At 56.2% G+C, this 57,671-nt stretch carries 54 protein-coding genes and 1 tRNA gene (1 of these 55 running past the window's edge); 12 read left to right on the top strand and 43 right to left on the bottom strand.

Annotation, left to right across the window (positions count from 1 at the left end; translation table 11 throughout):
• Positions 1–1,388 carry the 5' portion of a phosphoenolpyruvate mutase gene (aepX, locus tag VGH19_16875; protein HEY1173044.1) on the bottom strand. 220 nt of this gene lie to the left of the window's left edge, so only the first 1,388 of its 1,608 coding nucleotides appear in the window; it begins with the start codon at positions 1,386–1,388; its stop codon lies beyond the left edge, outside the window.
• Positions 1,389–2,083: 695 nt separating this feature from the next.
• Entirely contained in the window at positions 2,084–2,530 is a 447-nt protein-coding gene (gene tnpA, locus VGH19_16870; protein HEY1173043.1) for an IS200/IS605 family transposase, read from the bottom strand.
• Positions 2,531–2,934: 404 nt separating this feature from the next.
• On the opposite strand from tnpA, the gene VGH19_16865 reads away from it, so the two are divergent.
• The 4 genes from VGH19_16865 to VGH19_16850 all read left to right on the top strand — a co-directional run bounded on the left by VGH19_16865 (position 2,935) and on the right by VGH19_16850 (position 5,491).
• On the top strand, positions 2,935–3,336 hold the full coding sequence (locus VGH19_16865) for a hypothetical protein (protein HEY1173042.1): 402 nt from the start codon (positions 2,935–2,937) through the stop codon (positions 3,334–3,336).
• A 5-nt stretch (positions 3,337–3,341) separates the two neighbouring features.
• Positions 3,342–3,626: a hypothetical protein gene (locus VGH19_16860; GenBank protein HEY1173041.1), complete on the top strand. Its 285-nt coding sequence runs from the start codon at positions 3,342–3,344 to the stop codon at positions 3,624–3,626.
• A 3-nt stretch (positions 3,627–3,629) separates the two neighbouring features.
• The gene (locus VGH19_16855) at positions 3,630–4,097 is read left to right on the top strand and encodes an Imm50 family immunity protein (GenBank protein ID HEY1173040.1); all 468 of its coding nucleotides are present in this window, start codon (positions 3,630–3,632) and stop codon (positions 4,095–4,097) included.
• 122 nt (positions 4,098–4,219) lie between these two features.
• A complete protein-coding gene (locus VGH19_16850) occupies positions 4,220–5,491 on the top strand; it encodes a competence/damage-inducible protein A (protein ID HEY1173039.1) in 1,272 nt (423 codons plus the stop codon).
• A 29-nt stretch (positions 5,492–5,520) separates the two neighbouring features.
• Here VGH19_16850 and tmk read toward each other — a convergent pair whose 3' ends face one another.
• The 8 genes from tmk to pyk all read right to left on the bottom strand — a co-directional run bounded on the left by tmk (position 5,521) and on the right by pyk (position 17,468).
• The gene (gene tmk, locus VGH19_16845; protein HEY1173038.1) at positions 5,521–6,198 is read right to left on the bottom strand and encodes a dTMP kinase; all 678 of its coding nucleotides are present in this window, start codon (positions 6,196–6,198) and stop codon (positions 5,521–5,523) included.
• A 38-nt stretch (positions 6,199–6,236) separates the two neighbouring features.
• The gene (locus tag VGH19_16840) at positions 6,237–6,986 is read right to left on the bottom strand and encodes a DUF1573 domain-containing protein (protein HEY1173037.1); all 750 of its coding nucleotides are present in this window, start codon (positions 6,984–6,986) and stop codon (positions 6,237–6,239) included.
• Between the two features lie 241 nt (positions 6,987–7,227).
• Positions 7,228–8,487, bottom strand: a complete 1,260-nt coding sequence (locus VGH19_16835) for a polysaccharide pyruvyl transferase family protein (GenBank protein ID HEY1173036.1) — start codon at positions 8,485–8,487, stop codon at positions 7,228–7,230.
• A gap of 172 nt (positions 8,488–8,659) precedes the next feature.
• Positions 8,660–10,075 carry a cysteine--tRNA ligase gene (cysS, locus tag VGH19_16830; protein HEY1173035.1) on the bottom strand — a complete coding sequence of 472 codons (1,416 nt, stop codon included), beginning with the start codon at positions 10,073–10,075 and terminating at the stop codon, positions 8,660–8,662.
• A gap of 190 nt (positions 10,076–10,265) precedes the next feature.
• Positions 10,266–11,492 carry a DUF2314 domain-containing protein gene (locus VGH19_16825; GenBank protein ID HEY1173034.1) on the bottom strand — a complete coding sequence of 409 codons (1,227 nt, stop codon included), beginning with the start codon at positions 11,490–11,492 and terminating at the stop codon, positions 10,266–10,268.
• A 223-nt stretch (positions 11,493–11,715) separates the two neighbouring features.
• Positions 11,716–13,029 carry a 2-oxoglutarate dehydrogenase complex dihydrolipoyllysine-residue succinyltransferase gene (gene odhB, locus VGH19_16820; protein ID HEY1173033.1) on the bottom strand — a complete coding sequence of 438 codons (1,314 nt, stop codon included), beginning with the start codon at positions 13,027–13,029 and terminating at the stop codon, positions 11,716–11,718.
• A 22-nt stretch (positions 13,030–13,051) separates the two neighbouring features.
• Entirely contained in the window at positions 13,052–15,847 is a 2,796-nt protein-coding gene (locus VGH19_16815; GenBank protein HEY1173032.1) for a 2-oxoglutarate dehydrogenase E1 component, read from the bottom strand.
• Between the two features lie 199 nt (positions 15,848–16,046).
• The gene (gene pyk / locus VGH19_16810) at positions 16,047–17,468 is read right to left on the bottom strand and encodes a pyruvate kinase (protein HEY1173031.1); all 1,422 of its coding nucleotides are present in this window, start codon (positions 17,466–17,468) and stop codon (positions 16,047–16,049) included.
• A 259-nt stretch (positions 17,469–17,727) separates the two neighbouring features.
• Between pyk and VGH19_16805 the strand changes: the two genes are divergently transcribed.
• Together VGH19_16805 and rpsT are read left to right on the top strand one after the other, a co-directional pair.
• On the top strand, positions 17,728–17,961 hold the full coding sequence (locus VGH19_16805; protein HEY1173030.1) for a ferredoxin: 234 nt from the start codon (positions 17,728–17,730) through the stop codon (positions 17,959–17,961).
• Positions 17,962–18,210: 249 nt separating this feature from the next.
• The gene (gene rpsT / locus VGH19_16800; GenBank protein HEY1173029.1) at positions 18,211–18,492 is read left to right on the top strand and encodes a 30S ribosomal protein S20; all 282 of its coding nucleotides are present in this window, start codon (positions 18,211–18,213) and stop codon (positions 18,490–18,492) included.
• Between the two features lie 50 nt (positions 18,493–18,542).
• On the opposite strand, the gene VGH19_16795 is transcribed toward rpsT, so the two are convergent.
• The 4 genes from VGH19_16795 to VGH19_16780 form a co-directional block, all read right to left on the bottom strand.
• Positions 18,543–19,253, bottom strand: a complete 711-nt coding sequence (locus tag VGH19_16795) for a DNA alkylation repair protein (protein HEY1173028.1) — start codon at positions 19,251–19,253, stop codon at positions 18,543–18,545.
• Between the two features lie 23 nt (positions 19,254–19,276).
• A tRNA-Pro gene (locus VGH19_16790) sits at positions 19,277–19,354 on the bottom strand.
• Positions 19,355–19,432: 78 nt separating this feature from the next.
• Positions 19,433–19,705: a hypothetical protein gene (locus VGH19_16785; protein HEY1173027.1), complete on the bottom strand. Its 273-nt coding sequence runs from the start codon at positions 19,703–19,705 to the stop codon at positions 19,433–19,435.
• 3 nt (positions 19,706–19,708) lie between these two features.
• Complete coding sequence (locus tag VGH19_16780; protein ID HEY1173026.1) at positions 19,709–20,014, bottom strand: hypothetical protein; 306 nt, start codon at positions 20,012–20,014, stop codon at positions 19,709–19,711.
• Positions 20,015–20,144: 130 nt separating this feature from the next.
• Here VGH19_16780 and VGH19_16775 point away from each other — a divergent pair, with 130 nt between their 5' ends.
• Positions 20,145–21,368 (top strand): DEAD/DEAH box helicase, encoded by a 1,224-nt coding sequence (locus VGH19_16775; protein HEY1173025.1) that lies wholly within the window; start codon positions 20,145–20,147, stop codon positions 21,366–21,368.
• Between the two features lie 76 nt (positions 21,369–21,444).
• A complete protein-coding gene (locus VGH19_16770) occupies positions 21,445–22,029 on the top strand; it encodes an SET domain-containing protein (protein ID HEY1173024.1) in 585 nt (194 codons plus the stop codon).
• Positions 22,030–22,096: 67 nt separating this feature from the next.
• Here the strand turns inward: VGH19_16770 and VGH19_16765 are convergent, their stop codons facing one another.
• From VGH19_16765 to VGH19_16735, 7 genes are all read right to left on the bottom strand, one after another.
• Entirely contained in the window at positions 22,097–22,759 is a 663-nt protein-coding gene (locus VGH19_16765) for a hypothetical protein (protein ID HEY1173023.1), read from the bottom strand.
• 47 nt (positions 22,760–22,806) lie between these two features.
• Positions 22,807–24,057, bottom strand: a complete 1,251-nt coding sequence (locus VGH19_16760; protein ID HEY1173022.1) for a PQQ-binding-like beta-propeller repeat protein — start codon at positions 24,055–24,057, stop codon at positions 22,807–22,809.
• 160 nt (positions 24,058–24,217) lie between these two features.
• Complete coding sequence (locus VGH19_16755; protein ID HEY1173021.1) at positions 24,218–25,528, bottom strand: LemA family protein; 1,311 nt, start codon at positions 25,526–25,528, stop codon at positions 24,218–24,220.
• 36 nt (positions 25,529–25,564) lie between these two features.
• Positions 25,565–26,218: a VTT domain-containing protein gene (locus VGH19_16750; protein ID HEY1173020.1), complete on the bottom strand. Its 654-nt coding sequence runs from the start codon at positions 26,216–26,218 to the stop codon at positions 25,565–25,567.
• Positions 26,219–26,325: 107 nt separating this feature from the next.
• Entirely contained in the window at positions 26,326–28,035 is a 1,710-nt protein-coding gene (locus VGH19_16745; GenBank protein HEY1173019.1) for an FAD-dependent oxidoreductase, read from the bottom strand.
• 69 nt (positions 28,036–28,104) lie between these two features.
• Positions 28,105–28,743: a hypothetical protein gene (locus VGH19_16740; protein HEY1173018.1), complete on the bottom strand. Its 639-nt coding sequence runs from the start codon at positions 28,741–28,743 to the stop codon at positions 28,105–28,107.
• Positions 28,744–28,875: 132 nt separating this feature from the next.
• Positions 28,876–29,880 carry an MBL fold metallo-hydrolase gene (locus tag VGH19_16735; GenBank protein HEY1173017.1) on the bottom strand — a complete coding sequence of 335 codons (1,005 nt, stop codon included), beginning with the start codon at positions 29,878–29,880 and terminating at the stop codon, positions 28,876–28,878.
• Between the two features lie 417 nt (positions 29,881–30,297).
• Here VGH19_16735 and VGH19_16730 point away from each other — a divergent pair, with 417 nt between their 5' ends.
• Positions 30,298–31,281: a sugar phosphate isomerase/epimerase gene (locus tag VGH19_16730; GenBank protein HEY1173016.1), complete on the top strand. Its 984-nt coding sequence runs from the start codon at positions 30,298–30,300 to the stop codon at positions 31,279–31,281.
• A 20-nt stretch (positions 31,282–31,301) separates the two neighbouring features.
• Complete coding sequence (locus tag VGH19_16725) at positions 31,302–31,877, top strand: hypothetical protein (protein HEY1173015.1); 576 nt, start codon at positions 31,302–31,304, stop codon at positions 31,875–31,877.
• Positions 31,878–32,016: 139 nt separating this feature from the next.
• Here VGH19_16725 and acs read toward each other — a convergent pair whose 3' ends face one another.
• The 3 genes from acs to VGH19_16710 all read right to left on the bottom strand — a co-directional run bounded on the left by acs (position 32,017) and on the right by VGH19_16710 (position 35,430).
• Positions 32,017–34,020: an acetate--CoA ligase gene (acs, locus tag VGH19_16720; GenBank protein HEY1173014.1), complete on the bottom strand. Its 2,004-nt coding sequence runs from the start codon at positions 34,018–34,020 to the stop codon at positions 32,017–32,019.
• 98 nt (positions 34,021–34,118) lie between these two features.
• Positions 34,119–35,081, bottom strand: coding sequence for a DUF72 domain-containing protein (locus VGH19_16715; GenBank protein HEY1173013.1), 963 nt, complete (start codon positions 35,079–35,081; stop codon positions 34,119–34,121).
• A gap of 133 nt (positions 35,082–35,214) precedes the next feature.
• On the bottom strand, positions 35,215–35,430 hold the full coding sequence (locus VGH19_16710) for a SlyX family protein (protein HEY1173012.1): 216 nt from the start codon (positions 35,428–35,430) through the stop codon (positions 35,215–35,217).
• A gap of 94 nt (positions 35,431–35,524) precedes the next feature.
• Between VGH19_16710 and VGH19_16705 the strand changes: the two genes are divergently transcribed.
• Together VGH19_16705 and VGH19_16700 are read left to right on the top strand one after the other, a co-directional pair.
• Positions 35,525–36,280 carry a hypothetical protein gene (locus tag VGH19_16705; GenBank protein HEY1173011.1) on the top strand — a complete coding sequence of 252 codons (756 nt, stop codon included), beginning with the start codon at positions 35,525–35,527 and terminating at the stop codon, positions 36,278–36,280.
• A gap of 87 nt (positions 36,281–36,367) precedes the next feature.
• Positions 36,368–37,270, top strand: coding sequence for a hypothetical protein (locus VGH19_16700; GenBank protein HEY1173010.1), 903 nt, complete (start codon positions 36,368–36,370; stop codon positions 37,268–37,270).
• Positions 37,271–37,378: 108 nt separating this feature from the next.
• Here the strand turns inward: VGH19_16700 and murI are convergent, their stop codons facing one another.
• From murI to VGH19_16605, 19 genes are all read right to left on the bottom strand, one after another.
• Entirely contained in the window at positions 37,379–38,242 is an 864-nt protein-coding gene (murI, locus tag VGH19_16695; protein HEY1173009.1) for a glutamate racemase, read from the bottom strand.
• A 21-nt stretch (positions 38,243–38,263) separates the two neighbouring features.
• Positions 38,264–39,268: an N-acetylmuramoyl-L-alanine amidase gene (locus tag VGH19_16690; protein HEY1173008.1), complete on the bottom strand. Its 1,005-nt coding sequence runs from the start codon at positions 39,266–39,268 to the stop codon at positions 38,264–38,266.
• A gap of 33 nt (positions 39,269–39,301) precedes the next feature.
• On the bottom strand, positions 39,302–40,318 hold the full coding sequence (locus tag VGH19_16685) for a DUF6807 family protein (GenBank protein ID HEY1173007.1): 1,017 nt from the start codon (positions 40,316–40,318) through the stop codon (positions 39,302–39,304).
• 50 nt (positions 40,319–40,368) lie between these two features.
• Positions 40,369–40,875 (bottom strand): iron-sulfur cluster assembly scaffold protein, encoded by a 507-nt coding sequence (locus tag VGH19_16680; protein HEY1173006.1) that lies wholly within the window; start codon positions 40,873–40,875, stop codon positions 40,369–40,371.
• A gap of 14 nt (positions 40,876–40,889) precedes the next feature.
• Positions 40,890–41,441: a rhodanese-like domain-containing protein gene (locus VGH19_16675; protein ID HEY1173005.1), complete on the bottom strand. Its 552-nt coding sequence runs from the start codon at positions 41,439–41,441 to the stop codon at positions 40,890–40,892.
• 198 nt (positions 41,442–41,639) lie between these two features.
• Positions 41,640–42,902 carry a cysteine desulfurase gene (locus VGH19_16670; protein HEY1173004.1) on the bottom strand — a complete coding sequence of 421 codons (1,263 nt, stop codon included), beginning with the start codon at positions 42,900–42,902 and terminating at the stop codon, positions 41,640–41,642.
• A 39-nt stretch (positions 42,903–42,941) separates the two neighbouring features.
• Positions 42,942–43,508 (bottom strand): putative Fe-S cluster assembly protein SufT, encoded by a 567-nt coding sequence (gene sufT / locus VGH19_16665; GenBank protein HEY1173003.1) that lies wholly within the window; start codon positions 43,506–43,508, stop codon positions 42,942–42,944.
• A 66-nt stretch (positions 43,509–43,574) separates the two neighbouring features.
• The gene (locus VGH19_16660) at positions 43,575–44,003 is read right to left on the bottom strand and encodes a SufE family protein (protein ID HEY1173002.1); all 429 of its coding nucleotides are present in this window, start codon (positions 44,001–44,003) and stop codon (positions 43,575–43,577) included.
• A gap of 133 nt (positions 44,004–44,136) precedes the next feature.
• Positions 44,137–45,495 (bottom strand): Fe-S cluster assembly protein SufD, encoded by a 1,359-nt coding sequence (gene sufD, locus VGH19_16655; GenBank protein HEY1173001.1) that lies wholly within the window; start codon positions 45,493–45,495, stop codon positions 44,137–44,139.
• Between the two features lie 16 nt (positions 45,496–45,511).
• A complete protein-coding gene (sufC, locus tag VGH19_16650; protein ID HEY1173000.1) occupies positions 45,512–46,270 on the bottom strand; it encodes a Fe-S cluster assembly ATPase SufC in 759 nt (252 codons plus the stop codon).
• 93 nt (positions 46,271–46,363) lie between these two features.
• On the bottom strand, positions 46,364–46,651 hold the full coding sequence (locus VGH19_16645) for a GxxExxY protein (protein ID HEY1172999.1): 288 nt from the start codon (positions 46,649–46,651) through the stop codon (positions 46,364–46,366).
• A gap of 128 nt (positions 46,652–46,779) precedes the next feature.
• Positions 46,780–48,231 carry a Fe-S cluster assembly protein SufB gene (gene sufB / locus VGH19_16640; GenBank protein ID HEY1172998.1) on the bottom strand — a complete coding sequence of 484 codons (1,452 nt, stop codon included), beginning with the start codon at positions 48,229–48,231 and terminating at the stop codon, positions 46,780–46,782.
• Positions 48,232–48,250: 19 nt separating this feature from the next.
• Positions 48,251–48,694: a transcriptional repressor gene (locus VGH19_16635; GenBank protein ID HEY1172997.1), complete on the bottom strand. Its 444-nt coding sequence runs from the start codon at positions 48,692–48,694 to the stop codon at positions 48,251–48,253.
• Between the two features lie 106 nt (positions 48,695–48,800).
• Positions 48,801–50,246, bottom strand: coding sequence for an alkaline phosphatase D family protein (locus tag VGH19_16630; GenBank protein ID HEY1172996.1), 1,446 nt, complete (start codon positions 50,244–50,246; stop codon positions 48,801–48,803).
• A gap of 16 nt (positions 50,247–50,262) precedes the next feature.
• Complete coding sequence (locus tag VGH19_16625; GenBank protein HEY1172995.1) at positions 50,263–51,657, bottom strand: HTTM domain-containing protein; 1,395 nt, start codon at positions 51,655–51,657, stop codon at positions 50,263–50,265.
• A complete protein-coding gene (locus VGH19_16620) occupies positions 51,647–52,798 on the bottom strand; it encodes an imelysin family protein (GenBank protein HEY1172994.1) in 1,152 nt (383 codons plus the stop codon). The genes VGH19_16625 and VGH19_16620 overlap by 11 nt, the downstream gene beginning before the upstream one ends.
• An 11-nt stretch (positions 52,799–52,809) precedes the next feature.
• The gene (locus tag VGH19_16615; protein ID HEY1172993.1) at positions 52,810–54,249 is read right to left on the bottom strand and encodes a di-heme oxidoredictase family protein; all 1,440 of its coding nucleotides are present in this window, start codon (positions 54,247–54,249) and stop codon (positions 52,810–52,812) included.
• Complete coding sequence (locus tag VGH19_16610; protein ID HEY1172992.1) at positions 54,249–55,427, bottom strand: imelysin family protein; 1,179 nt, start codon at positions 55,425–55,427, stop codon at positions 54,249–54,251. Before VGH19_16610 ends, VGH19_16615 begins: the two co-directional genes overlap by 1 nt.
• A 121-nt stretch (positions 55,428–55,548) precedes the next feature.
• Positions 55,549–57,671: immunoglobulin domain-containing protein (locus VGH19_16605; GenBank protein ID HEY1172991.1), on the bottom strand; the 2,123-nt coding region annotated here is incomplete at its 5' end.

The raw sequence follows: 57,671 nt of genomic DNA, 5'->3' as shown, positions 1-57,671 counted from the left end.
CCGTGGATCTGGTCCGCCTTCAAGTGCGGGCCCATCTCGCGCAGTTCGGCTTCCTCTTCGCCATACTTCAGCGTGTAAGGATGCGAGGCGGTCACGTAATCGATGTAGCTGTCCGCGCGCTTGCGTTGTTGCCATGCGGAATCCACGGCAATGACGATGTCTCCGGAATCCGCGAGCAGGTTTTGCAGAATGTAGCGGCGGAACAGGATATCTCCAAACGAGATGACGACGTTGCCCTCGATATCTTTCGCGGCCTTGTTCAGCGAGCCGAGTTCTGCCGTCTGCGCATACTCCGCGTTTTCCACGAAGCGCACGTCCGGCGCGTTCACTTCCTTGCTCGCGAAGCCGCGCACCACCACAACGTCTTTCGTCTGCTCGGCGCGGAATTGCGCCACCAGCTTGTGCAGGAGCGGCTGGCCGTTGATGGGGATCATCGCCTTCGGCTTCGTCTTGGTGAGTTCGCCGAGTTCGCTGCCTTGGGAGGCGGCGAGGATGATGGCGCGGAGGGAATTGCTCGTCTTGGGCAGGTAACGCTCTTCCGCTTCCGCGAGTTCATCCGCGTTTTGCAGGCGGAAAATATCTTTCACGGAGGCCACGCGATCTTCCACGTTCATGAGCGAACGCTCCTTGAAGATGGTGCGCGTGGTGTTCTGCATGGCCGTGATGGCGGAGCGCACGTTGTGGTTCGCCCAGATGATGGTGCTGATCTTCGCCTGCTCGAAGACTTCCGCGGGCGTGCTGTAATACATCGTGGGCACGATCACGAGCGGGCAGCGATTATTCCACGCCTTGGCAAAGGCGAGGATCTGGTCCGGCGTGGATTTCTTGCTATGGATGAGCAAGGCATCCGCACCCGCGGCATGATAGGCATCCGCGCGGCGCAACATCTCTTCCATGCCCCAACCAGCGATGAACGCCTCCAGACGGGCGACGAGGCAGAAGTCCGGATCATCCTGCGCGTCTTTCACGGCCTTGATCTTGCCGGCGAATTCATCCATGTCCGCCAACGGCTGTTGCTCGCTGTTGATGAAGGAGTTCGTCTTGGGGAAAAGTTTGTCTTCGATACAAACAGCCGCGCAACCGCGTTGCTCGAGCTTCTTCACCAGGCGGCGCACGTTGTTGAAATTGCCGAAGCCGGTATCGCCATCCAGCAAAATGGGGATGTTCGTGGCATCCGCCATGTACTCCACCACTTCGAGGACTTGCGTCCAGCTCGCCTCATTATTGTCCCGCACACCGAGCGAGGCGGACATGGACAGGCCGCTGGCCCAAATGCCCTTGAAGCCCGCCTCTTCCACGATGCGGGCGCTGAGACCATTATGCGCCTCCATAAGGAATTCCAAATGGGGCGACTGCAATATCTGCTTAAACTGCGTCGTTTTGTTCACTGGCGCGCCATTAAATGGAAGTGTCCCGCCGCACGCAACAGCGCACTTTGGGTCTCCTGAGATTAAATCTGTGGACAAATTCACCATAAATCCTCTCTTTCACCCTTCGTTCTCGTCCTCGAACCGTAGCAGCCGACATGAAGAGGCTCTAACCTCCCACTCTTGATGCTCAATATGTTTCCCGCCTGTCTTCATGCCCTCACTCTCCCACAAAAATTCGGCCTCCGTTATCCTTCCGCTCGCTATAACACGTATAACAACACAGAATTCACCCTTTTCATCTCTTCTGGCCCTTTTCTGCCTTCTTCATTTCATGCCCCCACTCTACCCGTTTTCAACCACCAGCGTTAGCCTTCAGTGCGCCAGGTGAGCTCCATGGAGACAAAATTTCAAGAAACCCGGCCTTCAGTCCCTTTTTTACTTTCTGAAAGCCAACGCCCAGCTTCCTCCCTCTCAATTCCCTTTTTCATACCTCCACCATAACCACCCCAGTATGACATCCACTGTCATACTAGAAAAATTTCTCGAGAATGTTCACCCATCGAAAAAGCTTTCTATAACCACCTAGCACTCGGTTCACACAGTATCCCGGAGGGATACCAGCTTGTAGCCGGTGGTTTCGCGACCAACAGGAGCGACACCACCGGTAACCGATTCAAAACATCCATGCACCCCGGAGGGGTGCCAGCAAACCATCAATCTAAATACTGCTCATCAAACTCCACCCCAGCCTGTTTCAAAACCTCGATCAATTCCTCGCGGAACGATTTGGTCTGATGGTGTTTCTCTTGATTCGCGATGTATGATTGCACGGATTCCCGGGCGGTGGGGCTCACGGTGAACGCCGCATATCCCTCCTGCCATTGGAATTGGGGTTCAAGGCTGCTATCGCTTACCCAAATGGAAGAAGACTTCTTCAGGTCCCGCATGAAATCGGAAAGACAATGCGTCGGTTTGAGAGCAACGAGGAGATGGACATGATCGGCCACACCGCCGACGCCTTGAGGTGTGCAGCCCAAGCCACGAACGGTGCCACCGAGGTATTCGTGCAGCTTTTCCCGCCATTGTTTAGCGATGAATGGCTCACGGTTTTTCGTAGCAAAAATGAGGTGGTAATGCAGGCTGGTGTGAGTGGATGGCATAAGCGTTATTTTGCTGGCACCCCTCCGGGGTGCATTTCCTTTTTTGATCGGTAACCGGTGGTGTCGCTCGTGCCTCGCTCAACCAACCGGCTACAGGCTATAAAGCCTCCGGCTTGAAGCAGGAGTTGTCCACATAGAAATAACCCATCCGAGCCAAATCCTTAGTTTGTGGTCAATAGCCGAAATACCGGCTGCACATCAAAAGATGCTGCCATACTCACTTTGATACTTTGGCCCCATCCCGGAGGGATGACGGCTTGTAGCCGGTGGTTTCGCTACCATCAGGAGCGACACCACCGGAAGCATTTCAAAATATCCACGCACCCCGGAGGGGTGCCAGCAAACTACGGCTTCCTCTTGAGCTAATTAGACATTTATGGAAAACTCTCAAACATAACGCCGATATGAGGTCAATGCTCCCAGCCATCCTGTGCCTGTGCTTCCTCACCAGCGCCTGCAAACATACCCCGCCTGAGAAGCGCTCCAACGACCCTGAAATTCGCCAGCATATCACGGGCACATGGACCTTGGATGAACGGCCTGACATCAATGGATATCGGGGGCTCGAAATCTCACCCGATGGCACACTCACCAGCACAAAGCTCGACGGAACAAAGCAACATGTCGGAACTTGGAAGCTGGATGGCAGCATATTGGTGGTGACTTCCAACGATCCAGAGCTTGTCGCTAAGCCCGATGGAAGCCTTGGCAAGCAGCAATATTATCCGGTGATTTACGCCAGCGAACACGAACTCATTTGCGGCCTCGGCATCAGTGTGGCTGGACGGATGCGATTCAAGAAATGAAACCAATGTGGAAAAACAGCCTTACCAGCATTTGCTTTAGCGGCCTGATGGTGGGAAGTCTTTCACTCATCGGCCTCGTCAAAGATGCAAGGACATCGATATGGCAGTATGCCCTGACTGGTTGTCTGGCTTTCTTTGCATCATTGCCGCTCATCCGAGTCGTTAGAAATGAATCCAATTTGCGGACTTGGTTGCTGTTCTTTGCCTTGGGCCTGCTCCCATCTCTCATTCTCCTGATTTGCTTCTACGCCATTCTAACACGCGATCCCTACTACGTCCCTGCCCCATAAAATATGACCGTTCCCACAAACATCTTCACCACGCCCATCGCGCCCGACACCCTCGCCTCCATCTCCGGTCGCGAACTCCTCACCCAACATCTCGGCCACTGGCCCACCTTTCACGATTTCGAAGTCCTCTCCATTACAGTGGAACGTCCCCTCGTCATCACCGCCACCAAAGACTTGCGGGCAACCTTCCTGATTTTTGACCTCACCAAGTCGCCCGACAGTCCCGAGCGCAAACAAGGCACCGTCGAAATCCTTTTCGAAGACATCGATGACCTTAAGATCGAAGGCTTCAACCACCAAAACCCGATCCTCGGCCTCTCCATCACCCATTCACCCGACGAACCGTCACGCCTCGCCGTCAAATGGGCCGGACCAGCTTGGAAGAATGACGCCTCCTTCACCTGCTCCCACATCTCCATCCTCCGTGTCATCGACTTGAACCCCTTTCAAAAAACTTTGCCCTACGGCTAGAAACCGCTTCCATTCCTAACCGTGTGATCCGTATCTCATCCGTGGCATAACCCCCTTATTTTGCGCCCTTTGCGCCTTCTTGCGGCCATTCCCAACTCTCCCATATACTTACTGCGCTTAACGTGAACATCGAAATCATCAATACCGGTTCCGAGCTGATGCTTGGCCGCGTTCTGAATACTCATCAGCAATGGCTCTGCCGCCAGCTCACGGATCGCGGGTATCTCGTCCAGCGCCAGGTGTCCATCGCCGATGAAGGCAAGGCCATCCAAGACGCCGTGCGCGAAGCCGCCGGTCACGCCGATCTCATCATCTGCACGGGCGGGCTCGGGCCGACCTCCGATGATCTCACGCGCGATCTCATCGCGGAACTGCTCGGCAAGCCTTTGCACGAAGACCCGCGCATCGCCGCGCAGATCGAGAGTTTCTTCACGAAGCGCAAACGGCCGATGCCGCCCAGCACGCTCATCCAGGCCCGCGTGCCGGAAGGTGCCTTGGTCCTGGAGAACCGCTACGGCACGGCGCCCGGTCTCGCGATGAAGCTCGACCCGAATCCTTATCGGCCGGATCGCAAGGCGACGTGGATCGTGATGTTGCCCGGTCCGCCGCGTGAATTGCGCCCGGTCTTCCTCGAAGAGGTGGTGCCTTTCTTGAATCGCGAGTTTCCGTTGGAAGCGGTCTTCGCGTGTCGCACCCTTCGCAGCGTGGGTCTCGGTGAATCTCGGGTGGAGGAACAGATCGCGCCCGCGCTCGCGCAGCTCACGAAAGCGGGTCTCCAGATCGGCTACTGCGCGCGCGTGGGTGAGGTGGATGTGCGGCTGGTGTTCGAAGGTTGCGGTGCGGAGGAGACGGTGCAAGAAGCGGCCGAGATCGTTTACGGCCAGATAGGCAACCATATCTTCGCCGAGAACGATGAGAACATGGAGAACACGCTGGTGAAGATGCTCACGGAGCGGAAGAAAACGCTCGCGCTCGCGGAATCTTGTACGGGCGGGTTCATCGCGCATCGGCTCACGAATGTCTCTGGCGCTTCCGCCGTGCTGCTCGCGGGGCTGGTCACTTACAGCAACGAAGCGAAGCAACAATTCCTCGGCGTGCCCGCAGAAACTCTCGCCGCGCACGGAGCCGTGAGCGAAGCCACCGCGCGCGCCATGGTGGAAGGCGTGCGCGCAAAGACGGGTGCGGATTACGCCATCGCCGTCACAGGCATCGCCGGACCGACTGGCGGCACACCGGAGAAGCCCGTGGGCACCGTCTTCATCGCCCTCACCGACGGCGAGCGCACGAAGGTCATCAACCCCATCAACGCCTTCGACCGCGAGACGTTCAAATACATCACCTCGCAACAAGCCTTGGAGATGTTGAGGAGGAGACTGCTAAGTTTGGATGCATAAGTAGCCGCGTATATCCGTTGTCCACTAACTCAGACGCTTTTCACTTTTCCTGAAATGTCTTTCTTGGATAGGAGCATCTCAATTTTTGAGATGATAAGCTCAGTGATTTTCTCGAGCGGAAGATTCGCATCTAGCCTAAGTAAATAGGGCTTTTTTAATCCTAGAAATATTTCGCGCGCCCTATCCAAAGTCTCTGCTTTTTCAAAATGATTGGCCGTATCCCCCCGAGATTTGATACGCCCTAAGCCAATTCGTGTATCTACATCCAGTAAGATTAGCAAATCTGGTTCAGGCGCAAAAAACTCATTTTTTTCGATCAATTCGGCTGGGTCTAGCCCTCTTGCTCCCTGATACGCCGCAGTGGAAAAATAGTAGCGGTCAACAATCACCACGAATCCTTTTTCTAAAGCCGGGAGAAGCTTAGTCTCAACATGCTCTTTACGATCCTTGATAAAGGTCTCTACTTCTTCTTGGAGGGAAAGCCGCCCGGTTACGGCAGAATCACGCAGTACTTGCCCCCACTTACCATTGGTGGGTTCTTTCGTAAGTAAAACCTGTATCCCTTTGGAATTCAGGTAGCTTTGCAACCGATTAGCCTGTGTAGTCTTTCCGGCTCCATCAATGCCTTCGAAGGCAATCAACAGACCCGAATGATTTGGCGGCAGCGTCATTGAAGGGAAAATGGCGATTTCGAGACTCTTGGTCAAGCGAGTCCTAGATGACATCAACTGACCGAAACGACCAATTACTCACTGTTTGGCACTCCATTGGAGATTGGTAAAGTGACGTTGGAAGGAAAATCTTTGCTCTCGCTCAGAAAATCGACGAGCGATTTGATCTGCTCATTATTCAACGGCCCGCCCTGCTTCTGCTCGAACGCAGGCATCAGCGAATTCGGTTTGCCATTCCGCACCCAATGCTCCCAATACGCCCTCGGCGTGCCATACTTCAACGTCTTCAGATCCGTCACCATGCTCGCCCGATGCTCCGCATCATGACAGATGCCGCACGCGGCCATGTAAAGATCCTTCCCCTGCTTGCCGATCGTCGGCGTCACATGACACGCCACGCATTTGCCTGCAAAAACCGCCTGCCGGTTCTTCGATGCCTCCATCAGATTCGTCACCCGCTCTGCCCCATCCCGCATTTTACCGGCCTGCATCTCCGGAAGCTTCACCGTCAGCCTAAGCACCTGTGGCCCTGCGCTGCTGAACACCGTCAACGTCTTCGTCAACGTCCCGTTCTTGTTCCGCGCATCAAATTCTCCTTTGAGCAATCCGCCCTGCCCCGGTTCCAAAACCCACGGTTCGCTCGGCAGATCCGCCACCGTGCAACCACACGAAGTCTCCACGCGTTCGATGGTAATGCGATTCGTCCCCCTGTTCGTCACCGCATAGCTGAACGGGATATCCGTCTCCTTATCCTTCGGCGCGATCTCTTTCACCATCGCATCCCACACCAATCCCACAGCGGGACGAGGCAGATTCGCAGGCACAGGAGCCAGCTTAGGGGGGTGGTCAGGAGCAAGAGGTTGCGCGCTTAGGTGGTAACCCAAGCTAAACAACAAAACCATTGTCCAAATACTACGATGCATCAACGGCCTTCACTATAACCCAACCTCCACTTAGGGCAACGCATGGTTTTAAAACACCTCGACTGACTGCGCCCACCTGACCTGAAACATTAGACCTGAAACCTGAGACTATCCTCGCCTCCGATGCAATCGGCTGAACACTTCAAACTGAGAACTTTACACTCATTTCCTTCAATATCCCCATCGTCTCCCGCTGCCGCTTCTGCACAAACTCCCGCGCCTTGGCCGCCTTCGCCTTCGCTGCCGCCGGATCTTTCGCCATCGCCAGAACCGCCGGAGCCACGCGCTTCAACTCCTCTTCTTTATCCAGATCGAACAGCCAATCCCCCAGCCCGATATCCCGCCACATGAACCCCTTCGTCGTCTGCTCTACGAAACGGCACACGATCGCCGGCACACCATTCCCCACGCACATGATCGGGCTATGCATCTCGCTACCGAACAATCCGGCGCTGCGGACGTAAGTGCTGATCGCCTCATCCGTCAGCCAGAATTTCTCCCGCCAAACCACCTTCGCTTTCACATCCGCAGGCAAGGGATCCACGAGCAATTCCTTTCCTGCCTCCATCTGCGTGGAATCTTCCGGGCACACCATCACCTTCATGCCCGCTTCCCGCACGACGGCGATGATCGCCTCCCGCAACGGCGCATGATCATGCTCCTTCATCTCCTCATTGCGCTTGTGCTTGTTCTCGTCAAAGGCGTAACCCGGCTTCACCCTCCAGTAAGGCGCATTCCGCAGATTCGGGATGCAGCATAGATAACGCCCCTCCTCCAATCCATTCGCTTTCAGGAAAGCGATCGCCGTCTCATCATTCCGCACATCCGCCGCGAACGCCCCATCCGGCCCGAACTCGATGATCGGACACGTCACCCCACCCTGCTTCACCACTTGCAGAGACGCACTATCCCGCATGAATACAAAACTCGCGCCACTCAGCAGCGCGCGTGTGTCCTCATCCAGCCCGTTGTTCCGCATGATCTTCATGCCCGGATCACCCGCCGCCGCCATCGTGATGCCATACACGCCGTAAGGTTTCCCCGTCACCTTCTTCCACACCTCCACATCCCGCCACGCCGTGAGATAAGGCCCCGAACCATGTAGCAGAAAATCACTCTTAAACGCATCCTCCTTCGTCACGATCTTCAACTTCGGAAACCGCCGCTTCAACATCTCCTCCACCCCATTCTTCACATCCGATGGCCAAAGCGAAACTTCTGCTTCCGGGATATGCTTCTCCAATAACGCCAGCACACCCGGCGTATGCCCGATGTCCCCGATATTCACCGTCTGCCACGAAGACCGCAGCACGATACGCGGCGCCCGTTTCTCAGCCGCAAATGTAGAAACACCCGACAAAGCACCAGCAATGGCAGCACCCAAGAAATGACGGCGGTTCATGCCGCCAGTGTAGAAAGAGAAAGCCCGCGAGGAAACTAAGTTCTTGGCGCGTTATTGGACCGCGGGACTGTGTCCCGCAGGACCATGAACAGCAAAGCCCGCGCTAAATTTTCAAGGCAGTCCTCCGTATGCGAGCCACTGCGGGACACAGTTCCGCGCTCCACCAAGGCGCCTAAATCTTCTTCAACCGCGGCCCCTTCGGCGTGTCCTCGATCACCCAGCCCTTCGCCTTGAGTTCATCGCGGATGACATCGGAGCGTTTAAAATTCTTCGCCTTGCGCGCCGCCTGACGTTCTTCCAAGAGCGCGAGCAATTCCGCTGGAACCTCATCCGTCGCCTTTGCACCGATGCCCAGCACCTGATCGATCGTCTCCCACGCTTTCAACTCCGTTGCCGCTTGCGCTGCGTTCAGTTCATTCGCCGCCAGTTTGCGATTCGTCTCGCGCACCCACTCGAACACCGCACCCCAAGCCGCCGCCACGTTCAGATCTTCATCCAACGCTTCCGTGAAACGCTTAGTGAGTTCGGATTCACCCGATGCAGCCGTCTGGCCCGCGATCTCGCGCAATTTCAACAAGCACTCATCGATACGCGCCAGTGCCGTGCGTGCTCCACTCAAACCTTCAAGCGTGAAATTGAACTGCTCGCGGTAATGCGCGCTGATCATCAGATAACGGATCTCGCGCCCGTTGAATCCCTTGCCCAGCAGATCACGCAACGTGAAGAAGTTCCCGAGCGACTTGCTCATCTTCTTGCCCTCCACCAGCAAGTGCGAGCCATGCAGCCAATACTTCACGAACTTCTGGCCGGGAGCTTGCACACCCGCGCCTTCGCTCTGGGCGATCTCGTCCTCATGATGCGGGAACATCAGGTCTTCACCACCCGCATGAATATCGAAGCTCGTGCCCAGCACGTCCATGCTCATGGCGCTGCACTCGATGTGCCAGCCCGGACGACCTTGGCCCCAAGGACTGTCCCAGAACACTTCGCCATCCTCGGGCACGCGTGATTTCCAGAGTGCGAAATCGGCGAGCGATTCCTTCTCATACTCATCACTCGCCACGCGTTCGCCCACGCGCATGCCGTCAAAATTCAGATTCACGAGCTGGCCATACTTGCAGCCGCACCCGCGATATTTATCGATGCTGAAATACACCGAACCATCCGCCGCCTGATAAGCGATGCCCCGCGCGATGAGCTTCTCGATCAACGAAACGATCTGCGGAATGTATTCCGTAGCACGCGGTGTGACGGAAGGCGACTTGCACGCCAGCGTCTTCAGGTCTTCGAGGAAAGCCGCCTCATACTTGCCCGTGTATTCGCGCAGGGTGGTCTTCGCCTCACGCACGCGCTTGATGATCTTGTCCTCCACGTCCGTGATGTTCATCACGTGCTTCACCGCATAACCACGGAACTCCAGATAGCGCCGCAAGAGATCCGTGAAAACGAACGTGCGGAAATTGCCGATGTGCGCGAAGTCATGGATCGTCGGCCCGCAGCAATACATGCCCACGGCTTTACCGGCTGGATCAAGCGGCACGAACTCCTCGAGGGAGCGCGACAAGGTGTTGTAAAACTTCACGGCCATTTCAGTGCGGGGAGGTTAAGCAAGGCAGGAAAACTTCAAAGTGCAAAGTTTAGGCTTTGAAGCCATGAGCGCATCATGTAATCGCGCCCGAAATACCAATGGATAAGGAAGGCAGAACAATGCTCCACCTCCCTCGCCCCTCGGAAGGGAGAGGGCCGGGGTGAGGGGTAACCGCAAAATCCAATAGCTACTACTTCCCCTGCTTCTTCATCAGCACCTTCGTGGTGAACAGCCCCGTCATATCCTCGCCCTTGCTGAAAACCCAGTCGTTCAGCTCGGCCACAGTCACCGTCACCTTGTCACCGGCCTTCAGCTCGCCCAAATCCCCCGGATCATTATCGAGGCGACCGTGAATCTGGTCCCCTTCAATCTTGTCCACGCTGACCCAGATGAACTCTGTGTTGCCGTTGCGCGTAATCGGTGCCTTGATGGCAAAGCTCTGCTCTAGCTGACGTTGCCCAAAGGCACTCACGAACTCCGGCCAGCGACGCCGCGCCTCGGCCACCGCTGCCACCATCTCCGGGTCTTCGCCATCCACCTGGATGATCGGCAAATGCGTCAGTTTCTGGAAAACCTCGAGCGGATTCTCACTGCGCAATTCATCAATGAGGCTGTTATCGAAAAGATTCAGATGCCCGCTCTCCGGGCAATAAACCGCCAGGCAATCATCGCCCGCCAATTCGGCCACCAGATGTGCGATCTGCCGGTAAGCCGTCGTGCGCTCCGGCAGATTACCCACGCGTAACAGGTCCACAGATAACCAGGCGCGATGTTCACGGATGACCTTCCGTAGCCGTAACTCAGCGCAATCCTCTGCCGCCTTGTCCGGTTCATCGAAATACGGACGATCAAAATTATTCACCAGATAGAACCCGCCCTGATGCCCGATCATGAAGATGGGCGTGGAGCCGACGATATACGTCTTATCCGCCACGTTTTCATCCTCCGAAACATCTTTATCCTTCGCCGTCTCTACCGGCACACCCCACGCGATACTCAAGCGCTGCGAAAGCGAATGTACATCCATCGTGCGCGATTCCTTCAATAGCAGCACCAGCGAGATAAGCGGGCGATCGTCCTTGCTACGACGCGGACGCTCCATGAACAACGCCACCGTGAACCACGCGAAGCACAGGCAGAAGATGAGCCGGGACCACTCGAACGGATCGCTAATGAGTAGAATGGCCAGGCGCCCCGAGACAAACGCCGTGGCCAACAAACCCAGCCAATATCCCCACAGCCGATTGCGCCACACCCCAAAACCGGACGCTAAAAACCAAAAGCCGGAGATGTAAGAGATGGCGGGCGAAGGCACGTTCCCTGATGCAGCCATGCTGATGGAAACCGCGCCACCGAGGAGCAAAGCCACGGCTGACCACGTTTTCTCGCCACCCGGCGGTTGGAACAACGACTGCATTCGCTAGTGTATAGGCGAATTATCCAGGATTGGCCAGCGGAAGGTTAGTAGGCAATGAAACCTATTGCCCTCCTTTGGACCGCGGCTGTGTTCCGCTTGCGGAATCAGCCGCAGCACGCGAAACACGCCGAGCGCCTATAAAATATTTCGAGACTTCCTTTAGCTATCCACCCGCTGCGACTGGTGCTCCGCACACACAGTCGCGCTCCAAGAACAAGCAACCTCAAATCTCCAACAACAACCGCGTCGGGTCTTCGATGATATCCTTCACGCGGACGAGGAATTGCACCGCCTCCCGCCCATCGACGATGCGGTGGTCGTAGCTCAGTGCCACGTACATCATGGGGCGGATGACGACTTGGCCATCGCGGGCCACGGGGCGCTCTTGGATGCTGTGCAGGCCGAGGATGCCACTCTGCGGAGGGTTGATAATGGGCGTGGAGAGCAACGAGCCATAGATACCGCCATTGCTGATGGTGAACGTGCCGCCCTCCAATTCCTGCGGTTTCAATTTGTTATCCTTCGCCCGCACACCGAGGTCCGCGATGGTTTTCTCGATCTCGCCAAAACTCAACTTCTCCGCATTACGGATCGGCGGCACGACCAACCCCTTGCCCGCACCGATCGCCACGCCGATGTCATAGTAATGACGATACACAATGTCATTGCCACGAATCTCCGCATTGAGCTGCGGCACCGTCTTGAGGGCTTCGATGACGGCCTTCACGAAGAAGGACATGAAACCGAGCTTCACCCCGGCCTTCGCCTGAAATGCCTCCTGATATTGTTTGCGAAGCGCCATCACCTTGGACATGTCGATCTCGTTGAACGTGCTGAGGATCGCCATGCTGTGCTGTGCCTCAACGAGACGCTTCGCCACCGTGCGACGCAAAGGCGTCATCGGCTTTACCTCTTCGCGACGCGAATCATCTTTGCTCACCGGCTTCTGCGCTGGTGCCGATGCAGTTTCTTTGGCAACCGGTGCTTTCACCTCAGGCTCACTCGCTTCTTCCGTCATCTCTTCCTCGTTTTCAACGACAGGTTGCGGGGCCACTTCATTCTTCACGGGCTTGCTGGGGGCAGGTTCGCTCGCTGGTTTTTCAGACGCAGTTGTTTTCGCTTCCGCTTCCTTGGCCGGTTCTTTCTTCTCCGCCGGTTTCTCAACGGGAGCCGATGCAGTGGTTGCGCTCTTCTCAGCAGAACTCTTCTTCGCGGCCTTTTTCTCAGGGGCTGGCGCGGCAGTTTTCTCTTCCTTCGCCTCGGCCGGTTTTTCCGCTTTGGTATCCGCAGGTTTTTCACCGCCTGCCTCGATGCTGCCGATCACATCGCCGACATTCGCGGCGGAGCCGTTACCCTTCAGAATCTTGCCGACCACACCGGCCTCGGGCGCGGCGATTTCCACCGTGGCTTTCTCGCTCTCGATGCTTACGAGATTCTGATCCTTCGTCACGCTATCGCCTTCCTTCACCAGCCAGGAAGCGATCTGAACCTCGGTGATGGATTCGCCCAAGGAGGGGATTTTGATTTCAATGGCCATAAAAGTGTTCTTTCAAAATACGTCAGGAAGCCTGCCCAAAAGCGAAGTTGATGATGAGTTGCTGTTCCTGTTTGTGAACCGTGGAGGAACCAGAAGCCGGGCTGGCCGATTCAGCGCGCGCAGCCACCGAGAGCGGATAATCCCGCAAGCGACTCAAGTGCAGATGCAGATAACCGTAAGCGCCCATATTGATCGGCTCCTCCTGCACCCAGACCAGCGGTGTGCCTTTCGGAAATGCTTTCAGTTGCTCTTCCAGCAGATCGCGTTTGAGCGGATAAAATTGTTCGAGCCGCAGGATGGCCACGTCATCGCGCTTGTGTTCGGTGCGATGCTTCACCAGTTCGTGATAGACCTTGCCGCTGCAGAGCAGAATACGGCTGGCTTGCTTGGCCTCTGTGTCGGGAATGACCCGCTGAAAAGAACCTTCCGCAAGTTCCGCCAAAGTCGATCGCGCTTCTGGTAGACGCAGCATGCTCTTCGGCGTCAGCACCACCAAAGGCTTGCGCCACAGACTCAACGCCTGACGTCGTAGCAAATGGAAGAACTGTGCGGGTGTGGAAGGATACGCCACCTGCATATTATCTTCCGCGCAAAGCCCGAGGAATCGTTCCAAGCGCGCGCTCGAATGCTCTGGCCCCATGCCCTCGTAACCATGCGGCAGCAGCATGACGAGGCCGGAAAGGCGCTTCCACTTATCCTCCGCGCTGGTGATGAACTGATCAATGATCACCTGCGCGGCATTCACAAAATCACCGAACTGCGCCTCCCAGATCACCAGGCCATCTGGGTAATCCAAGCTGTAACCATAATCAAAGCCCAGCACCCCGGCCTCGGACAAGGGGCTGTTATAGACCTCGAACGGTGCTTGCTCTGGAGAGAGATGTTGCAACGGGGTGTAGATGCCCTTGCCTTGAAAATCATGCAGCACGGCATGACGATGACTGAACGTGCCGCGTCGCGCATCCTGTCCCGAGATGCGGATACGAACGCCTTCCGTAGCGAGTGAAGCATATGCGAGTGCTTCAGCGGCGGCCCAATCGAGCGGCTCTCCCCCTTCCGCCATCTTGAGCCAAGTCTCGCGAATACGCTCAAGCTTCGGATGCGGCGTGAATTGCTTAGGACGTTCCGTCAGCTTCTTCAGCAGCTCGCTCAGGCGCTTTTGTTCCACGCCCGTCTTCACCTCTTTCACCGTCTCTTCATCACCACCATGATAGGCACTCTTCGCCCACACCCCACGCGCCTTCTCGCCAGGCCGCTTGTAATCTTTATTCTTAGACTCCGTCAGCTCCTTCTCCAATTTCTCACGGCGTTCAGCAGCGATCTGTTCGGCTTCTTCGGCAGAGATGCCTTCGAGTTTTAACAACTGCTCCAGATACGCCTCACGCACCGGCTTGCGCTGGGCGATGGCTTGATACAGCACCGGTTGCGTGAAGGACGGTTCATCCGTTTCGTTATGGCCCAGCTTGCGATAGCCATACATGTCGATGAACACGTCGCGTTTGAATTTCTTCCGGAAATCCATTGCCACATGCAACGACTGCGCGACCGCCTCCGGGTCCTCACCATTCACATGGAAGATGGGCACTTGCAACATGCGCGCAACATCCGTGGCGTAAAGGCAGGAACGCGCATCACCCGGCGTGGTGGTGAATCCGATCTGATTATTCACCACGATATGCAACGTCCCACCAGTGGTGTAGCCAGCAAGCTGACTGAGATTAAGCGTCTCCTGCACGATGCCTTCACCGGCAAATGCCGCATCACCGTGGATGAGCAAGCCCATGCATGAAGTGTGATCCGTATCGCCCACACGATCTTGCTTCGCTCGCACACGGCCCAGCACCACGGTGTTCACGAATTCGAGGTGGCTCGGATTAAAGCACAGCGAGAGGTGAACCGTATCACCCGCCGCCGTCTGCCAATCATTGCTGTGGCCGAGATGATATTTCACATCGCCACCGCCCACGTAATATTGCGGATCAGCATCGGCGAACTCGCGGAAAATCTGGCGTGGACTTTTGCCCATGATGTTCGCGAGCACGTTCAACCGCCCACGATGCGCCATGCCGATAACGATCTCCTTCACGCCCTGGCCACCGGCCTTCTCAATGGCGAGGTCGAGCAGCGGCAACAGGCTTTCACTGCCTTCGAGTGAAAAGCTTTTCGCGCCGAGAAACTTTTTACGGATGAACTCCTCGAACATCGTCGCATCGGTGAGTCTGGAAAAGATGCGTTTCTGGATATCCGGCGCGAGCGTGATGCGGTTCTGGCACGGCTCCATCTGCTGCTGCAACCATTGCCGCACATCCAGATCATCAATGTGCATGTATTGCACGCCGATGGAGCGACAATAAGTATTCCGCAAAATCTCTAGAATTTTACGAAGCGTCAGCGGGTTCTCATCCACCAAGGTTTCGCAGGAGAACTCGCGATCGAAATCACTGGCAGAAAAACCGTAATAGGAAGGGTCTAACTCCGCCGGGATACGCGGCGTCTCACCGATGGGATGCACCTGCGCGATGATATGGCCGCGCACGCGATAGGACCGGATGAGCTGATTGATGCGGTCATGCCAGACACCAGAATCCGCACCATTCGAGGTGACGGGAGATAGCTTTGGCTGCGCTAAGGGCTTGGCTTTGACGGGTGCGGGTGATGGACGCAGTTCTGCTGAAGAGGCCACCTTGCCATTGGAGACGGACTGAAAATATTCGCCCCACTCAGGCGGCACGGTTTTAGGGTCCCGTTCGTGTGCCGACTGGAGTTCCTCAAGATACCCGAGGTTCAAAACATGTGCCGGAAGGCGATGCTCACTCATACCCAACTTTCACTATATCGTAAAATCTACGTTTGTCATATTTTTCGACAGTAGCAGCCTAGTTAACAAGTGATGATGCAGGCGGGCAGATGAAAGTTTTTGTTCGGTTCTGGATTTAAGCGGGGTTTTATTCTCATACGTACATAAAAAGAGGCTACACCAAACGGCGCAGCCTCTTTCGTAACAGTTGTTTTTAGACTTACTCCACCACCCGCATCTGGATCGCTTCCACGATGCGTTCCTCAGCCGAGATGGAACTCACGACCACCACGGTGTTCCCCTTGGCCACATAACCGCTCTTCTTCAAGGCATCAATCGCCGGGCTGATCGTCTTCTCCGGTGATGCGTGGTTGAACGGCATCACTACCGGCACAACGCCATAGAGCAACGTCATCTGGTCCGCCATCTCCTGAGATTCGCACACGGCGAAGATCTTGGAATGACGTGGGCGCATCCATGAGGTGTAACGCGCCATGGTGCCGCGGATCGTGAAGATCACGATGGCATCCGCGCGCAATTCATCCGCCATCACCACAGCGCTCTTCACGAGCTTCTGTCGCGGGCTGGTGAACTCGGCACGTTCCTGGAAGTTCGCACCGCCAGAGCGTTCGATACGGCTGGCCACACGATCCATCACTTCGAGACATTTGAGCGGATACTTGCCCACCGTGGTTTCACCGCTGAGCATGATGGCGTCTGCCTGTTCATAGACGGCATTCGCCACGTCCGTGATCTCGGCGCGCGTCGGATGCGGCGTAGAGATCATGCTTTCCAGCATGTGCGTGGCCACGATGACCGGGCGACCAACGCGCAGACATGTCTTCACAATCTTGCGCTGGATGATGGGCAGCTCCTCGTAAGGGCACTCGATGCCGAGGTCCCCGCGGGCCACCATGATGGCATCCGCTTCCGCGATGATGCTGTTGATATTCTTGATGGCCTGCTGATCCTCGATCTTCGCCACGATGAGCGGACGCGGATTGGCTTTTTCCACCACAGCGCGGAGCTGCTGGATGTCCTTGGATTCGCGCACGAAGGAGAGCGCGATGTAATCAACGCCCATCTCGAGCCCGACGGCGATATCCGCCAAATCTTTGCTCGTCATGGCTGGCAAACTGACTTTCACGCCAGGCAAGTTGATGTGCCGACGGCTACCCAGTTTGCCCGGGGTAAGCACTTCGCACTTCACATGGTTGTTATGCTTGGCCAGCACTTTCATGTGGATGGCCCCGTTATCCACCAGGACAGTATCGCCTACGCTGATATCGTTGATAAAGTTCTCGTAGTTCACATCCACCGAGCGGTGTTCTTCACTCTGTTCACCGCGGACGGTGAAGTTGAAGATTTCACCGGGCTGGAGATCCAGGGCGACCGGCAGATCGCCGGTGCGGATGGCGGGCCCTTGGGTATCCATGAGGATACCCACGCTCACTCCGCGCGCCTTGGCGGCGGCACGGATGTCTTTCACTACACGCCGTACCCAGTCATGGGGAGCGTGGGACATGTTCAAACGGGCAATGTTCATTCCCGCATCGATCAACCGGCCTAACATCTCCGGTGAATCGGTAGCGGGACCCAGTGTCGCAATGATTTTGGTCTTGCGGACAGAATTAGCACTCACGGGGCGGGAAGATAGGGAATCGGAGCGTCATGGGAAGCTTTTATGCAAGGTAGTAGAAATAGTTTTAATCATGGGAAGGATGAGGAAAAAGAAGTTTACCGACCGGTTTGGAAGGGTAGCAAGTGTGTGCTATCTTCGGAAGTGAGTCGTAAGGTCGTCCGGACAGGCTGACAGGACAGAAAAAGTGCCACGAATCGTCTTGCCAAGCGCGCGAGGGGACCGCATATCTAGCAAAGTTTTGATTTAAAAACCGACTTTTATGGCTGACCTAGAAAATAGCTATTCGCAAAACATTGCGGGCAAGTACTACGTGGACAATCAATGCATCGACTGCGATTTGTGCCGCGAAACCGCTCCGCAGAACTTCACCCGCAACGATGACGGCGGTCACTCCTACGTCTACAAGCAGCCCGGCTCTCCGGAAGAGGAAGCCCAGTGCAAGGAAGCCATGGAAGGCTGCCCAGTGGAAGCGATCGGTAATAACGGCCAATAATTAAGGCCGCTTAAGAGAATTTGAAAACCCCGCAGGTGCAAACCTGCGGGGTTTTTGATTTCCTGGTCCTGCAAGCGAAACCACACCTTTCCTAAAAAGGGCGGAAAAAAACTATCGCTTTTAATGCGATCCAATCTGGCCAACCTTTAAAATGGGTAAAAAAACATCCCTGAACAAGCCGTTGACAACTTTATTGGTTCCGTTACAGTGCGCGGCTCTTAGTTTGCAAGAAAACGATTTTTAGAAGCTATGCCGAATACGAAGTCAGCCGAACGCCGCGTGCGCAGCAGCGCCCGTAAAGAGTCCCGTAACACCGCCGTCATCTCCAAGGTCAAGACGTTGGAAAAGAGCTACTTGAAGCTCCTCCAAGGCGGCAAGAAAGACGAGGCTGCATCGGCCCTGAAGGTCGCCATCTCCGCTCTCGACAAGGCCGCCAAGGCTGGCGTCATCAAGAAGGAAACCGTGGACCGTAAGAAGTCCCGCCTCTCCATCCAGTTGAAGAAGGCCGCCGCTCCTGCCGCTGCCAAGTAAACTGGTCCATTAGATTTCTATAAGCGCCCGGATACCATCCGGGCGCTTTTTTATTTCTCCACCTTCCCCTGCAGATACGCACGCCGACGCACCTCCGGCAGCTTCTCGATCGCGTAGCGGAGCATGGTGCGCGGCATTGTGCGGCAATGCTTCCTTAAAAAGCCTTCCAGCACTTCCAAATCACGCTTCCCTGTCTCACGCAGCATCCAGCCCGTGGCCTTGTGAATAAGGTCTTCCTCATCCCTTAGCAGCATTTCACTAATGGCAACCGTGTCCTTAGAATCCTTCTCCCGTATGAAGTAAAACGTGGCGATGATGGCTATACGCCTTTCCCATAAGTCCGCAGACTTGGCCAACTTGTAAAGCACACCCCTGTCCTTATCCGCCAGCCATGCGCCCACGATGTCCCGTGCTGACGCATCGACGAGATCCCAATTATTGATCCACCGCGTGTGTTCCAGATAACTCTGGTAAATGGCTTCGCGACGCACTTCATCTCCTTTGCTGAACTGCCTTACCCAGATAAGCAAGGCCAGCAGGCGTTCCTCATGGATGGGTGATTTCAACAGCCCCAGCACCACCGAAGGCGATACTTCCCATCCTGATCGCACCACTTCACGCACTTGCGGCACCGTCAATCCAATGAATTTATCCCCTGCCCCATACCCGCCGGGAGCAGTCTGGAAAAACACCTGCATCAAAGCTGCCCGGCGTGGATTCGCGTAAGCATGTAATTGGGCGCGGATTGCTTTGAGAGTCATGATGATACCGTGAGGGGAAGAGATGGTCGGAGCGACAGGATTCGAACCTGCGACGTCTTGCTCCCAAAGCAAGTGCTCTAGCCAGGCTGAGCTACGCTCCGACGCGATCGGACGCGTATAATTCACATCCCAAGCCCCGGACGCAACAGGTAAATCACCTTATTCCACAAATATTCTCCTCACTTTTCAATCGTGATGGAGCACCCGATCGCCTTCGTCTTGGGATTTGGGACCGCTTTTCCCGCTGCAACCGCCTCCAAAGCCTCCCTCAGATCATGTGTTTTCGGCTCCGGCAACTTCTTCGTCTGTGTCACGTAGAAATCATTGATACGGCCTTGGTAAAGCACCTCCCCCTTGCCGTTTAGCACCACGGCTTCGGGGGGCATCTTAGCCTGTACACGCTTGGCCAGTTCCTGTTTCGGGTCCAGCAGCACCGGCACCTTGAACTCCATCACCTAGGCATGCTTTTGCGCATCCGGCAGCGAGATGCCCGCATCCGCTTCCACAAAATAAAAGACAAAGCGATCCGCATACTGGGTCGCGATCTTGTTCACCTCTGGCATAAACGCATTTGAGGTAGGACAAAACGGCGAAACGAACACGAGCACCGCTCCTTTCTTTTCACCCACCGTCAAAGGGCTATGCCGCTTGCCATTGGTATCCACGAATTCAGGTGACGCCTCAGCCGCTATCAGATTCGATGCCAATAAAACCACCCAGACAGCCCCAAGGAAAACCCTGCCAAGATCGGTGAATCGCATTCCGAAAGCCTAAAAGCACCAGTCCGCTTGGCAACCGCTAAAACTAAAGACTTCCCTTCATTCCCTTATTTCTGGACAATCCAGATGCTGGAAAGGCCGTTTACTGCCCTCCGGAACCTAAGATTTAGTCATGTCATTTGCACAACTTGGTCTGTCCGCCCCGGTCCTTGAAGGAGTCAAGGCCATGGGTTACACCGACCCGACCGCCATCCAGCTCCGCGCCATCCCCATCATTCTCGAAGGCCGCGACGTCATCGGCAGCGCCCAGACCGGCACCGGCAAAACCGCCGCCTTTGCCCTGCCCATCCTTTCCAAACTGGATACGCACCAAAAGAATCCACGCGTGCTCATTCTTGAGCCGACTCGCGAACTGGCCTCTCAAGTGGAAACCGCAGTGCGCGATTATTGCCGTTTCACCGATCTGACCGTTGCGGTGATCTATGGTGGTGTCGGCTACGGCAAACAGCGTGAGGCTCTTTCCACCGGTGTGGATATCCTCGTAGCCACTCCCGGTCGTCTTTTGGATCACATGCAGGAAGGTGCCTGCCGCCTCGACCACATCACGCACCTCGTGCTGGATGAAGCGGATCGTATGCTGGACATGGGCTTCCTCCCTGACGTTCGTCGCATCGTCGAGCGTTGTCCGAAGAACCGCCAAACCTCTCTTTTCTCCGCCACCGTCCCCCCGCAGATCGAAACGCTCATCCAATGGGCGATGAAGACTCCGGAAACGGTCGAAATCGGCGCTCGCCGCAGCCCAGCCGAAACCGTAAAGCACGCGCTCTACCCGGTGAACTCCTTGCAGAAGACAGACCTGCTCATCGAACTGCTGGAACGTCTGCACTACGATTCTGTCATCATCTTCTGTCGCACCAAGCAGAACGCTGATCAGGTCGGCAGCCTGCTCAAGCGCAAGAACCACGCAGTCACCGTCCTTCACTCCAATCGCACCCAACGCGAGCGTGAAGACGCGCTCAAAGGTTTCCGCGATGGCAAATACGAAGTGCTCGTCGCTACGGACATCGCCGCACGCGGCTTGGATATCGAAGGCGTCAGTCATGTCATCAACTACGATGTCCCCCAGCACCCGGAGGATTACGTCCATCGTATCGGTCGCACAGGTCGTGCCCAAACGACCGGTGATGCCCTCACTCTGATGCTTGCAGAAGATCGCGATCACGTCGCTTCCATCGAGCGTTTCATAGGTCAGACAATCAAACGTGAGAAGATCGAGAATTTCGCTTATAAGTATACCTCTCTTTTCGATGATGGTAAGAGCACGGGTGGCAATGCTCCTCGCTTCCGTCAGTCCCGCATTTCTGGCGGTTACAGCTTCGGACGGAGCCGGAAATGATTAGTAATACTTATATCTTTAAGGAAAATTCACTAAGTAGTTGCTTCGTAACGGGCTTTTTCTTAAATCGCCGTCCGTGGTCCACCCGGACACCCAACTTAAGCTGGTCAGCGAAGAGATAGGACACGGCGTCTTCGCCACTCACTTCATCCCCAAAGGCACCATCGTGTGGGTGCGCGACGATCTGGATCAGGTCTTCACGCCTGAACGGGTCAACGCCATGGACCCTCAGTATCAGGCCATCCTGGAGAAGTACTCTTTCGTCGATGCCAAGGGCGATATCATCCTGTGCTGGGACCACTCACGCTTCTTCAACCACTCCTGCAATGCGAATTGCATGTCTGCCGGTTACGACTTCGAAATCGCCGTGCGTGATATCCAGGCTGGCGAAGAACTCACGGATGATTACGGCACGCTGAACCTGCGCGAGAACTTCGGCTGCCTCTGCCGTCATGTAGAATGCCGGAAAGAGATCCGTCCAGATGACCTGCAACACTTCGCATCTCACTGGGACAAGCAAGTCTCTGAGGCTTTCTGCCAAATCCCCAAAGTAAAACAACCACTCTGGCATTTGCTCAAAGAAAAACACGAAGTTGAGCAGGCTTTACAGAACCCGGCCTTGCTCCGCTCCATCTACTGCCATTACGCTCCTGCAGCGTAGCTCAAGACTTCGTGAAATGAAAAAGGGCAACGCGAACGCTGCCCTTTCCTTTTTTATTTAAGTAAGATCATTCCGTCGGCGGACGTTGCGGACGGTTGCCACCTTCCGGACGTTGACCACCTTCACCCGGAGGACGTTGACCACCTTGACCACCGCGTTCGCGCATCTGGGCCATTGAGGTTTCAATCTCCTTCTTGTCTACAAAGCCGTCAGAATTGGTGTCCATACGGCTGAACATGCCTTGCATGCGCTCGGGCATCTCGTCCTTGGAGAGCTTGCCGTCAGCATTCTTATCGTTCTCCATGAAACGCGCGACGAAGTCACCGCCGCCTTGGCCACCCTGTCCTCCCGGTCCGCCCTGACCACCGAAGCCGCCGCGACCACCCATGCCAGCAGGACGCAACTCTTCCTGCGAAAGTTTGCCGTCATTGTCCTTGTCCAGCTTCTTAAGCGCCGCCGTCGCGTTCTTCAATTCCGCTTCATCGATCGAACCGTCACCATTCGCATCCAATGCCGTGATCACCGGATTCGGCATAGGACGGAAGCCGCCTTGGCCCTGTCCCTGACCACCACCGGGACGTTGACCGCCTTCAGGACGCTGGCCTTGCTGGCCACCTTCAGGGCGTGGACCACCGGGACGTTCAGGACGTTGACCGCCCTGATCTTGAGCGGAAACCGTCCACACTGTCGCGCTGAGCGCGAGTGCCGTTAAAATCGCTGTCTTCTTCATGTTCGTATTTTGGTTGGGGTTGGATTGGATTGATTGAATTGTTTTGGTCATTCACCCGCTGCAGACGCGATGCAGTAGAGGTAACGGTCTGAGCGGAGGAAAATCGTCTGGCCATCGAGGGCCGGTGTCGCATTGAACTGCGTGTCATCCGTCAGCTTGTTCTGTGCGACCACTTTGAACTCAGGCTTGGCCGGGAAAACGAATGTGCCATTGCGCCGGCTCACAGCATAGACCTGACCATTCGCCAGCACCGCAGAGGCGTAGAAAGGTTTGCCGCCGCGACCCGAGGCACTCGCACCGGGCAAACGCTCTTTGTAAACCAACGACCCCGTCTTCGCATCGAGACACACCGCAAACCCGGCATCACTGGCGAAATACAACCGGTCCTCATGCAGCACCGGCGTAGGGATGTAAGAGCTGTTATTGTTCCGCCACAGCACATGGCTTTGCGAGACATCACCCTTCCCGCCAGTCTTCACCGCCACAGCCATCAACTGTGGGAAACCGCCGAAGGCATACACCACACCTTTACCCGGCACAACGCTCGGAGCCACGTTGCCAGACATGCCGGTATCCGCGAACCAGCGCAGCTTGCCCGTATCAGGATTGATCGCCCAAAGCTCATTCGGTAACGCGAGGATCAACTCCGCTTTGCCTTCTGTTTCCATGAGCACCGGCGTACCGAAGACATATTCCAAACCCGCACCTTCCGCCTTCCACAATTGCTTGCCGGTCTTCTTATCGAGCGCGTAGATGGCGTGGCTTTCTTCGGAAGCATTGATAATGACGGAATCCTTGTAGAGCACCGGACTGGAAGCGGACCCCCAATTCTTCTGATTCGCACCCGTGCCCAGATTTGTCTGCCAAACCTGCTTGCCGTCCAAATCAAATGCCAGCGCACCCGCCTTGCCGAAGAACACATAAACGCGCTCGCCATCACTCACTGGCGTATGGCTCGCGTAGCCGTGCTCTTGGAGCATCTGATCATAACGATCCACATTCGCTTCACCGTTGATCACCTTGCTCCAAATCGCTTTGCCCGTCTTACGGTCCAGACAGACGAGATGCCGCTTCAATGCTCCCGCCTGACCATTAGCGCCATTACCAGACCATGAGGTGATGAAAATCTTCTCCCCCACCAGAATCGGACTGGATGTCCCCGGTCCCGGCAATGCCACCTTCCACTGCACATTCTTGCCATCCGCCCATTCCACCGGCGGCTTGGCTCCAGCTACCGTGCCACTTCCATTAGGACCGCGGAATTGCGTCCAATCCGCTTGGGTATTCAGCGTAAACAAAACGCTTCCGGTAGCGATTATTCCACTAATTCTGGCTGCAATTGTGTTCATCAATGCCTGTATAACGCCGGAACCGGAACAAAAGTTCCCCTAAAATTGTTAAGGAAGAGTAAAAGTTCCTACTCTTTCCCTCCTTTGCCGTAAATCCCTAAATTGAACCTCACTCCGCGAACTTCACCTCAACTGCCTGCCGTTCAAAGCTCTCCGCGAGCAGGAGTGCCTCCGGCTTCATCCCCGCCAAGGCTGCCAGGAAACGGTCCGGCACCACCTCCAGTCGCGTGTTATAGAACGACGCTATCTCATTGTAATACCCCCGCGCCAACGCGATCCGTTGCTCTGTATCAATCAAATTCTTCTGCAAGTTCAGGAACGATTCTTCCGCCTTCAGTTCCGGATAATTCTCCTCGATCGCCACCAGCAATGGCGCAATGCCCGAGAAATCTGCTCCCGCTTCACCCGGCGGCGTCGCCGTCATCTGCGCCCGCATCGTAGCCACTTCCGTCTGCAGCTTGGACTCGTAATCCTTCAACCCTTTGACGGTGGATACCAGATTGGGAATCAGATCCTGCCGCCGCTTCAATTGCACATCCACCTGCGACCACGCCTGCTTCACCCGCTGCCGCAATCCCACCACGCTGTTGAATACCATCCATGCCCAGCCTAAGAACCAGCACGCGATGTAAAGCACACCACCAGCAATCAACGGCAATGGACCAGCTCCATTGATGTTCTGCGAAAAGCCAATGCCAAAACCACCCGCCATCGCAATCAACCCACCAATGCCCCATAGCCAAAAGGCTGTTGCCATGCCCCCACTGATGGATTCCTCATTGCGCGTGGAGATCATGAACATGGACGCCTTGTCACTCTGCGCGATCTCCGCTGCCACGATGTCACTGCGCTCCCTAGCTTGTCCCATGACATAAACGGGTTGATGTAATGGAATGCCCTTCTCCACAAACCTGCGGCGATGATCGGAATCCGAAACTGCGAATGCTGGCCCCTTGGCATAATACAACGCATCGCCTCGCCCGCACATCTCTTCAAACATCGTGACCGTTTCCAGCTCCGCTCCCTGCGGATTCACCTGCACCACGCCGCAATCATCCTGCACGTAAAAGGGAATCATCGTGCCGCCATCGGCCACCGTTTTCCATCCACTCTCATGCTTCGTACGCGTTTGCGATTTCCCATTGCTGTCCGTGTAATGCTCCGTAACTGTCCGCGACCAATGCTCATCCACACTCCATTGGTAATGCACGCATCTCTGCTCTGCCAGATAACTCCTCAGCGGTTGCTCTGATTCCGCCGTCCCTTTGAGCTCCACCATGCCGATGAAGACGCCCGTGGTCTTGCACGTCGGAGTATCGTCGAGCAGACGACGCCGTCTGCCTGCACGCAACGCCATTCCCAGAAATACTACGCCGAGAATGGTTCCCACCACTGGAGCGATCACCGCCGGATTTGACACGCCCACAGAATAAAGACCGACGACTCCTCAAATCAATTACTCACTGCGCGATGAATTGGAATAAGCACGACGTTTGATCCAGCCTTGCACCACCAGCCACAATACCGGCGGCACTAGCGCGCTCAACGCCAGTGCCATTCCCGGATGCTCCACGCCTGCATGACCGATTGCCGCATACGTGAACGCCATCGGCACCGATCCACACAACAACGCCACCGCGAACAACTTCACCGGCATCCGCGTCAGCCCCGCCATGCACGCGATGACTTCTGGAAATAATGGCAACCACCGCGACACCGCCACCAGCCAACCGCCCAAGCGCGTGAACAATTCTTCCCCGCGTTTCAAATCCTCTTCCCCCACCACCTTCACCGCCGCCTTCCGCCCCAACATGCGACACAACCCATATGCGATGAATCCCGAAAGAAACGAGCCCACCGCTCCGATCAATCCACCGATCACAGGTCCATAGATCAACCCCAGCGCCGCCATCACCGCCGTCGCTGGAATCGGCAACACCAGATCACTCGCCAGCAATACCAACCCCGCCAGCCACGCGAACTGGCCCTGTTGCCGCAGCCACTCCACCGATCCTTGAAAAGAAAACGAATGCGTCAGCTCCTCGCCCCAAATCAAAAACGGCACGAGAAACAAAACCGCCAACCCAATAAATATGCCCACCAATCGCATCGCTCCCTCAATTCGTAGCAGCCGACGTGAGAAGGCTCAAACTTATCCCCTCTCGCGATAATTCTTCGAAGCTCAGAGTTCGGTTATTGGCCAGCCGGTGCAACCGGTCATTTCCACTGTGTCTCCACCCCCGCCTTCCCGAGTTCCCCCTGAAACTCCGCCAGCAATTCACGTCGCTCCCGCACCGCCTTCGGCTCCACCTTCTTCTTCACACAATACCCCGCTAGCGCACCCACCGCCTCGCCGATGCCCCACTCCACCGGATGCAACCGATAACACCCATTCGTCAGATGCGTCGTCCCGATATTCTTATTCGCCGGCAAAAGATTCTTCACCCGCTGCGGCAGCAATGCCCCCAATGGCACTTGAAACGGCGCCGTCAAAAAATCGATGTAATTATCACCACGCGTCGTCGGATGCAGATCTATCGCATAGGCCCCAATGCCGACTGAATCGTAGAACTGCTCCGCCTTTGCCTCCGCTTCCTTCACACCCGTAGCCAGCGCGCGCATCTCCAATCCCACATGCTGCTCCTTCACCGTGAACACCGCTTTGATCCGCCGCGCCTCGCGCACATACGGATACTTCGCCAGCCCATCCTCCGTGCCCACGATATCTTTCCGCAAACGCAACCCCGGCCAACCCTGCTTGCCATCCGGCCGCTCCACCTCCGTCTGCAACCAATACACCAGCGAGAGACTCAATTGCTTCGCCCGCTCTACGTGCTGCTTGAATTCTTTGTCGGATACCCCCACGAGATTCCCCAGCAGATAATCATTCTGCGGCCAGTTCACCAGGCAGATATCGCCCGGATACGTGCCCGCCCGGAAATTCGCCTTGTTCGCGATGCGTCGATACTTCCACAGATTCGTCACCGTCCCCGGATGCTCCCCTTCCGGATTAAACCCCAGCTTCTTCGGCAACATCGTGCGAGGATGCGTGTAAGTCAGATCCAGCAAACGCCCCGGCCACACCGGCGACATCTTCGGCACGTAATTCCGCCAGAACTCATACTCCCGCGGCTTCTCGATCACCGATTCGTGACCCGCCACATAATCCAGCGCGAAACACATCGTGAACGCCTGCTGATTATTCGGATCATTCTTCGCCACCGCATGCAGCTCCCCCGTCTCCGCTTTCGATTCCGCACCCGTGACAAACTCCGTCCTCGTCAACGGCAACAAATCCCCCAACTCCGTCGCATCCACGAAATACGGCGCGCTTAAAACCACCTTGTTCCCCGAGCGCAAATTCTGCACCTCCACCGCCCTCACCTCATCACCCACCATCTCCGCCGCCACCGCCTTATGCTCCAACAATAACGTAAGCTGCCCGCTGCTCTGCCACGGCGCGAACCACGATTCCAATACCGCCAACGCCACCTTCGGTTCATGACACAAGCGCGACACCGCACCATCCCCCGGATTCAGATCCACCTTCCCCTTCGCCGCGTCCGTCAGCGGATAATGCCGCCGATAATAATCCCGGATCGCATTCCTCAACTCGCGATAACTCTGATTCGCCCCATTCGTCTCGATCCAGCGATTCTCATCCGGCGGCACCGCCTGCTGCGTCAACTGCCCCCCGATCCAATCCGTCTCCTCCGTCAAAATCACCCGCAGCCCACGACGCAAAGCCGCCAAAGCCGCCGCACAACCACCCAACCCCGCCCCCACGATCACCACCTCCGCCCGCAACTCGGATTTCCCCTTCCGATTGATCCGCCGCTCCTCCGCCGCTCGCGCCGAAGACGCCGACAAAACCCCTCCGCCCAAAGTCATCGCCGTCGTAGCAAAAAGAAAATTGCGCCGGTTCATGGTGAGTAAAATGTCCTACTTCTACCCTATGCTAAAGAACTCAAATAGAAAACTCAGACAGAAATACGGTCAATTTTGGTAATATTCCTCGATAATCTCCACCCCGATTTCCCACATTTTCATACAAATAATCCGATGCACTTCCAAATCTTGAAAATAAATAGGTGAATTGCGGATCCTGTCGAACACGCACAATGCTCCCGGAAGTAACGGCGCTTTCAACAAAACATAGCGTGTATTCGCACCAAACCAAAACTCGGGATTTGCCTCATCCCAAAATTCAATAAAATCAGCCACTAGTGCATGCTCATCACTTGTCAATGCTTGGCCAATTCTTGGGGTCAGTTTTATCCGTTCAGGAGGTGGCGGCATATTTCCACCTTCAGGCAAATGCAATGTTTGATACAATTTTGGCATTTCAACCAATTTTTGAAAAAACACCCGAGGAACGCCCTGCCCATCTGGAAACTGGTAATCATGAGGAAGCAATGATTCAAACTCACTTCGCTTTAGGACAGATGCTGACCTCACCGCAATAATATCAGCGTTTCTTTTGGGAATGCATTGGGCAAGTTGCAGAATTTTTTCATCCATCTCCTTCACATTGAATGCTGCACCCCATGCATAGAAAACCAGCCAATGATCGGAGGATGAAGGAGGTTCTTCACACTGTCGAAGCAAACATTCTAGAAGAGACATTTTTAACATTCCTCAGGTGCTTTCTTTGCCATTTTTGGATTCTCAACACAAAGTGAAAACCATCCTACTCTTTTAGGAACCGCCCCTGTTCGGTTACTCAAAAAATCGCAGCATTATCCGAAAGATACAAACCCAACTCTCCTAGAAATCATACACCACCGGCGCGGGCTCCATCAGCCCCGCAAACCCATCCGCCTTCACATTGATATCCAGCATCCCATCCGAGAGATGATACAGCACCATCTTCGCCTTCATCTCGGCAGGCAGCGTTTTGAGCTGCTGATAATTCGCATGCACACCACCCAGGAAATGCTGGCAATCATGGAAGATCACCTCGCACTGCGGCGCGAGCCGTTGCAGCATCCCCAGATCGAACTTCGTATCCCCGGAGATCAGCACCCGCCCATCCACGATCAGGCCCGTCGTGTAGATGCTCTCCTCCACTGTGGCCGCCGTATCCGGGATATGATTCGCCGCAAAGATGCGCACCGTGAGATCATCTTCCTTCACCTCGCCCTTCACCGTGAACTCCCACGTGTCCACCGCTTCCCCCGGCAAATGCTTCGGCGTCACCACATCGAAATAATGCTCCAGCAGGAGTTCACCTTTCGGATCGGGCACGTCCGTCACCTCCGAAAACGCCAAACCACCGCGCAAGGACCAATCCCACAGCATGTCCGCATAATGATCCGGCACATACAGCTTGGGACGGAAACGCCCCTCTGCCCGCGCGTTGGCACAACGCATCAAGTAGGTGTTAAAATCCTCCCCCTGCTCTTTCGGCATCTCGATGAACGGCGCTTCATACCGGCGCTTCAGCGCCAGTTCCTCCAGTGAGCCGATATGATCCGCATGCGAATGTGTCACCAGCAGATGCTTGATGGCATGGGCAGACAGGCCGAACTCGCTCATCTTGAACGTGGCCTTGGAACCGAGATCCACGAACAGTGCCGTCTTGCCCTTGATGAGGATGAAATTGGATTGAAACATCCGCGCCGAAAAAGCTCCCCCTACGCCCAATGCGATGACCCGCAGCTTCCCCGTTTCGGTGGTGAGCGGCAGCGGCTTCTGGTAGCGCCAGACACCCAGCCCCTGTGAAAGCAGCTTAGGCTCGTAAGCCCCCAGATCCAGCGTCGTTGTAGTCATCTTCCCCATCGCCGCACATTCCAATAATGCCACTTGGTATAACCCCACTGGGGCCATCCAGTTGTGAGATGCCGTGTAAATAAGCAGGAGCCGTGCTACGCGGCAATGAAAACCTGAGAGTCTGCTGGAAAAAGGCCCTATCCGCGCACGGCCCCCGAAACGCCCACGGCTCAGGAAAGCCGCCATCCGCTCCATCTCCCTCTCTTCCATCGATAGATGGAGGAGAGGGCCGGGGAGAGGAGGCTCTGATCACTTCACTCTTCGCCTCCCTCGCCTTTCCTTCAACCTAAGCGGGGGCAGGGTCGTGACCCTGTGCCTCGAAATACCCCTTTTCCAAGCAGGCTCAGAGGCCAAGCTTGCGTTTTCATCTCAACAGGCCAAAATTTGCCCAGCTCACAACCCGGTGTCTATTGACCTATGTCTTTTCCCGCCAATTCCGCCAATGAACTCAGCCGCCGCTCTTTCCTAACCCGTTGCGCAGCGGGCGCGTTGGCGGTCTCTACCGGCATCACCACCGACTCCTTCGCTGCTCCCAAAGGCGGGCCCATGATCCCCTTCGGCATGAGCCTCTACGGCATGAAATCACTGGAGGTAGATGTAGCTTTGCGCACCTGCGCGGAGATCGGATACGATTCCGTGGAATGGGTCTGCAATGCGGGCTGGCCTACCGAGCCGAAGAACATTCCGGCGAATGAGAGAAAACGCCTCGCCGCGCTCATTGATTCCTTGGGCCTGCGCCTCCACGGCATGATGGAAAACCTCAGCTTGCTGGCTCAACCCGATACCTTGAAGAGTAATCTCGACCGCCTGAAAGACGCTGCTGAACTCGCTTACGCTCTTGCCCCGAAACGCATGCCGGTCATCGAGACCACGCTCGGCGGCAAGCCTGACCAATGGAAGGAAGTTAAAGATACCATGGCCGAACGCTTGAACGCATGGGCGGAAGTTGGCAAAGCATCCAAAGCCGTCATCGCCATCAAAGCCCACGTCGGCGGTGCCTTGCACACACCTGAAGACGCTGCGTGGCTCGTGAAGCAGGCGAATAGTCCTTGGATCAGGCTTACCTATGATTTCAGCCACTTTGAACTGCGCGGCTACAAACTTAACGAGTCCATGGCGCTGATGATCGGGCAGACGCGCTATGTACACATCAAAGATACCAATGGTGGCACCGCTGAGAAATTCCAGTTCGTCTTGCCGGGTGATGGTAAGACGGATTACGTCGAGTATCTCACTCTATTGAAGAGCCATGGTTATCGTGATCCCGTGACCGTGGAAGTCAGCGGTCAGGTATGGAACAAAAAGGAATACGATCCTATCGTCGCAGCGAAACAATGCTACGCCAAGCTCGCCCCGGCGTTTGAAAAAGCGGGTGTGCGGGATATGAAAAAGGCCAACTGAGCTCAACCACCCCCATCGCCATGCGCACACTCCTGTCTTCGCTCCTGCTTGCAGCCACCGTGCTGAATCTCTCCGCCGCCGACACCAAAGAACTGCCCAAAGACGTGAAGCGCATCCCCGTCACGTTCTCCGGCGGCTATGACACCGACCCGCGCGATAAAGGCCGCCCCGTTATCCTGATCGCCGGAGCTCTCGGCGTTCAACCGCAAGTCTTCCGCGATGCCTTCAGCAACGTCCACCCTGCCGGTCCCGATCGCGGCCCCACCGATGCCGAAGCGCGTAAGAACAAAGAGGTGCTGATGAAAGCCCTCGGCAAACACGGCATCACGAACGAACGCCTTGATGAAGTCTCCAACTACTATCGCTACGTGAAAAGCCGTGGTGAAACATGGAAGCATAAAGATGCCAAAGCCAACGCCCTCGTGAAAGATGGCGCCGTCATCGGCTACGAGATCACCGAAGGCGGCTCCGGCTACAGCTCTGTGCCCACAATAACCGTCCCCGGCATCAAAGACGCGAAAGCCAAAGTCGAAGTCTCCTACAGCAAAACCTTTGAAAAGAATGGGAAGATCAGTGCGATGACAATCGTGAAATAATCCCTTCAGTCATTGGACATTGCTCATTCCTTCGTCATTCGAGCTTCGTCATTCGTCATTAAAATAAAAACGGGCCGATTCCTTCGAATCGGCCCGTTAGAATTTTATCTATTAGCCAGTCCGTGCAACGGACCGGACCTTATTCGTTCTTCAGCAGCTTCGCGATGACGTTGTAATCCTCCATCGTCGTCACGTCGCCCTTGATCTCTTCACCCGCCGCGATCTGTTTCAGCACCCGGCGCATGATCTTGCCAGAGCGCGTCTTCGGCAATGCTTCGGCGAAGCGCACATCATCCGGCTTAGCCACCGGACCGATCTCCTTGCCCACATGCTGGCGCAGTTCGTCCTTCAAGGACGGACTTCCCTTGAAGCCCGTCTTCAACGTCACGAACACCACCAGTGCCTGCCCCTTCAATTCATCCGGGCGACCCACCACTGCGGATTCCGCCACCGCCGGATGGCTCACTAGCGCGCTTTCCACTTCCGCCGTGCCGATACGATGCCCTGCCACATTCAGCACGTCATCGATACGGCCCACGATCCAGAAATACCCGTCCTTGTCCTGGCGGCAACCGTCGCCCGTGAAGTAACTCCCCTTCACCTCGGTCCAATACGTTTCCTTGAAACGCTTCGGGTCACCCCAGATGCCGCGCAACATGCCCGGCCACGGCTTCCGCACCACCAGCTTGCCACCGGAATCTTTCGGCACCGCCTTGCCCTTGTCATCCACCACCTCCGGCAAGATGCCAAAGAACGGCAACGTCGCCGTGCCCGGCTTCAGCGGCGTCGCACCCGGCAACGGCGTGATCATGATGCCACCCGTCTCCGTCTGCCACCACGTATCCACGATCGGGCAGCGTCCGCCACCCACCACCGTGTGATACCACATCCACGCTTCCGGATTGATCGGTTCACCCACGGAACCGAGCAGGCGCAACGAGCTGAGATCATGCTTCTTCACCCAGTCATCGCCCCACTTCATGAACGCACGAATCGCCGTCGGAGCCGTGTAGAGGATCGTCACACCGTACTTCGCGATGATGCGCCAGAAACGATCCGGCTCCGGCCAGTTCGGCGCGCCCTCATACATGAGGCTCGTCGCGCCATTCGCCAGCGGCCCGTAAACCACATAGCTATGACCCGTCACCCAGCCGATATCCGCCGTGCACCAGTAAACATCCTCATCCCGCAGATCGAAGACATACTTGGACGTCATCTTCGCCGTGAGCAAGTAACCGCCCGTCGTGTGGAGAATACCCTTCGGCTTGCCCGTGGAACCGGACGTGTAAAGGATGAATAACGGTGCTTCGCTATCCATCTGCTCCGCCGGACAATTCGCATCCACGTATTCCAACTCGCGATGCCACCAGACGTCGCGACCTTCCTTGATATGGATATCATTATTCGAGCGACGCAGCACGATCACCTTCTCGATCGTCTTCGTGAGCGATTCGCCATCCGGCCCCTTGAGCTCCAGCGCATCATCCACGTTCTTCTTCAACTGCACCACCGAGCCACGGCGATAACCGCCATCCGACGTGATCACCAGCTTCGCTTGGCAATCCTGGATACGATCCGCCACCGACTGCGCGCTGAACCCGCCGAACACGACCGAATGGATCGCGCCGATACGCGTGCATGCCAGCATCGCCACCGCCGCCTCCGGCACCATCGGCAAATAAATCAAAACGCGATCGCCCGCCTTCACGCCATTGCGCTTCAGCACATTCGCGAACATGCACACCTCGCGATGAAGCTGCTTGTAGGTGATCACCCGTTCCTCACCCACCTTGCCCGGACCCGCTGGCTCACCTTCCCAGATGATCGCCGCCTTGTTCGCGTGCGGCGTGTTCAGCCACTTATCCAAGCAGTTATGGCTCACGTTCAGCTTGCCGCCCACGAACCATTTCGCATTCGGCGCCTTCCATTGCAGCACCTGCTTCCAAGGCTTGAACCACACCAACTCCTTCTTCGCCTGCTTGTCCCAGAACTTCTCCGGGGCCTTGATGGACTCGTTGTAAATCTTCTTGTACTCGGCCAGCGACTTGATGTGCGCTTTGCTGGCGAAGGCTTTGGACGGCGGGAAAACCCGTTCTTCGTGAAGAACTGACGTAATGCTCGTAGGCTTTTCAGATTTGCTCATAACAGACAACGGAATGCGCGCCATATTAGGGAGAGCCGTCTACGCGTCAATCACAGCATGGACATTTCGCGCGAAGTAATAACCGACGGGAGGAAGCTCTAACCCCTCATCTTTTCCAAAACCCTCAACAAACTCATCAACGAATTCCCCTCTAACCGATTCGCCATATACACAAAGCACCGCTTCGGCGCCGGTTTCTGCTTCATCTCCAAAAGCATCCTCGCCGCCGCCTCAACCCCCTCCGGATAAGGACTGCGGATTTCCTCGAACGGCTCGAACAACTCCCCGGCCGCCTCAAAACTCATCCCCGGCTGTAACAGCAGACGCGCCACCACGAAATCCGCCGTCATTGCCTCAGGCATCGCCCATTGATCCGAAATCTTCGGCATCTTCGTCCAGCTCGTGAACACATGCGCTATCCCGTATTGCCGCAGCATCGCGAAATAATCCGGATGCAAAAACGAGCGATTCCGCACCTCCACCGCATAACGCCACCCCACCGGCAGACTGCCCAGAAAATTATCCAGTTGGACGATGAAATCCCGCCCCCGCACATAATCCTCCATCTTGAAATTCGAGAACTCAAAGATCAGCACGCCCACCTTCTCCTTGATGCACTCCAGCGGATTCAGAAAATCCCGCACGAACACCTCCGGGCTCAGAAAAAACGGATTCAACTGCCCGCCCTTCTCCGCAAAGCGCGGGATCTTGGGAAACCGCTTCACCGTGATGTCATCCGTCACCTTGAACCCGAACTCAAATCCCGGCGGCACTAAAGCCGCCAGCCCCTGCGCATACTTCTCCGTGGGAAAATTGTAATACGCCGCATCCACACTCACCGTCGGAAACACCGTGGCATACTCCTCCAAACACTCCTTATTGAACCGCGCCTGCGAGAACTTCCCCCGCGTCTCATACCGGTCCCGGTCATACAACTGCCCCAGCCATCCCGGATACTTCCACGAAGACGTCCCCAGAAAAATCCCCTCCGTCGCCAGCTCCCGCACCGAAGCCCGCAACGTCTTCAAATCAAAACTGCGCTGGGCCTCAAACAGACTCATGCGATCAACTCGTTAAAGCCTGAGGGAATGTAAACCATGGCATTTAGAAAGCGCACGGCACTCGTTCGTCCTTCTCCCCTCGGAGGGGAGAAGGAATGAGGATGAGGGGTGCCAGAATTCCCCTGCTTCCTCCTCACACACTGTAATGCGGCGGCTTCGCATTCGTCGCCTTGATGCGCTCCAGTTCCTGGCTCTCCACCGATTTCGAGAGCTGCTGCTGTGCGGCCAGTAGACGCGTGATGATCTTGCTCTGCTCCGTCACCACCTGGTTCAACTGTTCGCATAAGTGCTCCATGTGCGTGACATTCGTTTCCAACCGCAACAACCGCTCTTCCAACGATGAATCCATGTCTTCATAGTAAGGCTAAATCATTTGTCCGGGCGAACAATTTTGCTTCCTTCTATTTGGTCAGGCGTGAAGAATCACATCCGCCACCAAACTTATGAAATCGGAGAGACCACCTGCGGGCTACTACCTGACCAATGGTCGAGCTGTTAGTTTGTCCGAAATGTATCGGATGGCCGGATTTTGGCGTCTTCCTTTTGCGTTTTTATACAAATTAACAACAAAACCGAGCGCGCCGTTTTGGATGCCCGGAACGTCTGACGCATTGGATTGCTCCCGCACGGAACTCCCTGCCCAAGTTTTAGAAAAGCTTCAAGCCAATCGAGCAGATATCCAAGCACTTGGATTCAACGAATTTGCTTACGGACAAGATCGCCGCTCCTTAGTCCCAGACCTTCGTGAAAACGGAAGCATCTCGTTTCTCCATCAGGAGCGGAATATCACCGCCATATTGCTCTACACCAAAATGGTGATTGAATCCTTGGCCAACCGGGAGATTGAAACCACCATAGTCGCGTTCACATCTGCCATTGGAAACACTGCTCTCACCGCTTCCAACGACACAAAAGGTTTCGACGTGATACCAGGCAGGATTTTTGTTCCGGTTAACTCGAACTCCCCAACAGTTATTTTTTCTGCATTCAAGAATGCTTTGAACAAGTCTGGCAAACAGCCTCGCGTGTTTAATGACTCTACGGAGGCCAACCAATGGCAGGACCAAATGACTTGGGAAGCATTCACCCATAGAGTTCACCGCCAACTTTTTATCAAAATGACGGACGCAGAAGTTGCTGAAGCTGAAAAGGTGATGAAAGAACGTACCGCACAACTTCAGAACACAACATCCCATTGACGCAGTCACGACAAGTTTGCACCCTCGCTGCCCATGATTGGGAAGCACCAATGCAGAATACTGGCCGTTTTGTTTTTCGCATTGCTGATGAATTGTAGCATTTGGGCCCAACCCGCCCCCAAGCCGCTCCCCGACACCTGGCTCGCCGACGCCACCTATCCCGATTTCCTCCCCCTCACCAATCACTGGACCACCGCCCAATCCGGCACGCTCACGAACGAAGCCCTCATCGGCAAACTCCGCGTCTATTGGCATCCCCCGGCGAACACCGAACCCAAATCCGTCCGCCTCTGGTCCAGCGCCGATGCCCCAGGCAGATGGCGCGCCCGTGATTGGCAACCGCTGGCCATGGAAAAACGCGGTGCCCGCTGGGAAATCGCCCTGCCTGTGGAAAATGTCGATGTGCCCATGGTATATTTCGTGGAAGCACAAGCTGAACAAAAGCACCTCACGGCCATGCGCGTCTGCCGTCCGCGCCTCGTCGGCCTCGAAGAACCCAGCCGCATCTTCTGGCCCTTCCTCGAAGGCTTCGAGGAAGAACTCTGGAGCTGGCGCACCGTCACCGATGAACCGCATTTCACTCCTGTGGAAACCGGAGCAGTGATGAAGAATGGCAACGCCGCCCTCCGTCTTATCATCCCCGAAGGCAAACGCTCCACCACCGTCACCACCACCCGCATTCGCGGCTGGCAACTTGAACAAAACTTCGCGAACGGCATCCGCCTCTGGGTCCGCACCGCCAACGGCTCCGCCAAACTCCGCTGCACCCTTCAAGCGAATGCCTTCTCCTCCAAGCAAGTCATCTCCCTCTATCCCGATGAACCTACCATCACGACGGATTGGCAGCCCGTGGACCTCATGCTGAACAAATTCCCCAAGATCACCATCGGCGAAGTAGATCTGCTCTCCCTCGAACTCATCGGCCATGGCCCCATCGAGGCCTACGTGGACGATGTGCAACTCCTCGGCCGTTGGCGCACGGTAGACTAACGTAGCCGCCGAGGTAACGAGGCGGAACTCTTTAGCCGTAGCAGCCGACGTAAGGAGGCTCTAACTGAAAAACTTAAATCAGAGCCTCCTCACGTCGGCTGCTACTTATCAACGCATAAGAAAATCACTCAGATGCTCCCCCCGCCGTCTCCGATCCCATGGAGCCAACGGCACCAATACCGCCCGCTCTGTCGGATAACCCAGAAACCGTTCCGCCAGATCATTGAACCGCTCCACTTCATCCGTCACAAACGGCTGGATGATACCCGGCCGACGGCGGCGTTTCACCAACAGCTTCAGTGTCATTAAACGTTCATGCACATGCTCAGCACACGCTTCTGCTGAATCCACCAACTGCACATTCTTCCCCACAACCTCACTCAACAACGGCTTCAACAAAGGATAATGCGTACAGCCTAGCACCAGCGTATCCACTTTCTGCTTCAGCAACGGTGCCAGATATTCCTTCAAAACTGACTTCGTGACCTTGTGCCGCACCCACCCCTCCTCCACCAGCGGCACCAATAACGGACACGAACGCGCCACCACCTTCACCGAATCATCACGCGATAAAATCGCCTTCACATACGCCTGACTGCGGATTGTGGAAGTCGTGCCGATGATGCCGATGCGCCCCGTCTCCGTTTTCTCCAAGGCCGCCCGAGCCCCCGGCAAGATCACGCCGAAGATCGGCACATCGAAGCTGCGTTCCAACGTAGGGATCGCCCACGCCGAAGCCGTATTGCACGCCACCACCACCGCCTTCACCTGCTCCTGCACGAGAAATTGCGCATCCTCACACGCAAAGCGCACCACCGTATCCGGCGATTTCGTGCCATAAGGCACCCGCGCCGTGTCCCCGAGATAAACAAAATCCTCTCGCGGCATCACGCGCCGCAACTGCCGCACCACGGTGAGTCCACCGATGCCGGAATCGAATACGCCGATGGGAAGATTGCTGTCCAGCTTCACAGAAAAATGATCGGGCTGGGCTTATTGCCGTTCCACGATGCGCTTGTATTCCTTGATGCCATCGGTGATGCCCTTGGCCATCGTCCGCCGATGGGAGGAACTGCGGATCTTGCTCGCCTCGCCCGGATCGGACATGAAGCCCGCCTCGACCAGCACGGCAGGCATATCGGAATAACGCAAGACGGCGAACCGCGCCCGGCGCACGCCGCGATCATCTGCCCCAGTAGTTTTCAACAACGTTCGTTGGATGCTATACGCCAGCAGACTGTTCAGTTCATCATTCTTGTTACCGGGAAAACGGACTGCGGTAGCACCTTCACCCCGGGCATTCGTAGAACTGGCCCCCGGCGGCGTCAGGGCAAACACTTCCGCACCTTTCGCTCCTCCGCCCGCCACGCCGTTAAAATGCAAGCTGACGAAAAGATCGGCATCAAACTTCTGCGCGACGAAAGGGCGTGATTCCAACTCCACAAACTTGTCGGAAGTCCGCGTCATCACCACCTTGAAACCCGCTGCTTCCAATTGCAATTTCAGCTCCTTGGCGAGCAGCAAGGTATAACCCTTCTCCTGCCCGCCGCTGTTCTGATTACCCGGGTCCCTCCCTCCGTGGCCGGGATCGATGCAGATGGTCTTCACCTTCGTCCCGGGCTTCAGCTTGGGCGGAAACATCACCGGATGGATGGTGTTGTCCAGATCGAGCGTGGCGATGCATGCCGCCCCCCCGCGCAAGACAATCGGCGCCGACAGCCAGACAGTCACTCCGTTCAAGGTCATCCGCTTGTTCTCGATCTCGAACTCAAGCTTCGACCATTTGCTGCTGATCTGCAGCTCTTTCGACGCCCGGGTCCAGACATGATTGAAACTGTAATGCTTCGCCCAATCATCCAGTTGCACGTACTTGAAACCGTTCAGGGCGAAGGTGGACAGCTTGCCCTCTTGGGCACGCGCGGCATCTGGCCACAACAGCGCCAGGGAGCAGCACAAAAACCATAGCTGTCTCATGCGGTGCCAATGTGCCTGTGCCATGCCGATGCTTCAAGTATTCGCTGCCGCAGCCGCTTACTTTTTTAGCGCCTTCACGTACGCCGCATACGCTGCATCGCTCGCCGCGCGTGATTTCGCCTTCTGTTCGGCAGATTCCTTGCCCGGCGCTTCTGGCGCAGAGGCTGGCGCGATGAGGAAGCGGTAGTTCACCGTGAGGTTCTCATCCTTCTTCATCGCCTTGTCGAAGAAGAAACCGAACCGCCCGTAATCGCGCCAGGAGAGTTCCTTGATGGGATTTGTGGGCGCGTTCAGTTCTGTGCTGGTGTACCAGTTCGGCCCTACTGGAAATAGCAGACGGCACCATTTGAATTGATCACTCACGATCTTACCGCCACCAGCCGGCAAATCTGGCTCCCACAAGTAGCTCGTCTCTTTCACGCGATCCGCCACTTCACCCGCCGCACGGAAATGGATACCGGCGTGCTGCAGATCGCCGCCGAGATTCAGATCACGCGCCGCTTGCAGCTCGAATTTCGCATCTACCTGCGTCGTCTTGCCATCGGGCTGGCTGATGACGAGCGTGCGCGTCTCGCTTACGAGTAAATTATTGTCGCTCGCATCCTTCTTCTCCGCACGCCAGGCGATCTTGGCCACTAGCGTGGCGGAGTCAGACGTAGTCTTGGCTGGCTCAAGTTTGGTGATCTCCATGCTGCCACCCTTCATGTGCCAGCAATCAGCGCTGCCAAGATCTGAAGTGATCTTGTTCCAGCCGATGTAAATGCCGCGATGATGCGGGAACTTGCCTGCCGTCTTCCCCTCAGCATCCAGCCCGCTATTGGTCAGCAACTCACCTTGCGTGCCATAGACATGCAGATAGGGTTTGAACTGCCCCTCGCCGAAAACCAGTGCGGCAACCTGTTTACCATCCCGCTTCACCATCGCGACCTTGCCCGGCCCATGAGGATTCTTCTCCTCCGTGACCGCCCATTGCGCAGCCATAGCACTGGCAAACGTGGAGAAAGAGACAGCGGTAACTAGCAGGCTTGCGGAGAAACTGAAACGACGGTTTACACCGGTCAAAATGGATTGCATGCCCCAGTGTTAGCTCGGGCAGGTGGAATCGAAAAGCACGAAAACGTGCGTCACTTCTTCGCCGGAGGCAGGAAGCTGATCTTCAAACCGGCCTTCTTCTCCTGCCCCAAGCTATCGATCAAATTCGTGCCCGTGGATGCAGGTTCCGCCACTGCCGCAGCAACGGCTGGCGGACAGTCCTTCGCCGTCGGTTCCAAAGCGGAACGCAACGCGCCCTCCACCAACTCCGCACAATGAATCTTCATCGGCGGTAACGGTCCCAAGCCGCCGGACAGGTCTTCCGTCTTCAAGGCGAGGGCTTCCTCTGCCGTCTTCCCCTTGATGAGTTCAGTGGCCATGCTGGCGACCGCGATCGCCGTCTCGCAGCCGAACGATTGGAACGTCGCCTTGTCGATGACGCGCTTGCCCTTGTCATCCTTGAACTTCACCCACAGGCGCAGCATCTCACCGCAACCCGCATTGCCCACCGTGCCGATGCTATCCGCATCGGCCATCTCGCCCACGTTCTTGGGATTGGCCAGCGCCTCGCGAATCTTCTTTTCCAAATCAGCGTTCATCGAAAATAAACTTCTTAACCCAATTGATACTGCGGAATGCTCGCATCCACTTCCTGCGACCACGCATCAATCCCACCGCGCAAGGCCCGCACATTCTTGCAACCATGACCGAGGAAATAAGCAGCGCCGTCCAAAGCCGTCTTGCCCATGTGATCAATAACGACGAACGAAGCATCCGGCCCCCATTTACCAAGGATCTCCTGCATCAAGGGCTGGGAAAGCAGAAGCGAGCCTTCGATCTTCACCGCGTCGTATTCCTCACGCGAACGGATATCCAGCAAACGGATGCCGGTATTCTGCTGCAACTGGCTGGCGAGTTCCTTCGGCGAGATGAGCACCTTCGCATCCTGCTCATGGCTGCTGCGGATGTGCGCGAGCACTTCGTCCACATTCAGGTTGTTGTTCCGCGCGCAGACCTGACCAAGCGTCTCCGTCGGCTGAAAACCGCAACTCGAGCAGCCACCGATGTGATACTTGCGAAAGAGCGCACGTTGCGCCCCCGGATACGCGAGCAACACCTCGCTCATCGGCGAGTTCGCTCCCACTTGTTCAGCTACGACAGACATAAAAAATCATTCTTAAACCACAGATTAACACAGATGCACACAGATAGCGAAACAACGCTCCATCTCCCTCGCCCCTCGGAGGGGAGAGGGCCGGGGTGAGGGGTGCCGGGCTTCCCCTCCGCCCTTTCCTTCAACTCATGCAGAATTGCGTCCAAAACTGATGCATCTGTGTTTGCCACCGGTGCTACCGGTCTGTGGTTAAACAAAAAGCTTTTGCACCTTGTGCAGAATTTCGATGAAACGGTCCACTTCCGCCTTCGTATTGTAGAAGTAGAAGCTCGCCCGCAACGTCGCTGGCACACCCAGCTTGGCCATCAACGGTTGATTGCAATGATGCCCTGCCCTCAATGCGACACCCTTCTGATCCACCATCGTGGCGATGTCCAGCGCATGGGCATTCGGTAACACAAAGCTCACCAAACCTGCCCGCCCTTGTTTCGGCCCGAAGATGCGGATGCCTTTGAACTCTGCCAATTTCGCCGCCGCATACTCAGCAAGTTCCTGATCATGTGCGAAGATGCGCTCACGCCCGATGGCATCGAGGTAATCCAACGCCGCATGCAATCCGACCGCTCCCGCGATGTGCGGCGTGCCCGCCTCAAACCGATGCGGCGGCACATTGTAAACCGTATCGAAATACTCCACCTTCGAAATCATTTCGCCGCCGCCTTGGTAAGGCGACAGGTCTTTCAGGATTTCCTTGCGCCCATACAACACACCCATGCCCGTAGGACCGCAAATCTTGTGACTCGAAAACGCGAGGAAATCGCACCCGATCGCCTGCACATCGATGGGTAAATGCCCCGCGCTTTGCGCCGCATCGATCACCGTCACCACTCCTTGCGCCCGCGCCTTCGCGCAAATCTCCGCCACCGGATTCACCACACCCATCGAATTCGATATGTGCGTGATGGAAAGAATCTTCACCCCATCCGCAGCCATCTTATCAAGACGGCTGAGATCGAGCGTTCCTTCATCACCAGTCACCGGGATGTAAGCAAGCTTTGCACCCGTGCGCTTGGCGACCATCTGCCACGGTACCAGATTGCTGTGATGCTCCAGCTCACTGATGAGAATTGTGTCACCCGGCTTGAGGTGATCCAGCGCCCAAGTCGCCGCCACGAGGTTGATGCCTTCCGTCGTGCCACGCGTGAAGATGATCTCGGACTTGTCGCGGGCGTTCAGGAACTGCGCCGTGCGTTGACGAGCATTCTCGTAAGCTTCCGTCGCACGATTGCTCAATTCATGGATGCCCCGATGCACATTGGCATTCTCATGCTCGTAGTAACGCTGGATGGCCGCGAGCACCTGCTTGGGCTTCTGGCTAGTCGCGCCGTTGTCGAAGTAGATGAGCGGCTGGCCGTTCACCACCTCATTAAGGATGGGGAAATCAGCACGCAACGCGGCCCAATCGGGAACGATCGGTTTCTGCGGTGCGGACAATGTGGCGGTAGCGCTCATCTCATCAATATACCATGAAGCAACAGTAGCTGCGTGCGCTTACATCAAACCCAATTGCAAGCGCGCCGCTTCCGTCATCATGCCTTGATTCCACTGCGGTTCCCAGACGAGTTCCACGTTCACTTCTTGTACATCTTCGATGCTCAGGATTTTGTTCTGCACGTCCTGTTGCAGCACCGGCCCCATACCGCAGCCAGGCGCGGTCAGCGTCATTTTCACATCCACTTTGTAGCCCGCGCCGCCATCCGCCAGATTATCGATATGGCAATCATAGATGAGGCCGAGGTCCACGATGTTCACCGGGATTTCCGGGTCGTAGCACGTGCGGAGCTGATCCCAGATATGCTTCTCGAGTTGCTCCTTCGTCACCGGTTGGCCAGTGGTCGAGCGGATTGTCGTCTCCTTCACTTCCTTGCCCAGCGCATCGGCATTCTTGCCATCAATGCGGAACATGTTGCCATTCACCACCACGGTGTAGCTGCCGCCCAGCTCCTGCGTGATGTAAGCCTGCTCGCCCTGCTGCAAGGTCACCTTCGTGCCCACTGGCACCACGGCGGCATCCACATCCCGCGTCAATGTCACCGTCTCTTGTGCTCCGTAACTCATATACTCTTTCCTCAGTTCGCAGCTACAACTTCAAGGCAAAGTTCAACCGCTTAGTTTTCAATAAATTCAATTCACCGCCACCAACTTCTCCTGCGCCAACGTCTTGACCCGTTCCATCATCGCAAACAAACCATTCTTCCGCGTCGGACTCAAGTGCCGGTCCAAGCCTAATTTCAACAGATGCGCCTTCGCATCCGCCTTCAGCATCTCTTCCGGCGTGCGATCATTGAAGATCAATTGCAACACCGCGATGAGACCGCGCACGATGAATGCATCACTGTCCGCCAGCACCGTGAAGGTGCCGGGCTTCGTCGTGCTCGGCACCATCTTCATCCACACCATCGCCTGGCAGCCGTGGACGCGATTCGCCTCCACCTTCTCCGCCTCCGGCAATCCAGGGAGCTTCTTGCCCAGTTCGATCAGGTAGCCGTAACGCTCTTCCCAATCGCCCAGCAGCTCGAAGTTTTCCACCAGCTCTTCAATCGTGATCGACATGCTTGCTTCGTCGTTCGTTTTCCAACTCATTCACCAAGCAGGCGTGACGCCTGCGATACAGCCCGCGAGACGCGGGGCACTACGTAGCGCAGGCCTCTGGCCTGCCGTACCGCCGTCCGTCCCGGCGGCTCTTCTAGCTATCGTGCAAATGCGGGTTCATTTCCAGCCGGTCCCACACGATTTTATCCAACTCTTCACGGACCGCTTCCGTTTGCACGCGATCAATGATCTCGCCCGCGAACGCATGCATCAACATCCGGCGCGCCGTCTTTTCACCGATGCCACGCGCGCGAAGATAAAAGATCTGCTCTTCATTCATCCGGCCGATCGTCGCGCCGTGCGTGCACTTCACGTCATCCGCGTAAATCTCCAACTGCGGCTTCGCATCCGCTGTCGCGTCATCGCTCAGGAGCAGATTGCGATTCGTCTGTTTCGCATCCGTCTTCTGCGCGTCCGGCTTCACCAAGATGCGGCCGTGAAAAACACCCTTCGATTTATCATCGAGGATGCCGTTGAAATACTCATGGCTCGCGCAATGCGCCTTCGCGTGTTCCACGATCATGTGATGATCGATCACCTGTTCGTTGCGCGTAAGGTAAAGCCCGTTGAGAATCGCTTCGAGTCCTTCGCCATCCAGCTTCGTGCGCAAGTTGTAACGCGCCAGCTTGCTGCCGAGCGCGAGCGAGTGCGTCCACGCCTTCGACGTGCGACCGAACACGCCATGCAACGCCGCGAAATGAAACGCGTCCGCCGCTTCATCCTGGAACTTCACGTGTTCCACCCAGGCATTGTCGCCCACGACAAGTTCCGTGATGGCATTTGTAACGTAAGGTGCCTTGGCCAAGCTCACGTAGCTTTCCAACAAAGTCAGCTTCGCACCCGCCTCCACGATCACCAGATTCCGCACATGCGAGGCAAAACCAGCTTCCGTCGCTGTGCTCAGATAGATCACCTGCACTGCTTGCTCCACCACGGCATTCTTCGGCACATGTACGAAGAGACCATCCGTGAAGAACGCAATGTTCAACGCCGCAAATGCATTCGCTTCATTACCGGAATAACGGCCGAGATGCTTCTCGATGAGCGCCGCATCCGTCGCGAGCGATTGCTTCAAGCTCGCCACCTTCACCCCAGCGGGCAAAGCCGTGACGTTCGAAAGCGCCGCTGCATAGTGACCATCCACGAACACCAAGCGTGAGCCCGGTTGATCCGCGAAAGGAAATTGCTTCAAGTCCGCCAGCGTCACGTTGGCTGAGGCCGGTTCCGTGGCCGGAATGAACGGCAGCTTGGCCGCGTGCGCCACGTTCGTAAAGCGCCAGTCCTCGTCGTGGAGCGTGGGATAGCCCAGTTCGGCGAACTGCGAGATACCGGCCTTGCGCAGCGGGAAAAGCCACGCCGGTTGCTGCTTGGCGAACGTGCCTTCCAGCCGGTCAAACGCGGCGAGACGGCTGTCGGCTTCGGCAGCGATAGGTTTGTTCAGGGTCTGCGTCATGTCAGTGCCGCTTGAATTACGCGGTTTGGAGTTCGCCCTTCGTGATCCAGTCGTAGCCCTTTTCTTCCAGCTCCAGCGCGAGCTCCTTGGTGCCGGACTTCACGATGCGCCCATTGTAGAGCACGTGCACGTAGTCAGGGACGATATAATCGAGCAGACGTTGATAATGCGTGATGACGAGCTGCGCATTGTTCGCGTTCTTCAGCTTGTTCACGCCCTCGGAAACCACCTTCAACGCATCGATATCCAGACCGGAATCCGTTTCATCGAGGATCGCGAGGCGAGGCTCAAGGCACGCCATCTGGAAGATCTCGTTGCGCTTCTTTTCACCGCCGGAGAAGCCTTCATTCACCGCGCGCTTGAGGAAATCCTCACGCAGCTCGAGCAGCTTCGCCTTCTGCTTCACGAATTTCAGGAACTCCATCGCGTCCAATTCCGGCAGGCCCTTGTGCTTGCGCACTTCATTCACCGCCGCCTTCAGGAAGTAGGTGGTGTTCACACCGGGGATCTCGATGGGATATTGGAACGCGAGGAAAACGCCTTCGCGGGCGCGCTCTTCCGGGTCCATTTCCAGCAGGTCTTTGCCAAGATACGTGGAGGAACCGCCGATGACATCGTAGCCATCGCGACCAGCCAGCACCGACGCCAGCGTGCTCTTGCCGCTGCCGTTCGGTCCCATGATCGCATGGACTTCACCCGCCTTGATGGTCAGGTTCAGGCCCTTCAAAATCTGTTTCTCTTCCACCCCCGCCTGGAGGTCTTTGATCTCAAGAATCGTTTCGCTCATTTGCTGTTTCTATTTCGATAAATTTTCTTGGCCACAGATTGAACACAGATGAAACACGGATTGTGTTCTATTTATGGCCGTTCAAAACACCATTCGCTTAAATTCTACTTTTGTTCTGCCAAAGTTGATCAAGAGTCCGACCTTGATCCCGGAAGCCTTCAGTTCATTCAGCAACTGCGCTTCATCTTCAGCATTATAGTTTTTCGCCACTTTCAATTCTACCAGCACCACATCATTCACTAGTAAATCCGCCGCAAAGTTTCCGACAACAGTGCCTTTATAATTAACTTTTAACGCACATTCAGTTTCAGCCTTAAAACCAGCCTTCACCAACTCAGCCTGCAAAGCCTTCTGATAAACACTTTCCAAAACCCATAACCTAACACTCGATGCACCTCAAATGCAGCACCAATGATCTTTTCAGTCACATCAGCATGTAAAATCTGCACCTGCATCATCTGTGTTTCTTCCGTGTTCCATCCGTGGCTAAATAAAAATTAACCAACGCTTCCTTCCAAACTGACACCCAGCAGCTTCTGCGCTTCCACCGCGAATTCCATCGGCAGTTCCTTGAACACTTCTTTGCAGAAGCCGTTCACGATCATGTTCACCGCGTCCTGCGTGGAGATGCCGCGCTGGTTGCAGTAAAAGATCTGGTCCTCACCGATCTTCGAGGTCGTCGCCTCATGCTCCACGCTGCCCGTGGTGTTCTTCACCTCGATATACGGGAACGTGTGCGCGCCGCACTTGTCACCGATCAGCAGCGAATCGCACTGCGAGAAGTTACGCGCATTCGTCGCGCTCTTACGGATCTCCACCAGACCGCGATAGCTGTTCTGGCCGCGACCCGCCGAGATGCCCTTCGAGATGATCGTGCTGCGCGTGTTCTTGCCGATGTGCACCATCTTCGTGCCCGTATCCGCCTGTTGTTTCTGGTTAGTGAGCGCCACGGAGTAGAACTCGCCCACCGAATTATCACCGAGCAAGATGCAGCTCGGATATTTCCACGTGATGGCGGAGCCCGTCTCTACCTGCGTCCAGGAAATCTTCGAGTTACGGCCCTTGCACATGCCGCGCTTCGTCACGAAGTTATAGATACCGCCGCGACCTTCCGCATCGCCCGGATACCAGTTCTGCACCGTGGAATACTTGATCTCCGCATTGTCATGCGTGATCAGCTCGACAACAGCCGCGTGAAGCTGATTCTCATCCCGCATCGGGGCCGTGCAACCTTCCAGATAACTCACGTGCGAGCCTTCATCCGCGATGAGCAACGTGCGCTCGAACTGTCCCGTCTTCGCCGCATTGATGCGGAAATACGTGGAGAGTTCCATCGGACAACGCACACCCTTCGGGATGTAGCAGAACGAGCCGTCACTGAAGACCGCAGAGTTCAGTGCTGCGTAAAAATTATCCGTGTAAGGCACCACGGAGCCGAGATACTTCTTCACCAGTTCCGGATGTTCCTTCACCGCTTCTGAGAACGAGCAGAAGATGATACCCTTTTCCGCGAGCGTTTCCTTGTATGTCGTGCCCACGGAGACGCTATCCATGACGACGTCCACGGCCACACCCGCCAACCGTTCCCGCTCGCGCAGAGGAATACCCAGCTTCGCATACATCTCGAGCAGCTTCGGATCTACTTCATCGAGACTCTTCGGCGCATTCTTGCCCGCCTGCTTCGGCGAGGAGTAATAGATGATGTCCTGGAAGTTCACCGGCGGATAATCCACATGCGGCCACTGCGGCTCCTTCATGTTCACCCAGTAGCGATACGCCTTCAAACGCCATTCGAGGAGCCATTCCGGCTCGTTCTTCTTGGCGGAAATGAAACGCACGATCTCCTCGCTCAGGCCGGGAGGTGCGGAATCCGCCTCCACGTCCGTCACGAAGCCGTACTTATACTCGCTCTTTACGAATCCTTCGATTGTCTCTGTCGCTGTGCTCATCTTATCGGAAATCTAAAAATTAATTGTGCTTCTGCGCGCACGCCGGGCAAACGCCCTTCAAGGTCAGGTCCATGTGCTTCACCTGAAACCCACGCGGCATCCGGGCCCCCGCCGCTTCCAAGGGGTTAGTCAGGTCGATATCAAACACCCCACCGCATTGCTCGCAATGGAAGTGGCTGTGGTCCATCATGTTAGGACAATAACGGCTCGCCCCGCGATCCAAGTTCACCTGCTTCACCACACTGCACTTCACCAAGGCATCCAAACAGTTATACACTGTCGCCATGGAGATATCCGGCGTCTTTTGCTTCACGCGAATGAAAACTTCCTCCGCCGTGGGATGATTCCGCTCCTCCAGCAACACCTGATACACCAACTGGCGCTGCGGCGTCTGGCGCAGGCCGCTATGGGCGAGCTTTTCATTCAGCTCACCACTCATGCTTGCGTTTGATTCCAAACTCATAGATAAACTCTCCCTCCATTACCCAGACCTGTCAATATTTAGAATAATTCTAATTATTAACCCAGTCAGCCCTGATTTTTATGGACGAATCATCAACCGTAGTGAGCTATTTCAATATCCGCATCGAATGAAGCGATGTGCCTGACTCATCTTTGAAGGTGATTTGCAACTGCTGCAGTTTGCCAAACGTCCCCTGCTCCACCAGTAAAAAGCCTCCCACCGGTTTAGGTGAGGTGAACATCTGCTTAACTTCCCCTCGGGGATCGGTTGATTTTTCAGCACCTGGTTTTGGGCCCGTTCGGGCATTCTGGGTGTTTAACGCCCCACAGGCAAATTCTTGGTATCCGCTAGGATGCTGGGATTGATACTGCCAGTGCCGGTCGCCGCAGAGGATGAAAAACTGGTTGGTACCGATGTCGTTCGCCTTCATCCACTCGAAGAACTCCTCGCCCTCATGCCGAAACCCTCCGATATTCGCATGGTTGTCCCGCTTGGATGCATCATCCGGCCCGATCATCGGCGTGGGTGAGATAAGCAGTTTGAAGGTCGCATCGCTCTCCTTCAGCGTGCGCTTGAGCCATTCCTTCTGCTCCTTCCCCCAGATGCTTTTCTCCGGTCCATCCCGCATCTTGTTCGGGCTGCGATGATCACGTCCTTCCACAAACCAGAGTTGCAGATGCCTGCTGACCCTGTGAGTCCGGTAAGTGACGGCATTTGTATCCGCCGGATCCACCACCGGCAACTGCTCGCGAAAAATGCGGATGCCCAAGCCGTGGGACGGCTCTTGCTCCTGCGTGGAATCCGCATCATTGAACCGGTAGTCATGGTCATCTTTCAACCAGTAGGTGGGCGTGATGGCGAATAGCTGGTTCATGGTCACCTGCACAAATTGCTCGTGCCATTTCCTCCGCATATCCTGCACCGTTTTAGCCCGCGTGGCCAAGGGGTTGTCGTAATAGACATTATCGCCGTTGCCGATATAGAAATCCGGCCTGATACGGAACATCGATGTGAACGCCACATATCCGTTATCCTTTTCCACGCCCAAGGCCGCCCCCTGTCCTTTGCCATCCTTTCCACTATGAAAGACAGCATAATTCATGCAGCTCCCCATCACGAACTTCACCGGCCGTTCAGAACTCTTGCCGCCCAACGTCCGGAAAACTCGCGCGATATCAGGCAACGACTGTCGCTCGTGGGAACCGAAAACTGGACGATAATAATACTCCGTATCCGGCTTCAATCCTGTGACCCTGGTCTTCACCATGAAATCTCCGTCCGGACGGGCATTCATCCACGCAGTTTGGATTGGCTTGGGAAAGGTCGGATGCTCATCGATCTCGAACCGCAAAACACCCCGCATGCCCGGCACATCACCGTCGATCACCGATTCCGCCCCCGTCAGTCGTGCCTGCAAAATCACACTGTCGGTGGTGACTTCCCCTGCCAATGTCCCTTGCCCCAAAAAGATTTGGGCAGAGTGAATCGGATTGGGCGTGAACGTCATCCATAACCAGCAGGCCAGTAAAGCTCCAGGCAAAGAGGCTTTCATATTGAACAAATAGTTATCATTTCGCTTTGAACGGCACAATCCAGTCTGCAGGCAATGGACCGGTCAGGTCGATTCCCGCACGGATCAAACGTTGACTGGGATGCCCGTTGATCGTGGCATAGGAACTCACATGGATCTCCACCCTCTCACGTTCGCTCGCGGAAAGATCCTTGGCCAGCCGGCACGCCATCTGCCGGATCATGTCCGGATCTTGCGCCATCATCACCTTCTGGCGGGGCGTGATGAGATGGTCCACACGCAGTCGTTCCTTGCTCCGGCTCTCCGGTGACACAGCGAAGAACTCCACATATCCCGTCTTCTCCACCAGCATCACTCGCCAGGAAAAGTTGAAACCCCGGCCATCCCAGGCCCCTTGCTGCGGGTAAAGAAACGGGCGTAACGGAAGCGCGATCTGAATCAAAACATAACAGCCCAACATCATTAACCCGGCCCGTTGAAGCTGTCCTCCGCGGATGTTCGTCGATGTCCGCTTTCCGCCGGTGGACTCTGGATGTTTGCCTTTCGCCAGAAACCGTCCAAATCCCTCCGGCGGAAAAAATATCAACGCGGCCACCATCATGATCCACGGAAACATGCCGATGTTGAACAATACTGCCGTCATGCCGTGGAAAACGATCACCGCCACACAGGCAAAAGGCCGCGTTCGCGACCTCAACAAAAGGAAAGGGATGAAGAGATCATACAAGGCACCCGCCCAACTCGCGGCATACGCCACCCACACCTTGGCCAGAAACGGCCCGATCCAGGGCAGATCGCTCCGTGCTGCCAGCCATATCCGCATCGGCTGCGCCTCTAAAAGCCAGTCCCCATTCAATTTGGCCAGCCCTGCAAAGAAAAAAACCGCACCCACCTGAAAACGCAGCAGCCATACAGCCCACACCGGCACCATGCCACCGGGCTCCCTGCGGGGAGCACACGCCCACTTCGCATCCGCCGGCAGAAAGATCAGCAAGCCGCTGAGCAGGCTGACGAGATAGTAGTGGTTCAGATACGTCGTCTGATCGATCAATTCCAGGTAGGTGAACCCGCTGAAAAACAACGCCGCACAAAACCGGTGACGCCAACCCGCAGCCACACCTAGCGCAGCCAATGCAAGTCCTGCCACCAAACCGTACATACCCCATCCAGGCAGCACCTTGACCCACGGAAACCATTCCCAAGTGAAGTGAAACGCTGGAGCCAGATACAATTCCCGTACCCATCCTTTTACCAGCAGCCGAACCATGGCGAAGGCCATCACGCAACCGAACAGGATGCGAAAAACTGCCAGGGATGCCCCATCAACCGGCTCATTGACCCGCTTCAGGCAGACGTCAAGCCAGCCCGAACGCACCAGTGCCGGACTGCATTCTTCGAGCGAAGACGCGCCTATGGTCGCTTCAGTCGCCATCGGTGGAACTGAATAAAAGCGTGATGCCCAAGCTGCTGATCACATCGAGTTTGATCTGTATCTCCAGTTCGCGCAATTCGTCATGAGCTTTTTCCATGGCGGCATACCGCTTCACCAGAGCCTGGTCCACCGGCAGCTCCCGAAATGCCTTCAACGCCTCCTTGCCCGCTTTCAACCGCTGCTCCATGCGCTCAGCCAGACCGGGGTTCACATGCTTCACGTAATCATCCAATCCGAGACCGCCACCACCGCGATAAAGTTTCTCCAATCCCGCCAATTCCTCCTCCATCACCCGCACCGAAAGCCCGCTGGGATAGCCCTCGATCTGGTCGTAGCGCAAACTGCGGTTCGCGAACTGGTCCACATACAGACGGATCAAGTTCACCACCCCGCTTTCCAGTTCATCCAACAAGCCGTTCACCGCCAGATCAACGCTCGTTTGACCGCCTTTGACATAATTGGCAATAAAAGCCGGGTCATCAACTGTGGCCCGCACCGGCTTCAGCATCTCCATCATTTCACGCGCGGCTTCACGGACATAGATTCTCCTGCGCTCTGCTTGGTCGCCTTCCAACAACCACTTCGCCGCCAGCCGCGGTGTGCCAGTTCTGGCAGGTTTCCCATCCTCCCCCACCCATGCCGTCTGGCCTTGCGGCAAGTCGAACAAAAGATACTCCAACGTGTACAACCCCTTTGCCGCCGCACCTTGCTCCGCCAGAGAGTCCTGCGTGATAGGCTCCGTACCCCGGATTACTTTTTCGATGCTGACGGGGTAAACCGGTTTGAAACAAAGCGCAGACCAATATGCCCGGTCCTTCACCGGCCCGAATTGGATCCATTGCATTCGCTTCCACGCCAGACAGGCATCCACCCACGCCTGTTGCACCAGCCTGACATTTTCAGGCGATGGTTCCATCGCAAGTTTGGCCGAAAATTTCTCCAACCCCTGGCACTTGTCATGAAACTCCCGGATACCCGGAACCAAAACCTTGGTGGCGATATCCTCCAACATCGCCGGACGGGAAAACTCCTTCGTTTGCGCAGCCTGTGCCATGCCACTGCCTGGAACCGGCGACACCACCATCCACAAACAGGTTCCGAGAACACCCGCGCTTACGACGCCTGCAATCCAGCTTCTCATAGTTGAAATCATCATAACGACCCTAGAAAGCGCAGCAACGCCTCTCTCTCCTCCTTCGGCAGGACACGGAAACGCTCCCTTGCGTGCTCTGCCTCACCTCCATGCCACAAAATCGCCTCCGCCAAATTCCGCGCCCGTCCGTCATGCAAAAAATCCGTATGCCCGTTCACCGTCTTGACCAGACCGATCCCCCATAAAGGTGGCGTCCGCCATTCACGCCCCGACGCCTCGAACACCTCCCGCCCATCCGCCAATCCCTCCCCCATATCATGCAGCAACAGGTCCGTGAACGGCTGGATTGTCTGGTTAGCCAGTTCAGCCAAATCCACCTGGGTCCCGGTCTGCAAAACCGGTTGATGACAATCCGCACATCCGATATTGCGAAACAGGGATTCCCCGCGTTGCACTACCAGATGCGTCACCTCCCGGCGGGCGGGAACCGCCAACGTCCGCGAATACAACACCACCGCCTCCAACATCTCATCCTTCACCTCAGGAGAACCGCCACTGGGCAGCACCGCCAGATTCGTCTGCGTCGCCGTATGGTTTTCATGGGCAAACATGGAAGTCGTCAAACCCATGTCCTCGTTGAACGCACCCGCCACCTGTTGCCGCACCGAAGGTTGCTCCGCCTTCCACCCAAAGCGCCCGGCCACCTTTTTGTTCCCAGCCACATCCCACACGCGGTTGAGTCTTCCCGAAATTCCATCTCTATTCCTGTCCTCTTCGTCCGCCAGCCCCAGCAAAGTCTCTTCGGTCACAGCCTCCAAAAGTCCCAATCCGATCACCACCGGCGCCACACGCATCGAAAGACGCGCCTCCCTGCTCAGCGCCCCATACGCCGCGTTCGTGACACTGTAACGGGGGCGCCTGAGAGAATAATTATCGCCGTCACCATAATTTCCCGGGATCTCCTCCCAGTCCACCAGCACCTCCGCCTCACCCGGCACCCCAGGCACCGCTCGCATCTGCAACTGCCCGCCATACACCGGTTCCGGCACAGGCGCACCAGTCTTGACATCCTTCCCCGGCAGACTCAAACGCACCACCAATGTCTGGGCAGGCACTCCCGCCTGCGGCCCGCGATCCCGCCCATCCTTGAAATGGCACGCCGAACACGACCGCGCGATGAAGATCGGCCCCAAGCCATCGCGTGCCGAGGTAGAAGCCGGAGCCGCCACCCAGTTCTCGTTAAAAAAAGAATTCCCCGTGAAAAACTGGGCCCGCCTCTCCGCTGGCAGATTACGCGCCGCAAAAGTGAACGCATTCCGGCTCGTATCGAAAACTGTAGTTTCCCCACCGGACAATGTCCTTGGATCAGCCGCCGCTGCCGCCTCATCTGAAGCATGCACCAGCAAACCCGCCACGCTCCCGGCAGCCAGCAAAATCCCAAGCACGGTCGGCAGCTTGATATGAACGGGGAAAAATTTCATCGGCCAAACACGCGACATCACAAATTCAATTGAATACCCAGCTCTTTGGCCGCTGACGCCAGCGTCCGCGTCTGCGCCTGCAACGCATCGATCGCCCTCTTCAACGCCACCCGGCCTGGCGCAGTATCACGCCCCTTCATCGCACGGTCAAAAGGTACAGGCACCGCCCTCACCGCCGCCAAGCTCTCTCCCAGCTCTTTCGCGAAACGATCCGCCAGCATCGGGCTTCGTTCACGGATCACGTCCAGCAAACCGGTGCCGCGTATCTCAGTCTTGTCCGGCCGGCGGTAAATCCCGGTGCAGACATTCATGATCCCCACCTGGTCATAATGCATGTCCTGATGCGTCGTGTCGCTGAAACAGGAATGCTCATCCTCCTGCTCCTTCGTCGTGTAGGCCACCATGGTGCGTTCCCCGCCCAGTTCCGCACCGCTGAAAGCACCCATGCCCCGGATGACTTTCTCAAGCGATTCATGCGGCGTGCCCGCCAGAAAATGTCCCCGGTAATTGGATTCCTTCCCTGGTGCCCATTCATCTGCCACCTGCTTCAAATGCTGGATCAAAAGCGATGTGGCCAGACGGAGATACTCGCCGCGCCGCACCGCATGTCTGCGCTCCCCCAATGCAGCAGGCACGTAATCCAGATACGAACGACCGCCCGGTCCGTCATCGCTCAAATCCTGTCCCCACAGCAAAAACTCGATCGCATGCCACCCAGTACTGATGTTCTTCTCACCTTCCTTCTCATTAAAACCGGCCAATGTCTCCAAAGTCAGTTCGGGGAAATTCTTGGGATTGTTGATAATGCCGGCATTGGCATCTTCGACCGTATAATCGATGTAATTCTCATCGATCGGCCAGGCATTGATAAATCCTTCCACCTCTTCGATCGGCCCATCATAAAAACGTGCCACCTCTGTCTGGAGATATGGCACCCGGGCGGACACCCATGCCCTGCGGGCGGCAGCCAGCCCGGCTTCCGAAGGCTTTTCCACAAACGTGGCGATCTCCTTCTCCATCCTCCGCGCCCCCGCCCACGCATCCGTATACGCAGCATGGAGAATATCCGAGTAATCCCGCAAAAATCGTTGCACCACAGTCACCGTGCCATTGGCCAGCAGCGGCCGCAAAACCGATCCGACGGCGGCAGCAGAAAGCAACAGGAGAAACTGACGACGGCAGGCAAACCGTTTCATGGCTAAAATATAGTTAAACTTAACAGTCCATCCAGCGAAAGAGCGGGACTTGGGTTTTCCCAAGCCCCGCCTGAAAAACTACCCTGACCGGTCACCCGGTCAGGGTCTTGAATCCTGCTTGTTACGGAGCCACTTCCAGTGCGCGGTAGAAACGCTTGTTCTCGCCCGGCGAAGTCTGATCGATGTAGATCATCGGGCTGGTGCTCAGCGTCACGCGCTCCAGCGTGGTCCAGACCGGAGTGCCTTCCAAACTCTCCGTGTACTGAACGTCATACTGGGCACCGATCGGACCGGCGATGGCCACACCGGCATACATGGCGATGTCCGTGACGGTCAGGGCGACCGTGGTGGAAGCCACGGAACCATTGGCCGAAGTGACCACTGCCACGTATTGACCAGCATCACCCGTTGTTGGGGACGGGATGCTGTAGCTGGTGCCGGTCGCGGTCGCGATCGGCACGCCGTTCTTGTACCACTGGATGGTAGAACCGGCCGAGGCGGCGACTGTGAAGGTGGCGGCAGTACCGCTGCCCACGCTCACCGGGGTCGGCTGGCTGTTGATGGAGGGCGTGGTGCCATTTACATACATCACCAGCAATTGGCCACCTTCCACGAGTTCCGGGTCGTTACCAACCACGGCACCATTGTGGATCTGGTTCACGATCAAGTAGGCACCGTTGCCAAGGATGTCGCGCATGTCGATGACGCCGGAAACTTCTTCATCTTGCGTGATGAAGCCGGGTTCACCGCTCTTGAACAAGGACTGTTTGGCCTGACCGAGAGCAATTAAGCCGTCGGTTGCAGGATAGTATTTGTAGGCACGGGCTAGACGGGCGTTGTTGCCCGGGTCTTCCGTGATAAGGATGTTGCCATCCTGATCCACCACCATGTTGTCCATCATGATCTGGCCTTCCGTGCCGTTAAGCATCATCTCAATCACCCCACCCGCTTCCGGGTTGGCGATATCGTTGAACGTCAGGCGCCAGAGGCGGCTCGGTAGCGAGGCACTGGCCGTCGTGAGGAAGTAGAACTCACGAGGATTCAGCGGATTCCAAGAACCATCCTCCACGCGCATGAACGCGGTTACACCGGCACCGTTGCCTACCGTCTCCAGTTGGTTGAAGGTGGCGACCCGAACATCAGTCAGGGCGCTCAGGTTCACGAGCGAGAAGTTGCGTTGCACCTCGGTGGTGCCCGCGACTTCCTGCGCCAGACCAGCCACGGAAACCCCGTAGAGCTGACCGTTCATCAGACCGGCCTTCTCCACATCGCTCGCGCCTGTGGTCTGCTTCGTGCCGATGTAGATGTACACCTGTGAGTCCGTCGTGCCGTCGTCATCCAGACCGACCACGATGGTCTTGTCCTGCATGTAGGGGCTGGCCACCACGTTTTCCCAGGAGGCGCGGCCCAGCAGCGGGAGCTGCCAGGAGTTGCCCGTTTCCGGACCGGAGGCGATGTGTGCCCAAGCGCGGGACTGGGTGGAGAACTCTTCACCATTCATGAAGATGCGGTTCTGCGTGCCCTTGCCGTTGCCGCTGTTGTAGAAGGCGCTCACCGGCGGGAGATCCGCCGAGCAGAAGCGGCCCATCAACACATTGACACCCAGTTCATAGACGAAGCTGTTCGTGTTGAAGGTATAGACATTCGTCATGAGGTCCTGACCGTTGAGAACCTGCAGCGTAGCCTTGTCAATGATGAGCTTGGAGACAAACGTGCCCTTCGCACCGTGCGCGCGGGTGATGCCCAGCGTCTCGTTGATCTCATGGTTCACCAGCGCCGTGAAGGTGCCGTTGGTATTGTCGTAAGCACCGAGACCATCACCGAGACCGACATAGCGCCAGCCGGGGCTGTTAGCTGCCGTGTCACCGACGGTGATGATGGCCGTGAAGTCCACGCCCGCAACCAAGGCTTCCACCTGGGGATCTTGGGATGAGCTGGGACCGCGAACCGGGATCGTGATAGATTGCGGAGCGCCTGCACCACTGCCGCTCATGATGCGTTCTGCGCCGAGCGCGGTCCAGTCAGCCGCCCAGTTGACGCCGCTGAACGCGCCTTTGTAGTTCGCCAGCGTGTAGAACGAATCTGAGGGAATGCGGCTGGTCGTCAATGCCGGGCTGCCGGTTGCCGGACGCGGGTCCAGACCACCATCATCGGTGCGGCTGATGCCCTTGAGGAGGGGGTTGGCCACCGTGTTGTTGCGGGCCGTGTCCGTGAACAGCACCTGCGCCTGCGTGCTGGCCGCCA

The sequence above is a fragment of the Verrucomicrobiia bacterium genome (assembly GCA_036405135.1).
Lineage (GTDB): Bacteria > Verrucomicrobiota > Verrucomicrobiia > Limisphaerales > JAEYXS01 > JAEYXS01.
The sequence above is the reverse complement of the archived record's forward strand: the minus strand, read 5'-3'. Positions and strand labels throughout refer to the sequence as shown.

Excerpts from the sequence above, each read along its gene's own strand:
- VGH19_16710 (HEY1173012.1), bottom strand. The coding sequence starts at position 35,430 with ATGGATTCATCGTTGGAAGAGCGGTTGTTGCGGTTGGAAACGAATGTC.
- VGH19_16730 (HEY1173016.1), top strand. The coding sequence starts at position 30,298 with ATGTCTTTTCCCGCCAATTCCGCCAATGAACTCAGCCGCCGCTCTTTC.
- VGH19_16705 (HEY1173011.1), top strand. The coding sequence starts at position 35,525 with ATGAAATCGGAGAGACCACCTGCGGGCTACTACCTGACCAATGGTCGA.
- VGH19_16775 (HEY1173025.1), top strand. The coding sequence starts at position 20,145 with ATGTCATTTGCACAACTTGGTCTGTCCGCCCCGGTCCTTGAAGGAGTC.
- VGH19_16825 (HEY1173034.1), bottom strand. The coding sequence starts at position 11,492 with ATGCAGTCGTTGTTCCAACCGCCGGGTGGCGAGAAAACGTGGTCAGCC.
- VGH19_16630 (HEY1172996.1), bottom strand. The coding sequence starts at position 50,246 with ATGAAAGCCTCTTTGCCTGGAGCTTTACTGGCCTGCTGGTTATGGATG.
- VGH19_16855 (HEY1173040.1), top strand. The coding sequence starts at position 3,630 with ATGACCGTTCCCACAAACATCTTCACCACGCCCATCGCGCCCGACACC.
- VGH19_16690 (HEY1173008.1), bottom strand. The coding sequence starts at position 39,268 with ATGGCACAGGCACATTGGCACCGCATGAGACAGCTATGGTTTTTGTGC.
- VGH19_16615 (HEY1172993.1), bottom strand. The coding sequence starts at position 54,249 with ATGTCGCGTGTTTGGCCGATGAAATTTTTCCCCGTTCATATCAAGCTG.
- VGH19_16685 (HEY1173007.1), bottom strand. The coding sequence starts at position 40,318 with ATGCAATCCATTTTGACCGGTGTAAACCGTCGTTTCAGTTTCTCCGCA.
- VGH19_16680 (HEY1173006.1), bottom strand. The coding sequence starts at position 40,875 with ATGAACGCTGATTTGGAAAAGAAGATTCGCGAGGCGCTGGCCAATCCC.
- VGH19_16765 (HEY1173023.1), bottom strand. The coding sequence starts at position 22,759 with ATGAAGAAGACAGCGATTTTAACGGCACTCGCGCTCAGCGCGACAGTG.
- VGH19_16700 (HEY1173010.1), top strand. The coding sequence starts at position 36,368 with ATGAATTGTAGCATTTGGGCCCAACCCGCCCCCAAGCCGCTCCCCGAC.
- tnpA (HEY1173043.1), bottom strand. The coding sequence starts at position 2,530 with ATGCCATCCACTCACACCAGCCTGCATTACCACCTCATTTTTGCTACG.
- cysS (HEY1173035.1), bottom strand. The coding sequence starts at position 10,075 with ATGGCCGTGAAGTTTTACAACACCTTGTCGCGCTCCCTCGAGGAGTTC.
- VGH19_16805 (HEY1173030.1), top strand. The coding sequence starts at position 17,728 with ATGGCTGACCTAGAAAATAGCTATTCGCAAAACATTGCGGGCAAGTAC.
- VGH19_16625 (HEY1172995.1), bottom strand. The coding sequence starts at position 51,657 with ATGGCGACTGAAGCGACCATAGGCGCGTCTTCGCTCGAAGAATGCAGT.
- VGH19_16675 (HEY1173005.1), bottom strand. The coding sequence starts at position 41,441 with ATGTCTGTCGTAGCTGAACAAGTGGGAGCGAACTCGCCGATGAGCGAG.
- rpsT (HEY1173029.1), top strand. The coding sequence starts at position 18,211 with ATGCCGAATACGAAGTCAGCCGAACGCCGCGTGCGCAGCAGCGCCCGT.
- VGH19_16815 (HEY1173032.1), bottom strand. The coding sequence starts at position 15,847 with ATGAGTGAGCATCGCCTTCCGGCACATGTTTTGAACCTCGGGTATCTT.
- VGH19_16835 (HEY1173036.1), bottom strand. The coding sequence starts at position 8,487 with ATGAACCGCCGTCATTTCTTGGGTGCTGCCATTGCTGGTGCTTTGTCG.
- VGH19_16735 (HEY1173017.1), bottom strand. The coding sequence starts at position 29,880 with ATGACTACAACGACGCTGGATCTGGGGGCTTACGAGCCTAAGCTGCTT.
- VGH19_16750 (HEY1173020.1), bottom strand. The coding sequence starts at position 26,218 with ATGCGATTGGTGGGCATATTTATTGGGTTGGCGGTTTTGTTTCTCGTG.
- VGH19_16795 (HEY1173028.1), bottom strand. The coding sequence starts at position 19,253 with ATGACTCTCAAAGCAATCCGCGCCCAATTACATGCTTACGCGAATCCA.
- VGH19_16635 (HEY1172997.1), bottom strand. The coding sequence starts at position 48,694 with ATGAGTTTGGAATCAAACGCAAGCATGAGTGGTGAGCTGAATGAAAAG.
- VGH19_16740 (HEY1173018.1), bottom strand. The coding sequence starts at position 28,743 with ATGTTAAAAATGTCTCTTCTAGAATGTTTGCTTCGACAGTGTGAAGAA.
- VGH19_16725 (HEY1173015.1), top strand. The coding sequence starts at position 31,302 with ATGCGCACACTCCTGTCTTCGCTCCTGCTTGCAGCCACCGTGCTGAAT.
- VGH19_16715 (HEY1173013.1), bottom strand. The coding sequence starts at position 35,081 with ATGAGTCTGTTTGAGGCCCAGCGCAGTTTTGATTTGAAGACGTTGCGG.
- VGH19_16745 (HEY1173019.1), bottom strand. The coding sequence starts at position 28,035 with ATGAACCGGCGCAATTTTCTTTTTGCTACGACGGCGATGACTTTGGGC.
- VGH19_16780 (HEY1173026.1), bottom strand. The coding sequence starts at position 20,014 with ATGCGATTCACCGATCTTGGCAGGGTTTTCCTTGGGGCTGTCTGGGTG.
- odhB (HEY1173033.1), bottom strand. The coding sequence starts at position 13,029 with ATGGCCATTGAAATCAAAATCCCCTCCTTGGGCGAATCCATCACCGAG.
- VGH19_16670 (HEY1173004.1), bottom strand. The coding sequence starts at position 42,902 with ATGAGCGCTACCGCCACATTGTCCGCACCGCAGAAACCGATCGTTCCC.
- acs (HEY1173014.1), bottom strand. The coding sequence starts at position 34,020 with ATGAGCAAATCTGAAAAGCCTACGAGCATTACGTCAGTTCTTCACGAA.
- VGH19_16860 (HEY1173041.1), top strand. The coding sequence starts at position 3,342 with ATGTGGAAAAACAGCCTTACCAGCATTTGCTTTAGCGGCCTGATGGTG.
- VGH19_16620 (HEY1172994.1), bottom strand. The coding sequence starts at position 52,798 with ATGAGAAGCTGGATTGCAGGCGTCGTAAGCGCGGGTGTTCTCGGAACC.
- sufB (HEY1172998.1), bottom strand. The coding sequence starts at position 48,231 with ATGAGCACAGCGACAGAGACAATCGAAGGATTCGTAAAGAGCGAGTAT.
- VGH19_16610 (HEY1172992.1), bottom strand. The coding sequence starts at position 55,427 with ATGAAACGGTTTGCCTGCCGTCGTCAGTTTCTCCTGTTGCTTTCTGCT.
- sufD (HEY1173001.1), bottom strand. The coding sequence starts at position 45,495 with ATGACGCAGACCCTGAACAAACCTATCGCTGCCGAAGCCGACAGCCGT.
- sufT (HEY1173003.1), bottom strand. The coding sequence starts at position 43,508 with ATGAGTTACGGAGCACAAGAGACGGTGACATTGACGCGGGATGTGGAT.
- VGH19_16785 (HEY1173027.1), bottom strand. The coding sequence starts at position 19,705 with ATGGAGTTCAAGGTGCCGGTGCTGCTGGACCCGAAACAGGAACTGGCC.
- VGH19_16660 (HEY1173002.1), bottom strand. The coding sequence starts at position 44,003 with ATGTCGATCACGATTGAAGAGCTGGTGGAAAACTTCGAGCTGCTGGGC.
- VGH19_16865 (HEY1173042.1), top strand. The coding sequence starts at position 2,935 with ATGAGGTCAATGCTCCCAGCCATCCTGTGCCTGTGCTTCCTCACCAGC.